Here is a 57671-nt window from a genome sequence, read left to right on the forward strand (position 1 = left end):
AGAGCGTTCATCCTGAGGACAGCGCTGAACCTTGAAGACACAAGCTGGCTTGTCGGGGCGCCGAACCGCTGCGATGGGCTGCGCAGCAGCCCCAAATTCGCTCAGGCCCTGAACTGCCCCAGGCTCGCACGCAACTGCGCAGCCAAGTCATCCAAGACCTTACCGCTGGCCGTGGTCTGCATCACTACCTGCGCCGACTGCTCCGCCTGCGCATGAATGGTCTCGACCCTCCCCTTGACCGCCTGCGCGCCATGCGCCTGCTGCTCGGCCGCGCGCGTAGCCAGGCCAATCGCCGCATGCACCTGCTCGACCGCCGCCTGCACCGACTGCTGTCGACGCTCGTTATCGCGCAGCACCAGCAACCCTTCGCTGGCTTGGCGCCCCGCCTGGCTGATGGTCGCCACGGCCTCCTTGGCCCCCTGCTGCAGGGCAACGATATGCGCCTGAATATCGCCCGTCGAACTCTGGGTCTTGCTTGCCAGCGCCCGTACCTCATCGGCCACCACGGCAAAGCCGCGGCCAGTCTCACCCGCACGCGCCGCCTCGATAGCGGCATTGAGGGCCAGCAGGTTGGTCTGCTCGGCGATGCCATGGATCACGGTCAGCACCACCTCGATCTGCTCGCTCTGCTTGGCCAGCCGCTCGATCACCTGCGAGCCCGCATCGACCTGGCCGGCGAGGTTTTCGATCAGGCCGGCCAGCTGGGTCGAGGTCCGACTGTTTTCGTCAGTGGCCTGGCGGATGTCCACCACCTGCTGCAAGGCCGCCTGCATCGCATGGCTTTCGGCTTGGGCCTCATCGGCCATGCTCGATAGATCGCGCAGGCTCGCCGCCACCTCATCGCGTTGCAGCGCTGCGGCAGCGTCAGCACCTGCGCTGCGCTGGGTCATGGCGCCGATTTCCACGCCGGTACGCTGGGCCACTTCGCCTGCTTCTCGCACGATCGGCTGGAGCTTGTCGACAAAGCGGTTGACTGCCGAAGCCATGTCACCAATCTCGTCCCGGCTGTCGAGGGTCACCCGCTTGGTCAGGTCGCCTTCGCCGGCAGCCAGATCATTCAAGGCGGCAATCAGCAGGCGCAGCTTGTTGACTACACGCCTGCCGAGCACCACGGCCACCACCAGCAACACACCGAGGCCGACCAGCACCAAGCCAAGGCCAATGCGCCAACGCAACTCACCCGCAGCATCCCGTACGGTCTGCGCAGTATTGGCCTGCATGGCAGTAGCGCTGTTCTGCGCCGTCTCCAGACGTGCGCGCAGGGCCTTGCCGCTGTCTGCCGCCGCTGCGCCCAGGCTATCGCCGACCAGTTGCTCACCACTGCCGATCAGCGCTGCGAAACGCTCATCCAGCGCCTTGAGCTCCTGCTCGACACCCGCAGTGGAAACACCCATCAAGACCTTGCCAATCTCTGCCCCGTTAGGGTTGATCGAGGCCTCGACGTAGTACACCGACGGGTCTTTACGCGCAGCGTCCAGCACTTTGTCCAGCGCCCGCTCGCCCTGCCCTTTGTCCATCAGCGCCTGGTTGATCGGGTTTTGCCGGTTCAGATAGCGCGTCAGGTGCTGGCCCTGGGCGTCGTCATAGATCACGAACAACACGTTGGGATTGCGCTGGGCACGCCGAGCGAAGTCGGAGAGCACTGGCACGTCGTTGTCCCAAATCGCCCGCGGGGCGACCGAGGCAAGCAGCTCGGCCATGTCGTTGGCCGAGTCCTTGAGGTTTTTCTCCAAGGTCGCGCGCAGTTGTTGCTGCTCGCTTTCCAAGCGCGTGGACAGGCCACTGCTCAGGCGCTGACGGGTGCTGGAGGAGAGGTTGTCGAGCCCACTGCGCACATCCTGGCCAGCCAGCTCCAGCTCGTTGGCCAGCTTGCGGCTGTCGGCCCCCAGGCGCTCGCCAAGATCGGCTTCCAAGGCGGTGACCGTGCTCCGGGTCAGCGCAACGGCGACCAGCACCTGCACCAAAAGAGCGATACCCAAGGCAACAAACACAGGCCGCAAAAGGCGGCTTCGTAACAGTGAGAGGATGGCAGACACGGTGAAACCCTCGTGCTTCTGGCGCCATTATTTTGATGGCATCTACAGAGCGTTTTTACAGCAAGGGTTGTGCCGGAGGCAGCAGGCATAAACGCCAAGTTTATGCTGGCCTGTGCAGGAGTAATTGCCGTGGCACTTTTTGGGAGCGCTGCGCGCTCCATCGCAGGCAAGCCAGCTCCTACACGGACTACGTGAAGATCAAAAAAAACGCCGCGCCCCTTGCGGGAGCGCGGCGTTCGATCAGCCTAGACGGCGAATCAGGCGAACGGATGACGCAGAACGATAGTCTCGTTGCGATCCGGGCCGGTCGAGATGATGTCGATCGGCGCGCCGGTCAGCTCTTCGATGCGCTTGATGTAAGCGCGAGCAGCGGCTGGCAGCTCTTCCAGGGTCTTGGCACCGAGGGTCGACTCGCTCCAGCCTGGCATCTCTTCGTACACTGGCTCCAGGCCGATGTAGCTGTCGGCATCGGAAGGCGCATCGATCACTGCACCATTCTCGTTCTTGTAGCCAACACAGATGTTGATGGTTTCCAGGCCGTCGAGTACGTCCAGCTTGGTCAGGCAGATGCCCGAGATGCTGTTGACGTCGATGGCACGACGCAGGATGACGGCATCGAACCAGCCGCAACGACGGGCACGACCGGTGGTGGAGCCAAACTCATGGCCGCGCTTGGCCAGGGTGGCGCCAGTCTCGTCGAACAGCTCGGTCGGGAACGGACCGGAACCGACACGAGTGGTGTAGGCCTTGGTGATACCGAGGATGTAGTCCAGGTACATCGGGCCAACGCCGGAACCGGTGGAGATGCCGCCAGCAGTGGTGTTGGAGCTGGTGACGTACGGGTAGGTACCGTGGTCGATGTCCAGCAGCGAGCCCTGGGCACCTTCGAACATGATGTCCTTGCCGGCGCGACGCAGGTTGTGCAACTCGGCGGTGACGTCGAGCATCATCGGCTTGAGCTGCTCGGCGTAGGCCATGCACTCGTCCAGGGTCTGCTGGAAGTCGATGGCCGGCTCTTTGTAGTAATTGACCAGCTGGAAGTTGTGGTAGTCCAGCAGCTCACCGAGCTTGGCAGCGAAACGCTCGCGGTGGAACAGATCGCCCACGCGCAGGCCGCGACGGGCCACTTTGTCTTCGTAAGCTGGGCCGATACCACGACCGGTGGTGCCGATCTTGGCTTCGCCACGGGCCTTTTCACGGGCCTGGTCCAGCGCTACGTGGTAGGACAGGATCAGCGGCGCAGCCGGGCTGATGCGCAGGCGCTCACGTACCGGTACACCCTTCTCTTCGAGCTTGGTGATTTCACGCATCAAGGCATCGGGAGCAACGACTACGCCGTTGCCGATCAGGCACTGCACGCCTTCACGCAGGATGCCGGAAGGAATCAGGTGCAGAACGGTTTTCTCACCGTTGATCACCAGGGTGTGGCCCGCGTTGTGACCGCCCTGGTAGCGCACTACGGCGGCAGCATGTTCGGTCAGCAGATCAACGATCTTGCCTTTGCCCTCATCACCCCATTGGGTGCCCAGGACGACGACATTCTTACCCATAACACTTGTCCTCATTCACGCAAACTTGGTTGCCGGCCTACTGCCGACCGAAAAATCTCAATGGGTCAGCGGCAGAACCTGCCAGCGCCCGTCTTGCTGAATCAATTGCCGATCACAATCCGCCTCAAGGGCAGCACTCAGCGGTTGCCCAGGCAGAGCCTGGACCACACGCTGGCCCTCGTTGCGCAACTGGCAGACCATCTGCCAGAGGGCCGCGTCACCGCTGTCGGGCATCCAGATCCCGCCAGACGGCAATACGACCTCCGCTCGCCCCAGTGTGACCAGGGTCTTCAAATCCGTGGAGAAACCGGTGGCCGGGCGTGCCCGGCCAAAGTCGGCGCCGATGTCGTCGTAGCGTCCGCCCTGGGCGATCGACTGACCGACCCCTGGTACGAACACGGCGAACACCACGCCGGTGTGATAGTTGTAACCGCGCAGCTCGCCAAGGTCGAAGTACAGCGGCAGGTCCGGATAACGCGCGGCCAGGCGATCAGCGATCGCCAGCAGGTCATCCAGGGCAGCCAGCACACTGGCCGGCGCACGACCCAGGCGTACACGGGCCTCGGCCAGCACTTCGCGACCACCGCACAGCTCGGTCAGGGCGCGCAGCATGTTGCCGACGTCCTTCGGCAGGTCGGCAGTCAACGCGTTGACTTCATCGACCGCCTTGCGCTGCAGGGCATCGAACAGCTGCTGCTCGGCATCGCCCGACAGGTTGGCGGCGCGCGACAGGCCGCGGTAGATACCGACGTGGCCCAGGTCCATGTGCACATCCGGCACGTCGGCCAGCTGCAGCATCGCCAACATCAGGCTGATGACCTCGACGTCGCTGGTTGGGCTGGCATCGCCGTACAGCTCGGCGCCCAACTGGATCGGGCTGCGCGAGGTGGACAACTGGCGTGGCTGGGCGTGCAGCACGCTACCGGCATAGCACAGGCGGCTCGGGCCTTCGCGGCGCAGGGTGTGCGCATCGATGCGCGCAACCTGTGGGGTGAAGTCGGCACGGAAGCCCATCAAGCGGCCAGACTGCGGGTCGACCACCTTGAAGGTATGCAGGTCCAGGTCCTGGCTGGCACCGGTGAGCAGCGATTCCAGGTACTCGATATGCGGGGTAACGACCAGTTCGTAACCCCAACTCTGGAACAGGTCCAACACCTGGCGACGCGCGATCTCGATGCGCGCGGCTTCAGGTGGCAGTACTTCCTCGATGCCATCTGGCAGCAGCCAGCGGTCTACCGTTGCCATTACGCCATTTCCCCTCTGGTCCGGGCGGCCTGCCAGTGGGCGAGCCGTCAGTGAAGCAGGCATTGGCCCACAGCAGCAGGCAGCACTAATCCCAGCGCTACCGCCGTGCCAATACCCTCGAATTACTAGCGCGCTGGCTGATCCCTAATGGGCAATCAACCTTGCAGACGCAAAAAAGCCGGGAAATTTCCCGGCTGACTCATCATACACCCCTTTTCTGTCAGGATGCACCCCGCCGGCGGTTTTAGCTGCCAGGCGGGGTTTACCCGAGTCAGGGCTTGCTCTTGTCCAGGTAGCGGAAGAACTCGTTCTTCGGATCCAGGACCAGCACATCGCTCTTGTTCGAGAAGCTTGCGCGGTAGGCCTGCAGACTACGGTGGAACGCATAGAAATCAGCGTCCTGGCTGTAGGCCTTGGCATAGATGGCAGCCGCCTGGGCGTCACCATCACCGCGGGTTTCTTCGGACTCACGATACGCTTCGGCGAGCAGTACGCGACGCTGACGGTCGGCATCGGCGCGGATACCTTCAGCCAGCTCGTTACCCTTGGCGCGATGCTCACGCGCTTCACGCTCACGCTCGGTGCTCATACGATCGAACACGCTGCGGTTAACTTCCTTCGGCAGGTCGATGGCCTTGACGCGCACGTCGACCACCTCGATACCCAGCTCTTTGTTAGCCATGCGGTTAAGCGAAGCGGTGATGTCAGCCATCAGCGCGTCACGTTCACCGGAAACTACCTCGTGCAGGGTGCGTTTACCGAACTGGTCACGCAGGCCGCTTTCCAGACGACGCGACAGACGCTCATCAGCGATCTGCTTGAGGCCCGAAGTCGCGGTGTAGAAGCGATCGGAGTCCTTCACGCGCCATTTGGCGTAGGCGTCGACCATTACCGCTTTCTTCTCAAGGGTCAGGAAGCGCTGGGTCGGAGCATCCAGGGTCATCAGGCGGGCGTCGAACTTGCGCACCTGGTTGACGTACGGGATCTTCACATGCAGACCAGGCTGAACATCGGCCTGAACCACACGACCGAATTGCAGCAATACCGCACGCTCGGTCTGGGCCACGATGTAGAAGCTGTTCCAGGCCACGATAGCCAGCACAACTGCGGCGATCAGGGCGATCAGCGATTTATTGCTCATCAGCGGCTCTCCCTAGTACGCAGCGACTGTTGTTGCTGTTGCAGATCCTGCGCTGCACGCACGGCCGCATCGTTGACCGATGGCGACGCGCTGCTGCCGGCCGCGGCCGACGTGTTGCGGCTGCCTTCGACCATCTTGTCCAGTGGAAGGTAGAGCAGGTTGTTCTGCCCGTCCTTGGTTGCCACCATGACCTTGCTCGAGTTGCTGTAGACCTCTTGCATGGTCTCCAGGTACAGACGCTGACGGGTGACGTCCGGCGCCTTGCGGTACTCGCTCACCAGCTTGGTGAAGCGGTCGGCCTCACCCTTGGCGCGGGCAATCACTTCATCGCGGTAGCCGTTGGCATCCTCGATGATGCGCTGGGCCTGACCACGGGCTTCCGGCACCACGCCATTGGCGTAGGACTCAGCCTGGTTGCGGGCACGTTGCTCGTCTTCCCGGGCACGGATCACGTCGTCGAAGGCTTCCTGCACTTCACGCGGGGCTGCCGCGCTCTGTACGTTGACCTGGGTGACGGTGATACCGGTACGGTAGGTGTCGAGGAAGCGTTGCAGGCGTTCGCGGATATCCACGGCCATCTGCTCACGGCCTTCGGTCAGCACCTGGTCCATCGAGGTGGAACCCACCACGTGGCGCAGGGCGCTGTCGGTCGCATGCTGCAAGCTCACTTCCGGCTGGTCGACGTTAAGCACGAAGTCCTGCAGGTTGGTGATCTTGTACTGCACGGTCAGCGGCACCTCGACGATGTTCTCGTCTTCGGTGAGCATCTGCCCCTGCTTGGTGTACGCACGCTCACGCGTGACGTTCTCCATGTACTTGCGGTCGATCGGCGGGAAATAGATGTTCAGGCCTGGACCCACGGTCTCGTAGTACTTGCCGAAGCGCAGCACGACTGCCTGCTCCTGCTCGTCGACCACGTACACGGCACTGTACAGCCAGATCGCAGCCAATACCGCCAGGCCTATGCCCAGCAGGCCGTAGCCGCCACCCTTGCCGATATTGCGGTCACCACCGCCGCGTTTTTTGCTGCCGCCGAACATGCCGTTCAGGCTGTCCTGCAGCTTGCGGAAGGCCTCGTCGAGATCCGGTGGTCCTTTCTTGTCGCCACCACCGCCGCCGCCACGGCGGCCGCCCCAGGGATCCTGATTGTTCGAGTTGCCACCCGGCTCGTTCCAAGCCATAGCGCTCTCCATCTGATAAAGCAAAGACGCGCCCACGGCGCGCCGTCCAATGCTACAGAATGCCTGTCACGGCTGCCCGGCGACCTCGACGGGCATTTATTGCAAAGTGTGTTGCGCAATGAACGCTTGCGGCTCCATGCCTTCGCGGCTGACCAGGCGATTGAGCTCGACCATGGGCAGGCGCACGCTCAACAAGCTGCTGCCTTCATCGTCGTGTTCCTCGCCTTGCACTGCCCCCAGTTCAAAGAATTGCGCGCGCAAGCGAGCAAAACGCTGTTCGAGGCGCAGGGTTCCGACAAACAGATCATCCCCCAGCAATTCGGCAATCGCCTGGCCTACCAACTCCAGGCCACGTCCATCACGTGCCGATACCCAGACCCGCTCCGGCTTGCCATCGGCATCGCGCTGGATCTGCGGCTCGACATCTTCGAGCAGGTCGAGTTTGTTATAGACCTCAAGGATCGGCAAGCCTTCAGCACCGATCTCGCCCAATACTGCCAACACCTGCTCGATCTGCTCCATGCGCTCAGGCTCATGGGCGTCGATCACATGCAGCAGCAGGTCGGAGTTGCTCGACTCTTCGAGCGTAGCCCGAAATGCCTCGACCAGCTTGTGCGGCAAGTGGCGAATGAAGCCCACAGTGTCGGCCAGCACGATCGGCCCCAGGTCATCGAGCTGCAAACGGCGCAGGGTCGGATCGAGGGTGGCGAACAGTTGGTCGGCGGCGTAGACGTCGGATTCGGTGAGGGCATTGAACAAGGTCGACTTGCCGGCGTTGGTATAGCCCACCAGCGACACCGACGGGATATCCGCGCGCTTACGCCCGCGCCGCGCCTGCTCACGCTGACTGCGAACCTTCTCCAGGCGTGCCTTGATCTGCCGCAGGCGTACCCGCAGCAAGCGCCGGTCAGTCTCAAGCTGGGTTTCACCCGGACCGCGCAGGCCGATACCACCCTTCTGCCGCTCAAGGTGGGTCCAGCCGCGCACCAGCCGCGTGCTCATGTGCTCCAGCTGGGCCAGTTCGACCTGCAGCTTGCCTTCATGGGTACGCGCCCGTTGGGCGAAGATGTCGAGAATCAGCCCGGTACGGTCGAGCACGCGACACTCGAAGACTCGTTCGAGGTTGCGCTCCTGACTGGGCGTGAGGGTGTGATTGAAAATCACCAGATCTACCTGTTCGGCTTTGACCAGGTCGCGTAACTCTTCGACCTTGCCGCTGCCAATCAGGTATTTGGCGGTAGGCTGGTGCCGCGTCACTGTAGACAGCGAAACGATCTCAGCTCCGGCCGACAGTGCCAGTTCCTGAAACTCCTGCGGGTCTTCGCGCGCCTCAGGGTTCTGACCTTCCAAGTGAACGAGCAGCGCTCGCTCACCACCACCGTGGCGCTCAAAGAACAATGCAGGCTCCTATCAGGCGTTGCCTGGCTCGCTGTCGCCGCTCTCGGAATCGGACGGGCTTGGCAGGCGAACCGGACGAGCTGGGACCACGGTCGAGATAGCGTGCTTGTAGACCATCTGGCTGACGGTGTTCTTCAGCAGTACCACGAACTGGTCGAAAGATTCGATCGAGCCCTGCAGCTTGATCCCGTTGACCAGATAGATCGAAACCGGGACCTTTTCTTTTCTCAAGGTGTTCAAGTAAGGGTCTTGTAGCGAATGCCCTTTTGACATATGCCGCACTCCTGTAAGGATCAATAGTAAAAAACACGAAAATTCGATAATTACGCCGCCCATTCGCAAGAGTAGACGGCAATTGCAGGGACTCAGCTCAATATGGAGACGGACCCAAGGTATTTCAAGGTGCGGGACAGATTGTCGCAGGCCAGGCTATCCAGCCAGTGTACGTCGGACCAGCCGCGCAACCAGGTGAACTGCCGTTTGGCCAGCTGGCGAGTGGCAATGATACCGCGTTCGCGCATCTCATTCTCATCTAGCTTGCCATCCAGGTAATCCCAGACCTGCCGATACCCCACTGCCCGTATAGACGGCAGCCCCGCGTGCAAGTCACTTCTGGCGCGCAGCTTTCGGACCTCGTCGACGAAGCCCTGTTCCAGCATCTGCGAAAATCGTAGCGCAATTCGCTGATGCAAAATGTGACGATCTGTAGGAGCAATCGCCAGGCTGGCGACAGTATAGGGCAAATGTCCGCCCGCGCCTGCGTCTGCGCCGCTACTTTCGGCCAATTGCCGCTGGCGATGGGCCGTCATGCTCTCGCCGCTGACCCGATACACTTCCAGCGCGCGGATCAGCCGTTGCGGGTCATTGGGGTGGATGCGTGCAGCCGACTCGGGGTCGACCTCAGCCAACTGCCGGTGCAACTCAGCCAGGCCCAACGCACTGGCCTGGGCCTCAAGCTCGGCGCGTACCGCAGGGTCGGCAGCAGGCATGTCAGCCAAGCCATCGATCAACGCCTTGTAATAAAGCATGGTGCCGCCGACCAATAGCGGGATCTTGCCGCGCGCGGTGATTTCGGCCATGGCGGCCAGGGCATCGGTGCAAAATTGTGCGGCGGAGTAGCTCTGGGCCGGGTCGATGATGTCGATCAAACGGTGCGGATAGGCGGCCAATAGCGCTTTGGAAGGCTTGGCGGTGCCGATATCCATGTCGCGGTAGACCAGCGCCGAGTCGACACTGATCAACTCGCACGGCAAGACCTTGGTCAGTTCGATAGCAAGGTCGGTCTTGCCGGCCGCTGTCGGGCCCATGAGGAATATTGCTGGGGGTTTACCGCTCATTTCATCGACCGCGCAGGAAGAGTTTGTCCAGATCGTCCAGGCCCATCTGGGTCCAGGTCGGTCGACCATGGTTGCACTGGCCGCTGCGTTCGGTGTTTTCCATATCGCGCAGCAGCGCATTCATCTCGGGGATGGCCAGGCGCCGATTGGCGCGCACGGCGCCGTGGCAGGCCATGGTGCCGAGCAGCTCGTTGAGGTGTGCCTGGATGCGGTCGCTGGTGCCGTATTCCATCAGGTCGGCCAGGACGTCCTGGACCAGGCGGTTGGCTTCAGCCTGCTTGAGCAGCGCCGGAATCTGGCGGATGGCCACGCTTTCCGGACCCAGGCGCTGCAACTCGAAGCCCAAGCGCTGGAACCACTGCGCATGCTCTTCGGCGCAGTCGGCCTCACGCTGGCTCAGTGCCAGAGACTCCGGCACCAACAGCGGCTGGCCGCTCAAGCCTTCGCTGGCCATGGCCACCTTGAGCCGCTCGTACATGATCCGCTCGTGGGCGGCATGCATGTCCACCAGCACCAGACCGACCGCGTTTTCGGCCAGGATGTAGATGCCTTTGAGCTGAGCCAGGGCATAGCCCAGTGGCGGTACATCACCCTGGCTTTCGGGCAAGGATGACGGTGCACCGCCAGGCAGTGGCGCGAAGAACTCGCGGTAGGCTGCCTGGGCTTCGGCAACGGGCAACGACTGCGATGGGCGCGGCGTGTACTGATACTGATACCCGGCGCCAGCACCGGAGCTGGAAAACTGCTGCGGTTGTGCCTGCGGCTGTTCCAATACCGGTGAGGCCAGGCGCATTTCACCTTGCGGGCCAAATTCGCCAGCCTGCTGACCACTGGGCCGGACCATCTCACTGGCCGCCGCCGGGGCCGCCAGCTGGTCTTCCGGCCGAACATCGGCCAAAGCCCGGTGCAAGGTGCCGTAGAGGAAATCGTGCACTGTGCGGCCTTCGCGAAAGCGCACCTCATGCTTGGTCGGGTGAACGTTGACGTCGACGCCGTTGGGCTCAAGTTCGAGGAACAACACGAAGGTCGGGTGGCGGCCATTGAACAGCACATCGCGGTAGGCCTGGCGCACCGCGTGGGCGACCAGCTTGTCGCGCACGGCGCGGCCGTTGACGAAGAAGTACTGCAAGTCGGCCTGGCTGCGCGAGAACGTCGGCAGGCCAACCCAACCCCACAAGCGCAAGCCATTGCGCTCGACATCGATCGGCAGCGCCTGCTCAAGAAAGCCCGGGCCACAGATCGCACCGACCCGCCGCGCCCGCGCAATCTCGTCGGGGGCATCGTGCAGGCTGAGAATGGTCTTGCCGTTGTGGCGCAGGTGGAAGCCGACATCGAATCGAGCCAGGGCCAGACGCCGGATAACTTCCTGAAGATGGTCGAACTCGGTCTTCTCGGCCTTGAGGAACTTGCGTCGAGCCGGCGTATTGAAGAACAGGTCGCGAACCTCGACCGAGGTGCCCACCGGGTGCGCCGCAGGCTGCACCCGCGGGGTCATGTCGCGGCCTTCGGTCTCGACCTGCCAGGCCTCGCTGGCATCGGCCGTGCGCGAGGTCAGGGTCAGGCGCGCCACCGAGCTGATCGACGCCAGCGCCTCACCCCGAAAGCCCAGGCTCAACACCCCTTCGAGGTCTTCCAGCTCGCGGATCTTGCTGGTGGCATGGCGTGCCAGGGCCAGCGGCAAGTCATCAGGCGCGATGCCGCTGCCGTTGTCACGCACGCGCAGCAGCTTGACGCCGCCCTGCTCGACCTCGACCTCAATGCGCTTGGCGCCAGAGTCGAGGCTGTTTTCCAGCAGTTCCTTGGCCACCGAGGCGGGTCGTTCGACCACTTCGCCGGCAGCGATCTGGTTGGCCAGTCGCGGGCTGAGCAACTGGATGCGCGAACCACCGCTCATTGCTGCGACGCCAGGGTCGTGCCCGGAATATCCAGGTGCTGGCCAACCTTCAGCTCATCAGTCTTGAGGCTGTTGCTGCTGCGCAGGCTGGCCACGCTGACCTGGTAACGCACGGCGATCATCGCCAGGGTTTCGCCCGGGCGCACGGTGTGGTCGCGCGGGCCCTGGGCAATCTTGCCGCTGTCACGCAGCCAGGCAATGTAGGTGCCAGGTGGCGGGCTTTGCTGGAAGTACTGGCGTACGCCGGTATGGATCGAGCGGGCCAAGGCCTGCTGATGGCTCCTGGTCGCCAGCTTGGCGGCTTCGTTGGCGTTGGAAATGAAGCCGGTCTCGACCAGGATCGAGGGAATATCCGGCGACTTCAACACCATGAAGCCTGCCTGCTCCACGCGTCGCTTGTGCAGCGAAGTGATGCGCCCCATGTTGCCCAGCACCTTCTGCCCCACATCGAGGCTGGAGCTGAGGGTGGCGGTCATCGACAGGTCGAGCAGCACGCCCGCGAGCATACGGTCCTTGTCGTCCAGGCTGACGTTGCCCGCGCCACCGATCAGGTCGGAACGGTTTTCGGTGTCTGCCAGCCAGCGCGCAGTCTCGGACGTAGCACCCCGGTCAGACAGGGCAAACACCGAGGCGCCGAAAGCAGCCTTGGAGGGTGCGGCGTCGGCGTGGATCGAGACGAACAGGTCGGCGCCCTTCTTGCGGGCGATCTCGGTGCGCTTGCGCAGCGGAATGAAGTAGTCACCGGTGCGCGTCAGTTCGGCCCGATAGCCCTTCTCACTGTTGATCTGGCGTTGCAGCTCCTTGGCGATCTGCAACACGATGTCTTTCTCGTGCTGGCCACGCGAACCCGAGGCGCCCGGGTCTTCACCGCCGTGCCCGGCGTCGATGGCGACCACGATATCGCGCTTGCCGCTTGGCGCCGGTGGCAGCTTGATCGCAGGCTGGGTCGGCGTTACCGGGACAGCCGGAGTGGTAGCCGGGGTTTGTGCCGGTGGCGGCGTCGGCGTGCTGGCCGCAATGGCATCGGCTTCCTGGTCGTACAAATCGACCACCAGGCGGTTGCCGTATTGGGCATTGGGAGCCAGGGTGAAGCTTTTCGGCGTGACCGCTTTTTTCAGGTCGACCACCACGCGCAGATCGGTAGGCGTACGCTGGGCCGAACGCACACTGCTGATCGGTGTATTGGATGTGGAGACGTTGAGCGGCGCGGCCAAGGTCGCACCGTTGATATCGATGACCAGCCGATCCGGCGCGCTCAGGGTGAACACACTGTGCTGCACCGGGCCGGACAGGTCGAAGACCAGCCGTGTGTTATCTGGCGCGCGCCACAGACGCATGCTCTTGACTTGCGTGGCGGCCAGAGCGTTGACGGTGACCGCTGTGAGCAGCAGACCGACAACGGCGACCAGTGCGCGTATGCGCATACCTATCCCCATTTACTGTTTGAATTGTTCGGCCAGCGCGGTGCACCAGGCTTCGCCGCGAGGCCCCTGCGGCGACAGATACAGCGAGCGTCCGCCCGCTTGCGGGCTTATGGTAATGGTCAGGTCAGGCTTTGGCAAAACGCCCGCACCTTTCTGGGGCCATTCGAACAGGCACAAGGCATCATCCTCGAAGTAATCGCGGATCCCCATGAACTCCAATTCTTCCGGATCGACCAGCCGATACAGGTCGAAGTGGAAAGCGCGCACCGCGCCAATCTCGTAGGGTTCAACCACGGTGAAGGTCGGACTCTTGACCGGGCCAACATGGCCCAAACCGCGAATCAGGCCGCGCGACAATGTGGTTTTGCCAGCCCCCAGGTCGCCCTCGAGAAAAATCACGCCATGACCGCCGGTCACCTGGGCCAATTGCCCGCCGAAGGCTACGGTGGCCTCTTCGTCGGCCAGAAACAGGGTTACACCTGACACGCTGAATGCTCCTCCAATAATTCACGAATGACCGGCAGCAGATCACTGGCTGCCAGGCCTCTGCCTTTTACCCCCAAGCGCTCGCCCGCGCAGGCATGCAGCCAGACGCCCAGGCAAGCCGCCGACCAGGCGTCCAGGCCCTGCGCCAGCAGCGCCGCCAGCACCCCGGTAAGCACATCGCCAAGGCCTGCGCCGGCCATCGCAGGATGACCCCGCCCGCACAGCGCCACCTGCCCCGCCGGGTCAGCGACCAGGGTGCCAGCGCCCTTGAGTACGCAGATGCTGGCGTATCTGCGCGCCAGCTTACGCGCAGCGCCCGGCCGGTCGGCCTGCACGGCTTCGGTCGACACCCCAAGCAACCGCGCCGCCTCGCCCGGGTGCGGGGTAAGAATGCTAGCGCTGGGCAGGGCCAAGGGCGTGCGGGCCAGCAGGTTAAGGGCATCGGCGTCCCACACTTGGGGGCGCTCGGCATTGGCAACTGCCGACAACAAGCTGCGCCCCCAAGCCGCCTGACCCAGGCCAGGGCCTACCACCAGCACCGATGCCCGTTCCAATACGGTCATCAGCTGATTGGCCGAACTCACGCCCAAGCACATGGTTTCAGGTAGACGAGCCAGGGCTGAGGGCACGTGTTCGGGCCGCGTGGCAATGCTCACCAGGCCAGCCCCACAACGCAGCGCTGCTTCGCTACTGAGCAACACCGCACCGCCGGTACCCAGGTCGCCTCCGACCACCAGCACGTGGCCAAAGTCACCTTTTTGGGCGTCTGGGCGGCGCGGCGGCAGGCTGGCCAAGCTGGCACGGCTGAGCAGTTTTACCGGGTTGGCAGGGTGTTTGGTCTGGGGCATGGGGTCAAAGGCTCCGATGTCTGGCAGAATTATACGCACCTGAGCCTGTAATGCCTGTCATCCATGTCCGCTTGTACTCCTGACCTCGCCGCGCTGGCCCAATCGATCAAGGATTGGGGCCGTGAACTCGGCTTCGCCCATGTCGGTATCGCTGGTGTAGACCTTGGCGAGCATGAGCAGCACCTGCAACGCTGGCTCGAAGCGGGCTATCAGGGCGAGATGGACTACATGGCTGCGCACGGCAGCAAACGCGCCCATCCCGACCAACTGGTGCCCGGAACCTTGCGCGTGGTCTCGCTGCGCATGGACTACCTGCCCGGCGATACACGCATGGCGCAGCTGCTGGCGCAACCAGACAAAGCCTATATATCGCGCTATGCCCTGGGTCGCGACTACCACAAGCTGGTGCGCAAGCGCGTGCAGCATCTGGCCGATCGGGTGCAGCAAGCCATTGGCCCGTTTGGCTTTCGCGCCTTTGTCGACAGTGCCCCGGTGCTGGAGAAAGCCATTGCCGAGCAAGCCGGGCTAGGCTGGATCGGCAAGAACACCCTGCTGCTCAACCGCAAGGCGGGCAGCTACTTCTTTCTCGCCGAACTGTTCGTCGACCTGCCACTGCCGGTGGATCAAGCGCAGGCCAGTGAGCACTGTGGGCGTTGCCAGGCATGTCTGGACGTGTGCCCGACCCAGGCGTTTGTCGGGCCCTACGTGCTCGATGCGCGGCGCTGCATCTCGTACCTGACCATCGAATTGAAGCAGGCGATACCGGTCGAGCTGCGACCACTGATCGGTAATCGGGTGTTTGGCTGCGATGATTGCCAGATCGTCTGCCCGTGGAATCGCTTTGCCCGGCCAACCCAGGAGAACGACTTCAAGCCGCGCCATGGCCTGGATAATGCTGAGTTGGCTGCGCTGTTTCTCTGGGACGAGGCGACCTTCCTGGACAACACCGAGGGCTCGCCGCTGCGCCGGGCCGGTTATGAGCGCTGGTTGCGCAACCTGGCGGTGGGGCTGGGCAATGCGCCTTCGACGATCCCGGTGCTGGAAGCCTTACAGGCGCGCCGCGAGTATCCGTCGGAGCTGGTCAGGGAGCATGTGGAGTGGGCGCTGGCCCAGCATGAGGCGCGCACAGCCCCCTCCCTGAGCTGAACTCAAGTGGGAGCAGGCTTGCCCCGCGATTAAATCGGCACAGACGAAAATCACTGCTGGTCGTTGTAGTGGAACTTGGGCATTTCCCAATGGAAACGGATCGCCAGCAAACGCACCAGGAACCCGCCAAACAAGGTCAGCAGCATCGCCTGCTCCGCTGGCACCTGGAAGTGCACGCAGCCCAGATAGAACCACGCAGCGGCAAACGACACACTGGCATACAGCTCGCGGCGGAACACCAAGGGAATGTCGTTGCAGAAGATATCCCGCAGAATGCCGCCAAACACCCCAGTGATCACCCCGCTGATCGAGGCCACCAGCATGCCCTGGCCCATTTCCAGCGCGGTCATGCAGCCAATCAAGGTGAAGGCCACCAGCCCCAGCGCATCGAGCACCAGAAACAGCGAACGCAGGTGGCGCATCAGCGGCGCGATGAAGATGGTCAGCAGCGCGGCGAAGCTGGTCAGTACCAGGTACTCGGGGTGCTTCACCCAGGTCAACGGGTAGTGCCCGAGCAGCACATCGCGCACCGAGCCGCCACCCAGGGCAGTCACGCACGCGATTAGCACCACTCCAAACCAGTCCATCCCGCGACGACCGGCAGACAAGGCACCGGTCATGGCTTCGGCGGTAATGGCGATGAGGTAGAGCATCAACAACATGGCGGCTGTCCGTGCGGAAAAGGCGCGCAGTCTACCCGCGGGCGAAGCCCTCAGCTACAAGCTTCAAGCGATAAGCTGCAAGCTGATCACCGTCAGCCGCAATCGCCGGCCCGTCAGCACCATCACAGCAACTCACTTGCCACTTGACGCGTGCCATTTACACCTTGATGAAGTGCTCGCGGTAGTGACGCAGCTCGGCGATCGACTCACGGATATCGTCCAGCGCCAGGTGCGTGCTGCCCTTCTTGAAGCTGTCACGCACATCCGGCGCCCAGCGCGCGGCGAGCTCCTTGAGCGTGGAGACGTCCAGGTTGCGGTAGTGGAAGTAGCTTTCCAGGGTTTTCATGTGGCGATACAGAAAGCGCCGGTCCTGGCAGATGCTGTTGCCGCAGATCGGCGACTTGCCCTTAGGCACCCATTGCTCGAGGAACTTGACGGTTTCAGCCTCGGCCTCGGCCATGCTGATGCGGCTTTCGCGCACGCGCTGAGTCAGACCGGAGGCGCCGTGGGTGCGGGTGTTCCACTCATCCATGCGCGCCAGCACTTCATCGCTGTGGTGGATGGCGATCACCGGGCCTTCGGCCAAGGTATTGAGGTTGCTGTCGGTGACGATGGTGGCCATCTCGATGATGACGTCGTTATCCGGATCCAGACCGGTCATTTCCAGATCGATCCAGATCAGGTTCTGTGTGTTGTCCATGAAGGCGCTCCTCGAATAGGCCATCATCTTACCCTAGCGGCCAATGTCGATGCAGTCGCGCGCAAAAAGGTAACCGGATGGCACACAGGTGGAGCGTGCTAAACTGCCAGCCGTTTTCTTTCTGCCCCGCCAACACGGAACCTTCATGGCCAAACGCCAGCTCAATCGCCGCCAGAACTGGCGCATCGAAAAAATCCAGGGCGAGCGCGCCGCACGCGCAGCCAAACGCGAGCAACATGCCTTGCAGGAACTGGAGGGTGGCGACCTGGGGCCCGAGCAATTTGGCCTGGTAATCGCCCACTTTGGCGTACAGGTCGAGGTCGAGGCGCAGGACGGCGAAGTCGCCGGGCAGATCTTCCGCTGCCACCTGCGGGCCAACCTGCCCGCACTGGTCACCGGTGACCGAGTGGTTTGGCGCGCGGGCAACCAAGGGATTGGCGTCATCGTCGCGCAGTTGCCGCGCAGCACCGAGCTGTGTCGGCCAAACAACCACGGCCAGCTCAAGCCGGTAGCGGCTAACGTCGACCTGATCGTGATCGTCTTCGCGCCGGCCCCCGAGCCCCACGCCAACCTGATCGACCGCTACTTGGTAGCCGCCGAGCATGCCGGCATCCGCCCCTTGCTGCTGCTGAATAAGGCCGACCTGGTCAACGAGGAAAACGGCCCAGGGCTGAACGCCCTGCTTGAGGTCTATCGCGACCTGGGTTATCCGCTGCTGGAAGTTTCCGCGCATCAAGGCGATGGCATGCAGCGCCTGCAAGAGCTGCTCGATGGCCACATCAGTGTGTTCGTCGGCCAGTCTGGCGTGGGTAAGTCCTCGCTGGTCAACAGCCTGTTACCCGCCGCCCAAACCCGCGTGGGCGATCTTTCCGAGTGGTCCGGACAAGGCACGCACACCACCACCACCGCCCGCCTCTATCACTTTCCCAATGGCGGCGACCTGATAGACTCACCGGGCATCCGTGAGTTCGGCCTGGTGCACGTCAGCCGCGATGATGTCGAAGCAGGCTTCATCGAATTCAGCGAGCTGCTCGGCAACTGCCGCTTCCGCGATTGCAAACACGACCGCGAGCCTGGCTGCGCGCTGCTCAAAGCGCTGGACCAAGGGCGGATCAAGCCGCAGCGGATGCACAGCTATCGCTCGATCATCGCCAGCTTGAGTGAAGATACCTACTAGGTTTCCGTAGGAAAACTTACCGACTCAAGTAGGACGACTCTCGTTTAATCGTCAGCTATTGTTCCGCCCCGGTCTTTCCTTGATGGTCATGGCTCAAGCCTCATCAGGGAAGAGCCGACTATGACCTCCACACCCGCACCATTCGCAAAGCGCCCAGCCCTCCATCACGGAGGGCCTAGCTGATGCCCGTCGTCATCTGCTACCGCCACAATGAACGGCTCGACGCCTTCATTCTCAATGAGCGCTTGCTGCTTGAGGATGTTCCAACTCAACTGGTGCAATTCGACAGTACCGGGCAAACCACCGAAGACCTGTGCGGCGGCCTTTGCCAGCAACTCAGTGATGCCACCCATCTGATTGGCGTGCTCTCCAGCGAGGGCGCGCAGCAATGGTGGACGGCATGGTTGATGGGCGCAGCGGTCATGGCCAGTCGGCGGGTCAGCCTGTACCAGAGTGGCGCGCAGTCATTGCCAGAACATCTAGGTAAGTGGCCGGTGATGCGCAGCCGCGAGCACATCGAGCTGTTTGTGCGCGCCTACCATGATGAACGGACCTTTGAGCGGGCGATGTCGCTGCCACCGGTGCGTTTGCACAGTGTCGACCGGAGTAATGCGGATTTCTTTCATGCCGATCTCAAGGCCAAGATTCGGCGGGGCTTTTGAATGAAGTGGGGCGCTAAGCGCCCCACTTGCCCTTATTCTGTGGGCTCATCCATCTTCAATGTGCCATCTTCGAAGATGTTCAGCTTCTGGCGCAACTCGCGAGGCTGCATCGGCTCGGCGGCTGCTCCAGGCGCTGCTGGCGCCGCAGCGCCCGGGGCGGCTGGCGCTGCCGGTGGTGCCTCAGGCGTACCCTGCTCGCCTTCGATGTTACGCTGGGCCTTCTTGGTCAAGACGATGATATCGATGCGCCGGTTGACCGGGTTGAACGGATCCTTGCGATCGAACAGCGACGACGAGGCATAACCGACCACGCGCGCCACCTGATCATCCGGATAACCACCCGCCACCAGTGCCCGCCGCGCAGCGTTGGCACGGTTGGCCGACAGCTCCCAGTTACCGAACTCGCCTGCGCCGGCATACGGCTTGGCATCGGTGTGGCCGCTGACGCTGATCTTGTTCGGCACCGCCTTGATGGTGTCGGCCATGGCCAGCAGGATGTCTTCGAAGTACGGCTGCAAGCGTGCGCTGCCGATATCGAACATCGGCCGGTTCTCGGCATCCATGATCTGGATGCGCAGGCCGTCCTGGGTGATCTCGAACAGGATCTGGTCCTTGAACTTCTGCAGCTGCGGGTTTTCCTCGACCTTGTTCTGCAGCTCTTGCAGGAGCAGGTTCAGACGCTCCTTCTCGACCTGCTCGGCCATGGTCTCGACCTGGTCCTTGTCCAACTGAATGCTGGTGTCAGGGGTCGGCTCGGACTTTTCTTCTGGGTTGATGGTCTTTTCCGGCGCCAGCTGCGGCGAGCCGCCCAGGTCGATGACGTAGGGCGTGCCGCTTTCAGAGAAGCCAATCGGATCCTTGAAGTAGCCGGCAATGGCGATCTTCTGCTCAGGTGTGGCGGTCGACAACAACCACAGCACCAGGAAGAACGCCATCATCGCCGTGGCGAAGTCGGCGAAGGCGATCTTCCAGGCGCCGCCGTGGTGCCCGCCACCAAAGCGCTTGACGCGCTTGATGATTATCGGCTGATTGTTTTCCATGACTCAGCGACCGCGAACCGCTTGTTCCAGCTCGGCGAAGCTCGGACGGTGCTTGGGATAGAGCACCTTGCGCCCGAATTCGACGGCCAGCGATGGCGGCATGCCAGAGGCCGAAGCAACCAGCGAAGCCTTGATCGCCTCGTACAGGTTGACCTCTTCCTTGGCGTCGTGCGCCAGGCAGGTGGCCAGGGGGCCGAAGAAACCGTAGGCGGCCAGGATACCGAAGAAGGTACCGACCAGTGCCGCCCCCACGTGCAGGCCGATCGAGGCCTGGTCGCCTTCACCCAGCGAGGCCATGGTCACGACGATACCCAGTACCGCGGCGACGATACCGAAACCAGGCATGCCGTCGGCGATGCCGGTCACCGCATGGGAGGGGTGATCGAGCTCTTCCTTCATGCTCAGCAGCTCCATGTCGAACAAGCCTTCGAGCTCGTGCGGGGCCATGTTGCCGGTGGACATGATGCGCAGGTAATCGCAGATGAACGCGGTCATGCGCTCATCACCCAGCACTGCGGGGTATTTAGCGAAGATCGGGCTGGCCGCAGCGTCTTCGATATCGCTCTCGATTGCCATCATGCCTTCACGACGGCTCTTGTTGAGGATCTCGTAAACCAGGCCAAGCACCTCCAGATAGAAGGTGTGGGAGAAGCGCGAGCCGAACATCTTCATCGACTTCTTGATCACATGCATGGTCATGTAACCAGGGTTGGCCTGCAGGAACGCGCCAAAGGCCGCACCGCCGATGATCAGCACTTCGAACGGCTGGATCAGCGCCGCGATCTTGCCGTGGGAGAGTACGTAGCCGCCGAGCACGCTCGCGAATACGACGATGATGCCGATAATTTTAGCCATAGGTTCAAAGCACTTGCTGTCGTGGTCAGGGTCGGGGACGGGAGCTTTAAAACTCTTCTTCTACTTATCGGCAGAACTGCGCCAGACTATAGCCACTCAAAGCGAAAAGCCAGTTTGGACTGATGTCAAAATGCCAATTGAAACCAAGGTACCAGGTCAGATTCCGCGCACCCTCGATGGCTGGATAAAGCTGCTCGACAGCGTCCGCCTGCCGGTGCCGAAAGAAAGCCACGACCGTGTTTTAGCCGCAATCAATGACAGCCGTAGGTCCCTGCGCGAAATCGCCGAACTGATGCAGGACAGCCCGGCCCTGGTGCTTTGCGTGATGCGTGAGGCCAATCATCCGGCCAATGCCAGCCAGGCCGAACCCGCCGAAAGCCTTGAGGTTGCCGTCAACCGCCTGGGCCTGGAGCGCACCGCCCAGTTGCTGACGCGCCTGCCCGCGATGCCGGGCGACGATATCCCGCCTGTGCTGCGCCAATTTCTCCTGATCAGCCAACACGCCTCGCAGCAGGCCAGCGGTCTGTTCGCCAGCCGTCTGGCCCGGCTGTGGCAAGAAATCCACTGGGGTAGCCTGTTGTTCCTGTCGCCGCTGTGGCCATTGGCCCTGAGCCACCCCAAGCTGCTGGACGCCTGGGAGCTGCGGGTGATCCACAAGGGTGAAGATGCCACCGAAGTCGAACAGGAGCTGTTCGGGGTGCGCATCATGGAGTTGTGCCAAGCCGTTGCCAGTCACTGGCGCCTGCCCGAGTGGGTGACCCAGGGCTATCGCTTGCTGACCAGCGAACGCGAATTGCTCGCCCAAGTACTGAACATCGCCCGCGAACCCGACAGCCTCACCCAGCAACACCGGCTGGATGAAGAGCCCGGCCTGCGCCGCTGGTTCAACCAGCCGGCCAACACCGTGCTGCTGGCCAACGGCCTGGCCCTGGCCGCCCAGGTTGGCTGGGACAACCCGCACCTGCTGCGCTGGCAATTGCTGACTGCGCTGTATTTGCAAACCAGCCTGGATGACGTGCAGCAGCAGGTCCACCAACAAGCGGCGGCCAGCGCCCGCCACCATGCGCGCCACGCCCTGTTCCACCCGGCCGAAGCGCTGATCTGGCCGTGGCAGCAACGCCGGCCGCACCCCAACATGCTCACCCCGCCGCCGCCACCCAGTGAAGACCTGGTGCGCTGGCGCAAGCTGTGCGGTGAACTGTTGGCCCAGCCAAGCCCGTTCAGCAACGCCGTGCACCTGGCTAGCCAGGCCTGCGAAGCGCTGTTGGCCTGCGGCATGCAGCGGATCTTGCTACTGATGCACGATAAGCCCAACGACGCTTTGCTCGTGCAACAAGCGGCTGGTTTGCCCAGTGAAGCCGCAGCCCTGAACTTGCCGGTAGCCCAAAACAAACTGTTACAGCGCTTGACCAGTCAGGCCGGACAACTGCGCCTGACCCCGGACAACCATGCGCAGTTTTCTGCCCTGCTGCCCGCAGCACTACGCGCGTTGTTCCGCAGCGAGCACCTGCTGCTGCGCTCGCTGGCCGTCGATGGCCAGGTGCTGATGCTGATGATCGCCGACCAGGGTGGCAAGCCGCTGGCTGATGTCGGTGTGCAAGCCTTTGGCAAAACCGCGCAGTGCGTAGAGCGTGCCCTGGCCACCTTCAGCAAGCCCAATCGTTAAGCCTTACGCTACAATCGCCCCCTCACGTTCCACCCTGGAGACTGTGGATGACTGACTTTTCCGGCTTGCCGCTGGTGATCGAACCGGCTGACTTGCTGTCGCGCCTGGATTCGCCACAGCTGATCCTGGTCGATCTGACCAGTGCCAACCGTTATGGCAGCGGGCACATTCCCGGCGCTCGCTTCGTCGACCCCAAGCGCACTCAGCTTGGCCAGCCGCCGGCCCCCGGCCTGCTGCCGGCACGTGCCGACCTGGAAAAACTGTTCGGCGAACTCGGCCACCGCGATGACGCCGTTTACGTGGTGTACGACGACGAGGGCGGCGGCTGGGCTGGGCGCTTCATCTGGCTGCTGGATGTCATTGGCCATAGCAAGTATCACTACCTCAATGGTGGTATCCAGGCATGGCCGGCTGACAAGTTGTCCACCGACGTGCCGGCCAGCGCTGGCGGCCCGCTGAGCCTGACCTTGCATGCCGAACCCACCGCCACCCGCGAATACCTGCAAAGCCGCCTGGGCGCTGCCGACCTGGCCATCTGGGACGCCCGCGCGCCCAGCGAATACCGCGGCGAGAAGGTCTTGGCGGCCAAGGGCGGGCATATCCCTGGCGCGGTCAACTTCGAGTGGACCGCCGGCATGGACATGAATGACCATCTGCGCATTCGCAAGGACATGGCCGAGATCCTCCAGAACCTGGGCATCACCCCGGACAAGGAAGTGATCACCCACTGCCAGACCCATCACCGCTCCGGTTTTACCTACCTGGTGGCTAAATCCCTCGGCTACCCACGGGTCAAGGCCTACGCCGGCTCCTGGGGCGAATGGGGTAACCATCCGGACACGCCTGTAGACGTTTAAGGAAATTCAATGAAATCCCGCTTGTTCATCATCAGCCAGTACCTGCTGCCGCACCATTTGCTGTCGCGGCTGGCCGGTTGCATTGCCGAGTGCCGTGCGCGCTGGTTCAAGAATGCCTTCACCGCCTGGTTCGCCAAGCGCTATCAGGTCGACATGTCCGAAGCGCTGGTCGAAGACCTGAGCGCCTACGAGCACTTCAACGCCTTCTTCACCCGCGCCCTCAAGCCCGGTGCCCGCCCGTTGGATGAAACGCCAGGCGCCATCCTGTGTCCGGCAGACGGTGCAGTGAGCCAGCTCGGCCCGATTGAGCATGGCCGCATCTTCCAGGCCAAGGGCCACGGCTACAGCGCGCTGGAGCTGCTGGGCGGTGACCCGGCCCTGGCCGCGCCGTTCATGGGCGGTGAGTTCGCCACCATCTACCTGTCGCCCAAAGACTACCACCGCGTGCACATGCCGCTGGCCGGTACCTTGCGCGAGATGGTCTATGTGCCGGGTCGCCTATTCTCGGTCAACCAGACCACCGCGGAAAACGTTCCAGAGTTGTTCGCTCGTAATGAGCGCGTGGTCTGCCTGTTCGACACCGAGCGCGGGCCAATGGCCGTTGTGCTGGTGGGGGCGATGATCGTGGCCTCGATCGAAACCGTCTGGGCGGGCCTGGTCACGCCACCGAAGCGTGAGCTGAAGACCTTCCGTTATGACGAAGCCAGCCGGGCACCGATTCATTTGGAGAAAGGTGCTGAATTGGGCCGCTTCAAGCTGGGTTCGACGGCGATCGTGCTGTTCGGGCCAGAGCAGGTGAAGTGGGCCGAGAGCTTGGGTGCTGGGTCGGCAGTGCGCATGGGCCAGCAATTGGCTGTGCCTAGCCAAGCCTGACCGTAGCGCAAAGAAAAGGCCCCGCATGACATCAATCATGCGGGGCCTTTTTCATTTTTAGGGCCGCAAAGCGGCCCATTACAGTATCGGATCAGCCGCGAGCGTCGCGATCGCGCAAGCCAAGCAGATACAGCACGCCATCCAAGCCAAGGGTAGAAATCGCCTGTTTGGCCGACTGACGCACCAGCGGCTTGGCGCGGAAGGCAACTCCCAGCCCCGCCAGCGACAGCATCGGCAAATCATTGGCGCCGTCGCCCACGGCAATAGTCTGTGCCAGTTGCAGGCCTTCCTTGCTCGCCAGCTCCTGCAGCAGATCAGCCTTGCGCTGCGCGTCGACGATCGGCTCGATGGCCACGCCAGTCACCTTGCCATCGATCACTTCCAGCTCGTTGGCAAACACATAGTCGATACCCAGACGCGCCTGCACTTGCTTGGCAAAATAGGTGAAGCCGCCCGACAGAATCGCTGTCTTATAGCCCAGACGCTTGAGCTCGGCGAACAGGTTCTCAGCACCTTCAGTCAGCCGCAGCGAGGCGCCGATCTCATCCAGCACGCCCACGTCGAGGCCCTTGAGCAGCGCCATCCGCTCCTTGAAGCTGGCGCGGAAATCCAACTCGCCGCGCATCGCCCGCTCGGTGATCGCGGCCACTTGTTCGCCGACGCCGGCAGCCTTGGCCAACTCGTCGATCACTTCGGCCTCGATCAGGGTCGAGTCCATGTCGAACACTGCCAGGCGACGGTTGCGACGGAACAGGTCGTCCTTCTGGAAGGCGATATCCACCGCCAGCTCTTGCGACAGGGCGAAGAACTCGGCACGCAGGGCCTGGGCATCGCTCGGCTCACCGCGTACGGAAATTTCCAGGCAAGCCTTGCCCTTCTCTGTTGGCGCATCCAGCACCACCCGGGCGGACAGGCGCTCGATCCGCTCGATGGTCAGGCCATACTGGCTGATTACCGCACTGACCCGCTGCAGTTGCTCGGGGGTGACCTTGCGGCTGAGCAGGGTGACGATCTGCCGGGCCTCGCCCTGGCTGTCGGCCCAATGCTGGTAATCGGCCTCGGAAATCGGCGTGTAACGCGCTTGCAGGTTGAGCTCGTGGGCCTTGGCTTGCACGCTCTGCAGCAGCTGGGTGGCCACTTCGTTGTCAGGAATGTCGACCAGAATGCCGAACGACAAGGTGCCGTGCATGACCGCAAGGCCGATGTCGAGGATGTTCACACCGCCCTGGAGCAGGACGCCGGTGATGGCGGCAGTGAGACCGGGACGGTCCTCACCGGTGATGTTGATCAGGACGATTTCGCGCACAACCTGGCTCCGACTTCGATGAAAAATGCGCATTCTACCGATTTTCCATGACTATCGGGCGCCGCTGATACTTTGCCGACAAATCCCGGCTCGCTATACTGCGCAGCACTTTCTCGCCATAAAGAGCCGCGCTCTGTGAACCGGCCCACGCCAGTTAAACCCGATAACTTCTTCCTGATGATCTTCCGTGCCCTGCGCCAGCGTCGCGTTCCCCTGGCACTGCGTATCGCCAGCACCAACATTTTCCTGGTGGCGCTGGCGCTGGTGATCTATGCCTGCGTGATGGGCCTGCAGTTCAAGCAGGCCATGCACGAGCAGGCCGATGCGCTCGGCCAGAGCTTGACCATCCAGACCGCTACCTCGGCTACCGAGCTGCTGGTGTCCAACGACATCCTCAGCCTCAACGTGCTGCTGGGCAACCTGGTGAAGAACCCACTGGTGGCCCACGCGGCGATCTACAGCGTCGACAACCGCATCCTCGCCGAGGCCGGCCAACGGCCGAAAAACAGCCTGCTGGGTGAGGCCGAAGGCCTCTATCAGACCAAGATCACCTTCCAGGATGTCACTGCCGGGCAACTGCGTATCAGCCTGGACATGAGCCAATTCCAGCAGCCCATGCTGATCAGCCTGCAAAGCATGGGCATTCTGGCGGCGATCCTGCTGGCGCTGGCGCTGACCTTGAGCCTACGCCTGGGCCGTTTCATCTCCACTCCGCTGTTGCAACTGCGGGTCTGGCTACGTGATCCGCACCCCTATACCCCGGCGATCGATCGTCAGGACGAAATCGGCGATATCGCCCGTCAATTGCATGCCCGCCTTGCCCCTCCTCCACCGCCAGAACCGGAGGAGGAAGAGGAAGACGACGAAGAAGCGTTCGACGATTTGCACGATACCCCCGTCGTCGCCAAAGCTGCGTCACGGGCAAAAGTGGCAGCGCATGATGACGACGAAGACGATGAAGCCTTTGCGGGCCTGATCGACATCGAAGAGCCGCGCGCCAAACCTGCGCCGGTCGAGTCTGATGAGCCGCAATACACCGCCGTGCTCGCCGTGCAGCTGGGCTCGCAGGAGCAACTGCGGCGCCTGCCACGCACCCGCCTGACCGAGCTGCTCGAACGCTACACCGACTGCCTGGAACAGGCGGCATCGCTGTATGAGGGCGAAACCCACACCCTCAACGATGGCAGCACCTTGCTGCTGTTCCACAGCCGCGACAGCGGCGAGGACTACCTGACCAACGCTATCTGCTGCGGCGAGCTGCTGCGCGCCCTGGGCCATGCCCTGCAGATTGAAGTGGCGGACAGCGGGATTACCCTGCAGCTGCAATTGGGCCTGGTGTTGGCCGATGACCTGCAAGGCCTGGAGCAGGTCGATTTGCTGATGGCGGAGAAAGCCCAGGACGCCTTGGCGCTGTCGCAGCACAGCCGCAACCTGCTGCTGGTAGAGCGCCAGATCAGTGATGACGCCCTGGTTCGTCAGCGCGCGCGTATCCGCCCGATTGCCAGCCCTGAAGGGGCTTGCTGCGTGGAGCGCCTGATGGAGCCATATCCGTCGATGCTGGAGCGGCAGTTGGCGCGGATGCACGAGCGGCGCGCCTGAGGCCAGCTAAACATCCCAATCGGCCGGCCACAAAAAAGCCCGCATCTCTGCGGGCTTTTTTGTGGCTGGAAGATCAGAACCGATAGACTTCCATATCGGTGCGAATTGGCGAAGCCATTGGAATCTTCGACTTCTCCCGCTCTTTCTTCACTTGAACCGGTGCGGCAGGCTTCTTCGGCGCCTCTTCAGCAATCGCCGGCTGGTTGGCCAACGGCTTGACGGCGCTGCTCAGCTGTTCGGCGAGCTTCTGCAGCAACTGGCCCTGGGCCTGCACCTGGGAAGACTCCGTGCCCTCATGCTGCTGCTCAAGGTGGACGATGCGGTTGTCACGCACGTTGCCGCGGCGATCGAGCAGACGCCACTGGGCATCGAGGATCGCCGGCTGGTTCTTGCCTGAATCAAGCCGGGTAATCGACAGCAATACCTGCACGTCAGGCGCAAAGCCCGTGCTCGCCGGTGCCAGCACGACTCGTTGGCTATCCAGACGCCAGGCCAACTGACGCACCAGCAGCTGGTCGATATCCGACGAAAGGCTGCCCGCCCAACGACCGTCCGTCGCAGAAGTCAGGCTGCCATCAGCTTGACGCTGCAAGAAGGTTTCACGTTGCAGGTAGTCGGCAACCGATACCGGGCCGAGCACCACAGCCATGCCCGCGCTTTGCGAAGGCTGGCCAGGATCACCGCTGTCGAGCTGATACAGGGCAACCGGCTGGTGCATGCTGCACCCGCTCAGGCCCAACAGGCCAGTCATCAACAGCGCAAATGGAAGGCGCAGAACTTTCATCATCCCATCCAAGCGGCCGCCCTCGGCACACCGCAGTGATACACATGTAGATTCTTCTGGGCGCACGGCCACGCCGGCGCCACAGGGGCACTATCATCCGCGAAATAGCCGTCCGACTCCAGTGTTTCCGCCGGTAACAACGCCGAAATTGCCATTTCAGACAATTCGCACGGCTAGCTCGAAGCTTCTACCAGCAACCCGTCGACCCGCTGGAAGCCGCGTGGCAGCTTGCTGCCGCGTCGACCGCGCTCACCTTTATAGTGCTCCAGATCGTCAGGTTTCAGAGACAGGGTACGCTTGCCAGCCTGCAATACAAGGGTCGAGCCCTCGGCGATCACGGCCAGATCGGTAACGTATTCTTCCCGACTGGCCACCCGATCGCCTGGCACACCAATGATCTTGTTGCCCTTGCCCTTGCCCAGTTGCGGTAGGTCGGCGACCTTGAACACCAACAGCCGGCCTTCGGTGGTCACCGCTGCCAGCCAGTCCTGCTCGCGGTTGGCCACCGGACGTGGGGTCATCACCTTGGCGCCATTGGGTAGGCTGAGCAGTCCCTTGCCGGCCTTGTTCTTGGCCTGCAAATCCTCGCCCTTGACCACGAAGCCGTAACCGGCGTCGGAGGCGACCACGTACAGTGCATCATCCTCGGGCAGCAATACGCATTCGAACGTGGCCCCAGGCGGTGGCGTCAGCCGGCCAGTCAGCGGCTCGCCCTGCCCCCGTGCCGATGGCAGGGTATGGGCCGCCACCGAGTAGCTGCGCCCGGTCGAGTCGATGAGCACGGCAAACTGGTTGGAACGCCCAGCGGCAGCGGCCTTGAAGCCATCGCCGGCCTTGTAAGAGAGACCGGTGGCGTCGATATCGTGGCCCTTGGCGCAACGCACCCAGCCTTTTTCCGACAGCACCACAGTGACCGGCTCGGTCGGCATCAGCTCGTTTTCCGAAAGCGCCTTGGCTTCGGCGCGCTCGACAATCGGCGAACGGCGCTCGTCGCCATAGGTTTCGGCGTCCTTGATCAGCTCGCTGCGCACCAGTTTGCGCAGTTTGGCGTCGCTGCCCAGCAGGGCCTGCAACTTGGCTTGCTCCTTGAGCAGTTCGTCCTGCTCGCCACGGATCTTCATCTCTTCCAGACGTGCCAACTGACGCAGGCGAGTCTCGAGGATGTAGTCGGCCTGGATTTCGGTCAGGTTGAAGCGGGCAATCAGCGCCTGCTTGGGGTGCTCCTCGGTGCGGATGATGTGGATCACTTCATCGAGGTTGAGGAACGCTGTGAGCAAACCGTCCAACAGGTGCAGACGTTTCTCGACCTTGTCCAAGCGGTGCTGCAGCCGGCGACGCACGGTGCCAATACGGAACTGCAGCCATTCTTGCAGCAGCACACGCAGGTTCTTCAACTGCGGGCGGCCGTCCAGGCCAATGATATTGACGTTGACCCGGTAGCTGCTCTCAAGGTCTGTGGTGGCGAACAGATGCTGCATCAGCTCGTCGGCATCCACCCGATTGGAACGCGGGATGATGACGATACGGCACGGGTTCTCGTGGTCCGACTCGTCACGCAGGTCAGCGACCATCGGCAGTTTCTTGGCCTGCATCTGCGCGGCGATCTGTTCCAGCACCTTGGCCCCGGAGACCTGGTGCGGCAGCGCGGTAACGACAATGTCGCCATCCTCGACACGGTAGACGGCGCGCATGCGGATCGAACCACGGCCACTCTCGTAGATCTTGAGAAGATCGGCGCGCGGCGTGATGATCTCGGCTTCAGTCGGATAGTCCGGACCCTGGATGTGCTCGCACAGCTGCTCGACAGTGGCCTTGGGCTCATCGAGCAAACGCACGCAGGCGCTGGCCACTTCGCGCAGGTTGTGCGGCGGCACGTCGGTGGCCATGCCCACGGCGATGCCGGTGGTGCCGTTGAGCAGAATGTTCGGCAGGCGCGCAGGCAGCACGGACGGCTCCTGCAAGGTGCCGTCGAAGTTCGGCACCCAATCGACGGTGCCTTGGCCTACTTCACTGAGCAGTACTTCGGAATAACGTGACAGCCGTGCCTCGGTGTAACGCATGGCAGCGAACGACTTCGGATCGTCCGGCGCACCCCAGTTGCCTTGGCCATCGACCAGGGTATAGCGGTAGCTGAACGGCTGGGCCATCAGCACCATGGCTTCATAGCAGGCCGAGTCGCCGTGCGGGTGGAACTTACCGAGCACGTCACCGACGGTACGCGCCGATTTCTTGTGCTTGGAATCGGCATCCAGCCCCAACTCGCTCATGGCATAGACGATGCGCCGCTGGACCGGTTTGAGGCCGTCGCCGATGTGCGGCAGGGCGCGGTCCATGATCACGTACATGGAGTAGTTGAGATAGGCCTGTTCGGTGAAGTCAGCCAGGGAGCGGCGTTCGACGCCGTCGAGACTGAGTTCCAGTGAGTCGCTCATGCGGGCCTCGTCATTTCAGGTTCTGGCGCAACAGCATGCTGCCGCCGCGCTGGGTAAATTCAAGTTGTTTGAGGGCGCTCATGCCCAGCAGCACGGTCTCGCCGTCCAGGCCGGGGACCACCAGGGCGCGCACGCCCTGCAGGCGGATATCGCCCAGTTGCAGGCTGTCCAGACGGGTCCGATAGCCTTCGGTGCGGCCGTTGGCGGTACTGAGGATCACCGGCGCGCCGCGCTGTAGTTGCAAGTCCTTGGCCAACGACTCGGGGATCGCCACATCGGTGGCGCCGGTATCGAGCATGAACCGCACACCCTTGCCGTTGATCGCGCCATCGGCGACGAAATGGCCCTGGCCGTTGCTCAACAGCCGTACTTCGATAAAACCTTCGCCGTGCTCGGACTGCGGCTGGGCATTGGGGTTTTGCTGGTGGTCTTCCCACTGGCCGAAAAAGCGCGTTGCCAGGAACATGGCCGCCGCCCAGGCGACCACCATCAGCACCTTGCCTGCGCGCTTGCCGGCCGGCTGGCTCATGGCTTGGCGCTCCAGCCGCCTTCAGGCGCCGCGAAGCGCCAGACGATCGGGCGAGTTTCACCATCGGCGCGGTCGCCGTTGTTGTTGTCCAAGCCGATCCAGGCGCCCTTGGCATCGATCACCAGGGCTTCGGCCAGACCGAACGGTTGATCGTAGCGGCGCGAATCTTCCAGCGCCTCGACCGCGAACGACCAACAACGCTCGACCTTGCCCGTATCGGCATCCCGGCGACAGACGCGGAAGGCGTTACGCTCCAGGGTAAACAGCTTGCCGTCGTACCAGGCGAGATCGGCGAAGTCACGTGACAGCGCCCGGGGATTGGGCATCTGCGGCGGCTGCATTTCAACCCCGGCCTCGCTGAGCAGCACGCAACTGCGCCCGCAGGTCCACACCGACTGCTGGCGTTGGATCGCCACCAGACCACGCCGCTCGCGCTCGGCAGCCAACCACAGGCGGTCGCCCGCCGGATTGATCGCCAGGCCCTCGAACAGCGCATTGAAGTGCAGCAGCATGCCGCTGGCCCGCGCCTGGCGGACCATGGCCGGGTCGATCTTCAACCAGTCAGGTTCGCCCTCGACCGGCACTTGCAGCACCGCCGCGTGGGCTTCGCTGACCAGATAGAAGTTGCCCGCCTGATCGCAGGTGATGCCCTCGTAATCGAGCTCGCCGCCACGAATGTAGGAAACCGCCCAGTTGCGCGACTTCAAGCCCCAGGGCAAGCCACTTTCCGGCACTGGCGGCGGCGTGAAGGTCAGCGCCTGGGCACGCCAGACGCCGTTGTGCTGGTCCATGCGGTAAATGCGGTCGTCGTCGCGGTCCGAGACGCCCCACAGCGCGCCGCGGCACCAGGCCAGGCCAGACAAGTTGCCGCCGCGCATGCCGTCAATCGGATGCTCGGCGGTCAATTTCAGCTCTGGCCAGTTGCCCGCGAAGCTTGGAAGCGCAACCAGCGCCAGCACCGCTGTCAGGAGCAGACGGATCAAACCATGACCTCAGCCAGGTTGCCTTTGGTTTCCAGCCAGCTCTTGCGATCACCTGCACGTTTTTTCGCCAGTAGCTTGTCCATCAGCTCGCACGTGGCTTCGACGTCATCCAGGGTCAACTGGACCAGGCGGCGGGTGTTCGGGTCCATGGTGGTCTCGCGCAGCTGCGGCGGGTTCATCTCACCCAGGCCTTTGAAGCGGGTGACCTGTGGCTTGCCGCGCTTCTTCTCGGCCACCAGGCGGTCGAGGATGCCGTCACGCTCAGGTTCGTCGAGGGCGTAGTAGATCTCTTTGCCCAGGTCGATGCGGTACAGCGGCGGCATGGCGACGTAGACATGCCCAGCCTCGACCAGCGGGCGGAAGTGCTGGACGAACAGCGCGCACAGCAGGGTCGCGATGTGCAGGCCATCGGAGTCGGCGTCGGCAAGAATGCAGATCTTGCCGTAGCGCAGCTGGGTCAGGTCGGTGGCACCTGGATCGACGCCAATGGCCACGGCAATGTTATGCACTTCCTGGCTGGCCAGGACTTCACCGCCATCGACTTCCCAGGTGTTGAGGATCTTGCCGCGCAGCGGCAGGATCGCCTGGAACTCTTTATCCCGCGCCTGCTTGGCCGAGCCACCGGCCGAGTCACCCTCGACCAGGAACAGTTCGGAGCGCATCGGGTCTTGCCCGGCGCAGTCGGCCAGCTTGCCGGGCAGGGCCGGGCCTTGAGTGATGCGCTTGCGCTCGACCTTCTTGCTCGCCTTGAGGCGCCTGCCGGCGTTGCTGATGGCCAGTTCGGCCAATTGCATGCCCAGCTCTGGATGGGCATTGAGCCACAGGCTGAAGGCGTCCTTGACCACGCCGGAGACGAACGCAGCCGCCTCGCGCGAGGACAGGCGTTCTTTGGTCTGGCCGGAGAACTGCGCCTCCTGCATTTTCATCGACAGCACGAAGCTGATGCGTTCCCAGACATCTTCTGGAGCCAGCTTGACCCCACGCGGCAGCAGGTTGCGGAATTCGCAGAACTCACGCATGGCATCGAGCAGGCCTTGGCGCAGGCCGTTGACGTGGGTGCCGCCCTGGGCAGTGGGGATCAGGTTGACGTAGCTTTCCTGAACGCTGTCGCCGCCTTCTGGCAGCCACAGCAAGGCCCAGTCGACGGCTTCCTTGTTGCCGGCCAGGCTGCCGCAGAACGGCTCGTCGGGCAGGCGCTGGAACTCGCTGACCGAATCGACCAGGTAGGAGCGCAGGCCGTCTTCATAGTGCCATTCGACTTTCTCGCCGCTGGCCTTGTCCTCGAAGCTGATCGACAGGCCCGGGCAAAGCACGGCCTTGGCCTTGAGCACATGCTTGAGGCGGCTGATGGAGAACTTCGGCGAGTCGAAGTACTTGGGGTCAGGGCTGAAATAGACGCTGGTGCCGGTGTTACGTTTGCCGACGCTGCCAACCACTTGCAGTTCCGTGGCCTTGAAGCCATCGGCGAAGGTCATCTGGTACTCGTTGCCGTCGCGCTTGACCCGCACGCGGACCTCGGTCGACAAGGCGTTGACCACCGAAATACCGACACCGTGCAGGCCGCCGGAGAACTGGTAGTTCTTGTTGGAGAACTTACCGCCGGCGTGCAGCTTGGTGAGAATCAATTCGACGCCAGAGACGCCCTCTTCGGGGTGAATGTCCACCGGCATGCCACGACCGTCGTCGCTGACTTCCAGCGAGTGGTCCGCGTGCAGGATCACCTGGATCGAGCGGGCGTGACCGGCCAGGGCTTCGTCGACACTGTTGTCGATGACTTCCTGGGCCAAGTGGTTCGGCCGGCTGGTGTCGGTGTACATGCCCGGCCGCTTGCGAACCGGGTCGAGGCCGGAGAGGACTTCGATGGCGTCTGCGTTATAGGCGCTAGCGCTGGGATTGGCCATGGGTTCTCGTCGTCAGTCTGGTGAATGCGAAAAAATCAAAATACAGAAAAATCGAGCGCCGCGTACTGCCCGCGGGCAATTCCGGCGAAGGCCAGCAAGGCCGGCAGGCGCTGGCTGAAGCCCTGGAAGCTGTGATCGCCGCCGGCTTCGATACGCAAGGCGCAGGCCCGGTAATAACGCTCGGCCTGGCGATAGTCCAGGGTTTCATCGGCCGTCTGCAACCACACTTGATAGCGCTCGGCGTCGGTTGGCGCCGGCACTTCCAGCTCGGCCAGCGCCTGCACGTGGTCCAGGGTCAGTTCCCAGGCCTCATCGGTGTACAGGTTGCGCTGGGTGCCCAGATAGCCGTCGAACAGCCGGTGCGGGGCGACCGCCGGGTTGATCAGCAGGGCCTTGAGGCCATGCTGCTCGGCCAGATGGGTGGCATAGTAGCCGCCGAGCGAACTGCCGACCAGCAAGGGCGCGCCGAGCTCGGCGATAGCGGCTTGCAGTTGAGCGATCGCCTGGCGCGGGTGATGGTGCAGCGCGGGCACTCGCAGCTGCTCGGCCAGGCCCAGCTGCTGCATCACTGCCTCAAGCTGGCGCGCCTTGGTCGACAGCGGCGAGCTGTTGAAACCGTGGATATAAAGGATAGAACCCGACATGCTGCCCCCGTGGCGATTGCGATGCACCCGTCAGTGTGGGAGCAGGACGCGCAGTGTAGCGCGTTCGCCGGGCGTTGGCGCAGCATCGGGATTTTCGCAACAAATTCTTCAAATGGAGCGCCACCCGCTCCTACGAAATCGGGGGGGCGGTGTTCAGTAGCCGGGGCTGTCGAAATCCAGGGTCACGACGAAATCCCGCGCCCGCTCCACGCCCGTCTCCAGCCGCCCATCAGCGTGCAGGCGCAGCCAGCGATACCCTGGTTGCTCTTCGCTGACCTTGAAGTCCTCGCTACCCGGCGCGAACTGGATGCAGGTGGACGGCGTGGCCAGCAGGCGCAAGCCGTCGCGCTGCTCATCCCATTGCTGATGGATATGCCCCCAGAGCAAGGCCTTCACTCGAGGCTGGCGCAGGCGGGCGAACAACTCATCGGCGTTGCGCAGGCCGATCGGCGCGATCCAGGCGCAGCCGATGTCCACCGGCTGGTGGTGGCAGCACACCAGGCAATGCCGATCGCCCGCGCCCGCCAATGCGGCATCGAGCGCTGCCAGTTGCGCAGGCTCGAGCAAGCCATGGGTGGCCCCGGCCACCGCAGAGTCGAGCATGACGATGCGCCAGGCGCCGATGTCGGTCACCGCCCGCACCAGAGCCGGCGCCACTTCGGCCATTACCCGCGCCTCGTCGTGGTTACCCGGCAACCAGCGGGTCGGCACGTCGAGCACCGCGGTCAGTTCGCGGAACGCCTCATAGGACGCCACGCTGCCATCCTGGGACAGGTCGCCCGTACACAGCAGCAGGTCGATACGCGGCTGCTCCCGGCGCACCTGGGCGATCACATGACTCAGGCTGTCGCGCGTATTGAGGCCCAGCAAGGTGCCCGCCGGGTCAGCGAACAGGTGAGCGTCAGTCAGTTGCACCACATGGATGGGCGCGGGGGGATGGTTGGGCTGCGGCAACGGGCCGTCTCCTCGAGCGGATTCAGCGCGATTATCGCCTGTGCAGGGTTTCGCGCAAACACTCGAAACCGACCCAGCTCACATTTTCAGCGTACGACTGCCAGCTCGTGGCCGCAGGCCAGGCAGTGACTCAACCATTCACCGAGGAACAGGTTGAGCTGGGCCTTTTCGTCCGGCTGGTGCATGCCGGTATTGGGGTACGGATAAATGCTGCGCAAACGCCGCGCGTGCTCGGCACTGACCACCTCGGCCATGCGCGCATCGTGGTAGACCTGCACTTCCAGCTGCGGCACTGGCAGCCACGGCAGGCTGTGTTCCTGGCGCACGCGCAGGGTAGTGGTATAGGGACAGGTCAGCACCACTTCGAGCACCAGCACGCCAAGCATCTGGTCGCCCTGGGTCATGCCAATACGGCGCGAGCTCTGCGTGCTGCGCATATCGGGCAGCAAGCGCATCAGCCGGGCATAGTTGGCCTCGCAGGCTGATTGCAGCCCGACCAGATCGACCCGATAACGCTCGCGCAACAGATTCACTTCCACATACCTCGTACTTCGTCACGATTGAGCGCCAGCCATTGCAGGCCGATGATCGCTGCGGCGTTACAGATGCGGCCATCGCGCACCGCCTGCAAGGCATCTTCGAACGACCAGACCGTTACCCGGATATCCTCGCCCTCTTCTTCCAACCCATGCAAGCCACCCGCGCCCTCGCTGACGCAGCGCCCCAGGAACAGGTGAACGTACTCATCGCTGCCACCGGGCGAGGGGAAATACTTGGTCATTGGCCACAGGGCAGAGAAGGTCAACCCGGCTTCTTCTTCGGCCTCGCGGTGGGCGACCTCTTCCGGCTGTTCATCCTTGTCGATCAGCCCGGCGACCATTTCGATCAGCCAAGGGTTGGCGACTTTGCCCATGGCGCCCGCACGAAATTGTTCGATCAGCACCACTTCATCGTGCTGCGGATCGTAGGGCAGCACGCAGACCGCATCATGGCGCACGAACAGCTCGCGGCTGATCTCGCGTCCCATGCCACCGGCGAACAGCTCGTGGCGCAGGTGAACCTTGTCGAGCCGGTAAAAGCCTTGGAAGCAGTTCTCGCGCTTGACGATCTCGACCGCCTGGGGCAGCGAATTTGACGTATCTGTCATTGGAATCCTCATGACCTCGTGTACCGCATCGCGCCATCCTACTCTGCGTCCGGCTGGGTTTCATCCCTTTCAAGCGACCGTTCATGCGTTCGGGACAGGCAGTAATCTCTCTGATAGCTTAGTGGCGAACCGAAGGCTTTGCCGACGGTCCAAGGCCGACTATTGCTGTTCTACAAGGATCATCATGACGCTTGTCAAACTGACTTCCGTGGCTGTGCTGGCCGTGGCGCTGAGCGCCTGCCAGAGCCTGTTCACGCCCAACTATCGGGCCCCGCTCGAGGTCAAGCGCGACGCCTGGGAGCACGTCAAGCCGGGCTGCAGCGAAAGCGACTGCCCGCTGGTGAACATCGACACCATTCACTTCCCCGACCTGCCCAAGCTCGACGCCATCGTCGAGCGCCGCCTGCTGCAACTGACCGAGGACAACCAGCGCAGCAGCGCGCCGACCTCGCTCAAGGCCTACGAAGATCAATACCTGGCCAGCGCCGACAAGCGCAACAGCAGCTATTTGCAAGCCAAGGTACGCGAGCAGCATGACGGGCTGGTGATCATCGAGCTGTCCAGTTATCTGGACAGCGGTGGTGCCCATGGCATGCCTGGGCGCGGTTTCATCAACTATTCGCGCAAGCAGGACAAAGTCCTGACCCTGCAAGACATGCTGGTGCCGGGCCAGGAAGAGACGTTCTGGAAAACCGTCGAAGAGTCGCACCGTGCCTGGATGATCAGCACCGGCATGGACAAGGACCCGGAATTCGTCAAGACCTGGCCGTTCAAGAAGTCCCCGCACATCGCCCTGACCTATGGTGCGGTCGTGGTGAAGTACGAGGTCTATGCCATCGCGCCCTATTCCATGGGCCACATCGAGCTGAAAATCCCTTACCCACGCCTGAACGGCGTGCTCAAGCCTGAGCTGTTTCCCGGGCGCGGCTAAGGTTTAGCAGCCCGAATAGCACCCCTGCCAGCAGCACTGCTGGCAGGGTCGCGCCCACCTCTGGCGCCTGGCTGGCCATTACGTGATAGGCCGCCACTCCCACCACCCAGGCCAGCAGCGCCTGCCAGTGCAGACCTTCGACCCGCAGCGGCATCTGCCGACGGCGAATCACGAAGTGATCCATCAGCACCACGCCGAACAGCGGCGCGAACACCGAGCCGATCAGCAGCAGGAAGTTCTCGTACTGGGCCAGTGGCGCCAGGTAGGCGATCAGCGTGCACAGCACACCAATGGCCAATGCCAGGTGCTCGACCTTCAGGCGCACCAGCAACCCACTCGAGACCGCGCCGGAATGGATATCGGCGAAGGCGTTTTCGGTTTCGTCGAGCAGAATCAGCAGCAGCGGGATGCCAAGACCGGCACCGGCCAGTGCCAGCAACAACGCATTGGCTTCGCCACTTGGGGCGAACGCCAAGGTGTAGGCCACGCCCAGGCTCATCAACCAGGCGTTACCCAGCAAATAACCCAGCGCGGTGCCGGCGAACACCCGGCTGGCGCGCTGGGCGAAGCGCGAGTAGTCGGCAATCAGCGGCAACCACGACAGCGGCATGGCGATCACGATGTCAAAACCCACTGCCAGCGACATCGAGCCATCGCCGGTACGGTTCCAGATCTGGGCCAGATCGGCCTTGGCGAACAGGTTCCAGGTCAGCCACAGGCAGGCGCCGAGTAACAGCCAGATGCCCCACTTGCGCAGGATCTTGCGCACGAACGTCAGCGGTCCGCAGATCGCTAACAATGTGGCCAGGGCGCCGAAGCACAGGGTCCACAGCAACGGGCTGGTCCAGGCGCTGCCTTCACCGAAAGCGCGTGCCGAGAGCAGGCTGGCGGCGTCGCGCATGACGATGATCTCGAACGAGCCCCAGCCGATCAGTTGCAGCAGGTTGAGCACTGCCGGCAAGCGCGCGCCATGTCCACCCAAGGTCAAGCGCAGGGTGCCCATGGCCGACAGGCCGGTGTCGCTGCCGATCACCCCGGCGGCCGCCAGCAGCAGCACGCCTACCGCCGTGCCAAGGACGATGGCCAGGACCGCGCCAGCCAGGCCCAGGCCTGGGGCGAGCATGGCGCCGACTTGCAGCACCATCAAGCCGGTGCCGAGGGAGAACCACAGGACGAACAGGTCGCGAGCGCCGAACAGGCGCTGGCTGGCGGGGATCGGGTGATCGGGGGAAAAGTGGCTGGGGGTGCTCATGCGTTGACTCGCCGCAAAGGTTGGAGTGGGGGAACGTGGGGGCGGACTTGCCCCGCGATAGCATCAGCAGGTGCAACCTGGTTGCCTGCGCTGACGCTATCGCGAGGCAAGCCCGCCCCCACGATTGATCGAGCCCTGAAAGCCTCTAGACTTTCTGGTACAGCTGGCTACCTGCCTGGCGGAACCGCTCGGACTGCTCGCGCATGCCCTGCTCAACCGACACATCCACGGCATCGATCCGCTGGTTGGCAGCGTACTCGCGCACTTCCTGGGTGATCTTCATGGAGCAGAACTTCGGCCCGCACATCGAGCAGAAGTGCGCGACCTTGGCCGATTCCTTGGGCAGGGTCTCGTCGTGGAACGCGCGCGCGGTGTCTGGGTCCAGGCCAAGGTTGAACTGGTCCTCCCAGCGGAACTCGAACCGCGCCTTGGACAAGGCGTTGTCGCGAATCTGTGCGCCCGGATGGCCCTTGGCAAGGTCGGCGGCATGCGCGGCGATCTTGTAGGTGATGATGCCGGTCTTGACGTCATCCTTGTTCGGCAAGCCCAGGTGTTCCTTGGGCGTCACGTAGCAGAGCATGGCGCAACCGAACCAGCCGATCATCGCCGCACCGATACCGGAGGTGATGTGGTCGTAGCCCGGCGCAATGTCGGTGGTCAGGGGGCCGAGGGTGTAGAACGGCGCCTCGTCGCAGCACTCCAGCTGCTTGTCCATGTTTTCCTTGATCAGTTGCATCGGCACATGCCCTGGGCCTTCGATCATGCACTGCACGTCGTGCTTCCAGGCGATCTTGGTCAACTCGCCGAGCGTCTCCAGCTCACCGAATTGGGCCTCGTCGTTGGCATCGGCGATCGAACCCGGACGCAGGCCATCACCCAGCGAGAAGCTGACGTCGTAGGCCTTCATGATCTGGCAGATTTCATCGAAATGGGTATAGAGGAAGTTTTCCTGGTGATGCGCCAGGCACCACTTGGCCATGATCGAGCCGCCGCGGCTGACGATGCCGGTCACCCGCTTGGCAGTCAGCGGTACGTAGCGCAGCAGCACGCCGGCGTGAATGGTGAAGTAGTCCACGCCCTGCTCGGCCTGTTCGATCAGGGTGTCGCGGAACAGCTCCCAGGTCAGGTCCTCGGCCACCCCGCCGACTTTTTCCAGGGCCTGGTAGATCGGCACGGTACCGATCGGCACCGGCGAGTTACGGATGATCCACTCGCGGGTTTCGTGAATGTGCTTGCCGGTGGACAGGTCCATCACCGTGTCCGAGCCCCAACGGATGCCCCAGGTCAGCTTGGCGACTTCTTCCTCGATCGATGAACCCAGGGCGCTGTTGCCGATGTTGCCGTTGATCTTCACCAGGAAGTTACGGCCGATGATCATCGGCTCGAGTTCGGTGTGGTTGATGTTGGCCGGAATGATCGCGCGGCCACGGGCGATTTCTTCACGGACGAACTCAGGGGTGATTTCTTTCGGAATGCTGGCCCCGAAGCTGTGGCCGGCATGCTGCTGGCTGAGCAGGCCGGCGGCGCGGGCCTCTTGCAGCTTCATGTTCTCGCGGAGGGCGACGTATTCCATCTCGGCGGTGATGATGCCCTGGCGCGCGTAGTGCATCTGGGTGACGTTGGCGCCCGCCTTGGCCCGGCGCGGGTTGCGCACGTGGGCAAAGCGCAGTTTGGTCAGCTCGGCGTCGTTCAGGCGCTGCTGGCCGAAGTTCGAGCTCAGGCCTTCGAGGCGCTCGGTGTCACCGCGGTCGTCGATCCAGGCCGAGCGCACATCGCCCAGGCCCTTGCGCACATCGATGATGACCTCAGGGTCGGTGTACGGGCCAGAGGTGTCATACACCAGCACCGGCGCGTTGCTTTCGCCGCCGAAATCGGTGGGGGTGTCATCCAGGCTGATTTCACGCATGGGTACGCGAATGTCGGGGCGCGAGCCTTGGACATAGACCTTGCGGGAACGGGTGAAGGGTTGCACGGACTGCTGATCGACTTGCGCCGATTCGCTGAGGTTGATCGTTTTTTCTTGTTTGCTCATCACAGGCTCCAGACGGCTTCCTAGCGGCGGAATGTCGGGGAGAACCTGAATGACGCGGACGCAGCCCTAGAGGGGTGCAGTGCCGGATACCTGGAGTGCCATTGAGCGTGTGAGCTGCTCGACAAATCCCGGACCTGGCACAAGAGACTCGCCGGGAAAGCGAGAAATCTTGTTCCCTACGCAGGCGTTAACCTGATCAGGTTCAACGGGATCCGCACCTATGCGATCTCAGCCTTTGCTTCAAGGCACCCCGACAAGAACATGCGCAGTCTAGACTGGAGTGGCAGCTCAAGCCAAGAGTGCTTGTGACACGGATGATGAAAGGCGCAACTGACCGATTGTTGCCGGCGGCGCGCGGCACTACACTGGCCCATCGCTCGAAACTCAACAGTTCAGTAATTCAAACTCGTACAAGGATTGCCCTATGCTGCGCAAACTTTCACTGGCGATTGCCGTGTCTTGTGCGTCCAACGGAGCGGTATGGGCAGCGGATGTGCCCATGACGATCAAGACCGACCTGGTCAGCGTCTACCAGGAGGCGGCCAGCAACAACGCCGACCTCGCCGCCGCCCGTGCCGACTACGGCGCCCGCCGCGAGGTGGTGCCGCAAGCCCGGGCAGGCCTGCTGCCGAATCTCTCGGCCGGCGCCGAGATGATGAACACCCGGACCAAGCTCGACGAACCCTCGATCACCTCCAATCGCAGTGGCAACTCGTGGAGTGCGACCCTGTCGCAGCCGATCTTCCGCGCCGACCGCTGGTTCCAGTTGCAGGCGGCCGAAGCGGTCAACGAGCAGGCCGCGCTGGAACTCTCGGCCACCGAGCAGAACCTGATCCTGCAAACCGCGGAAAACTACTTTGCCGTGCTACGCGCCCAGGACAACCTGGCCTCGACCAAGGCCGAGGAAGCAGCCTTCAAGCGCCAGCTCGACCAATCCAATGAACGCTTCGACGTCGGCCTTTCCGACAAGACCGACGTGCTGCAATCGCAGGCCAGCTACGACACCGCAAGGGCCAACCGGATCATCGCCGAGCGCCAGGTGCAGGACGCCTTCGAAGCCCTGGTGACCTTGACCAACCGCGAGTATGGCTCGCTGCAAGGAGTGGTTCACAGCCTGCCAATCCAGGTACCGACCCCGAACGACGCCAAGACCTGGGTCGAAACGGCAGCCCGGCAGAACCTCAACCTGCTGGCGACCAATCACGCCGTCACCGCCGCCGAAGAAACCCTGCGCCAGCGCAAGGCCGGCCACGCGCCAACCGTGGATGCGGTGGCCCGCTATCAGAAAGGTGACAACGACAGCCTCGGCTTCACCAACCCCGCGCCGCAAGCCGGGGTGCGCTATGGCGGCGATGTCGAGCAGACCAGCATTGGCTTGCAGTTGAACATCCCGATCTACAGCGGCGGCTTGACCAGCTCGCAAGTGCGCGAGGCCTATCAGCGCCTGAGCCAGAGCGAGCAACAGCGCGAAAGCCTGCGCCGCCAGGTAGTGGAGAACACCCGTAACCTGCACCGGGCAGTGAATACCGATGTCGAGCAGGTGCAGGCGCGCAAGCAGTCGATCATTTCCAACCAGAGTGCGTTGGAAGCGACCGAAATTGGCTATCAGGTGGGTACGCGCAACATCGTCGATGTGCTCGATGCGCAGCGTCAGCTGTATACCTCGGTGCGCGACTACAACAACAGCCGCTATGACTACATCCTCGACAACCTGCGCCTGAAGCAGGCGGCCGGGACCTTGAGCCCGCAAGATCTGCAGGATCTGGGGCGCTACCTGAAGGCCGATTACAATCCGGACCGGGATTTCCTGCCGCCGGACCTGGCGGCGGCAGCGGCGAAGAATTTCGAACGCAGGCCCTGAAGGCCACGCTAGACCGGCCTCGCCGCGGGGCAAGCCCGCTCCCACGCTGTCGACGCACCCTCATGAACGTGCAACACAACGTGAGCGCGGGCTTGCCCCGCGATGAGGCCCGAGAGGACCGCCTCGTTCAGCGAATCAGCGCGTCCAGCCCATCCAGCAACCGCTGCAACGCGCCTTGATTGGCCTGCATCACGGCCCGCCCCGCCTCACCCATGCGCCGAGCATCCTGCGGCAACTCAACCAGCCGGCGCACAGCCGCAGCCAGCCCCTCGGCATCGTCCACCGCCTGCAACGCCCCGGCATCGCGCAGCATCGCGCTGATCTCCAGGAAGTTGAACACGTGCGGCCCCATGATCACCGGCAGCGCCAGCGCCGCCGGCTCCAGCGGGTTATGCCCGCCCGTGGCCACCAGGCTGCCGCCAACGAAGGCGATATCGGCCAGCGCATACAAAAACAGCAACTCTCCCATGGTGTCGCCCAGTAGCACGCGCGTCTGGCCATCGACTGCATCGCCGCTCGAACGCCGCACCGTGGCGAACTGCTCACGACACAACTCATGCACCGCGTTGAACCGTTCAGGGTGGCGCGGCACCAGGATCAACAGCGCATCGCCGTGCACTTCCAGCAACTGCCGATGGGCCTCGAGCACCAGGGCATCCTCGCCCTCATGGGTACTGGCGGCGATCCATACCGGACGCTGCTCGGCCTGCCACTGCTCACGCAATAGCCGGGCGCGCGGCAGCAGCTGCGCGTCGAGCTTGAGGTCGAACTTGATCGAGCCGGTCACCTGCACGCATTCGGGCCGCGCGCCCAGGCTGCGAAAGCGCTCGGCTTCGACCTCGGTCTGCACCGCAATCAGGTTCATTTCGGCCAGCATGGGCCGGGTCAGGCCGGCGAAGCGCCCATAACCACGGGCCGAACGCTCAGACAACCGGGCGTTGGCCAAGGCCACCGGGATGCCGCGCTTGGCGCACTGATGAATGTGGTTCGGCCACAACTCGGTTTCCATGATGATGCCCAGCTGCGGCCGCACATGATCAAGAAAGCGCCCTGCAGCCCACGGCAAGTCGTAGGGCAAGTAGCAGTGCTGGACGCGCGGCTCATCGGCGAACATCGCGCGAATCCGTTCCGAGCCGGTCGGGGTCATGCAGGTCAAGGTAATGGGCAGCTCTGGATAGGCCTTGAGCAAGGCCCGTACCATCGGCGCGGCAGCGATGCTTTCACCGACCGAAACCGCATGCACCCAGATGCCACCCTGCTGCATGGCCGGCAGACCCAGGGCGAAGCGCTCGCCGATGCGTTGGCCATACGCGGACGCCTTGCGCGCCCGCAGGAACAGGCGCAGCGCAACCAGCGGCAGGCCCAGGTGAAACAGCAAGGTATAGAGGGTTCTGTTCATGGCGGCGCAGTTTACTAGGAACTGTATGAAAAGGCCTGCGCTTAGGCCTGTCCGGTAAAAAAACGCCACACAATCACTTGCCCGGCCGCTTTTCCTACAGCCCTAGCCAATTGCCCGCAGGTGCACGGCGAAACGTTCCGCAAGCCATTGTGCTGCCGGCCCCAGCGGCTGATCGCGACGCCAGGCCAGCTCCACCACCAACGCAGGCGGGCGCCACTCACTGTCGAGCTCGACCATCTGCGCCTGATAGGTCGGGTACTGCACCACATGCCGCGGCAACCAGGCCCAACCCAGGCCACGCATGAGCAGCTCGGCCATCGCATAGAAACTGTCGGCCCGCCAGATCTGCGGGCTGATCGCCTCGCCGCCGGGATAACCGCTCTGTTGCGGGGTGATCAACAGCTGCCGATGGCGGGCCAACTGCTGACGATTGACCCGCCCCTCGCGGGCCAGCGGATGATCGACGGCGCACACCGTGACCATTTCCACGCTGCCCAGGGCACGCCGCTCCAGCGAGGCGGGAATGCGCTCGTGGTGGAAGAACAAGCCCAGGTCGGAGTGGCGCTCAACTAGCTTGCGCGCCACATCGCCCTGGGCGCCGCTGGCCAACTGCACCTCCAGGAACGGAAAGCGGCTGGCCAGCTCATCCAGGCTGTCGATTACCGGCTGGTAAGGCATCGCCTCATCCTGGGCCACCCGCAGCAGTGCCTCCTGGCCGCGCATCAATGCCAACGCCCGCCCCTCCAGGCGCTCACACTGGCGCAGCAATTCGCGAGTATCTTCGAGCAAGGCCGCGCCGCGTTCGGTCAATTGCGGCTGACGCCCACTGCTGCGCTCGAACAGCGTCACGCCAAGGTCGGCCTCCAGCAGAGCGATGGCGCTGCTCACCGCGGACTGCGCCTTACGCTGTTCGCGGGCAACCGCAGAAAACGAGCGCAGCTCAGCCACCCGGACGAACAGGCGCAGTTGTTCAAGGTTCCACTGCTCGGCCATAACCTATCTCCAAATATGATAGGTAATGACTTTACCGCATCCCATGAACGCCTAAAATGCCTGCCTAGCAACCGAGGATTACCGCATGAACGCCTACACCTACCTGGCCATCGCCATCTGCGCCGAAGTCATCGCCACCGCTTCGATGAAAGCGGTCAAGGGCCTGAGCACACCCCTGCCGCTGCTGCTGATGGTCTGCGGCTACGCCGTCGCGTTCTGGATGCTGACCCTGGTGGTGCGCAGCATCCCGGTGGGCATTGCCTACGCCATCTGGTCGGGCCTGGGGATCGTCCTGATCAGCATCGCCGCGCTGGTGATCTACGGGCAGAAACTGGATGTCCCGGCCATGCTCGGGATGGCCATGATCGTCGGTGGCGTAGTGGTGATCCAGGTGTTCAGCAAGACCGCTGGACACTGATCCAGCGCACGCTGATAAGCCCTCACGCCAGCCTCGATCGCAACACCCTGTATACTGCTCAACTGTCCCAGTATTCGAGGTGCCCGCATGCCATCTGCCATTTCCACTGACGTGTTGATCGTCGGCGCCGGGGTCGCAGGCCTCTGGCTCAATGCCCGACTGCGGCGCCTGGGCTACTCAACCGTGCTGGTGGAACGCGCCAGCCTCGGCGGCGAGCAGACCATCAAATCGCAAGGCATCATTCACGGCGGCATCAAATATGCCCTGACCGGCAGCCTGACCGGTGCTTCCGAAGCCATCGCCGACATGCCGCGCCGCTGGCGCGAGGCGCTTAGCGGCAGCGGTGAGCTGAACCTGGATAAGGTCCGCCTGCTCTCCGACGCCCACTACCTGTGGTCGCCCGGCAGCCTGCTGGGCAATGTCACCAGTTTCTTCGCCAGCAAGGCCATGCGTGGCCGAGTCGATCAGGTCAAGGGCGAGCAACTGCCGCCAGCCCTGCAAGACCGTGCCTTCAAGGGCAAGGTCTATCGCCTGGCCGAACTGGTCATCGACGTGCCCAGCCTGCTGGCCAACCTGGCCGAGCTGGCCGGTGACAGCCTACTGGCCGGCGAGCGGATCGAACCGCTGCACGACGCTGACGAACTGGTCGGCCTGCGCGTCGACGGCCGTGACATTCGCGCCCAGCGCATCGTCCTCAGCGCCGGCGCCGGTACTGAAGAGCTGCTCCACGCCCTGGGCTTGAGCCAACCCGCCATGCAGCGCCGACCACTGCACATGGTCCTGGCCAAAGGGCCGAACCTCAAGCCGCTGTACGCCCACTGCCTGGGTGGCGGGCCAAAGCCACGCATTACCGTGACCACCCACCCGGCCGCAGATGGCCAGTGGGTCTGGTATCTGGGGGGCGATCTTGCCGAAGCCCATGGTGTGGCCCGCGAGCCGGCTGCACAAATTGCCGCCGCACAGAAAGAAGTCGCCGACCTGCTGCCCTGGGTAGACCAGAGCCAGGTCCGTTGGGCCACCCTGCGCGTCGATCGCGCCGAGCCTGCGCAATCGGGCCTGGTCCGCCCGGATAACGCCTTCCTCGCCGAACAACAGCGCCTGCTGGTTGGCTGGCCAACCAAACTGGCCTTGGCCCCGGACTTCTCCGACCGGGTGCTGGCAAGCCTTGAGCGTGACGGCATCCGCCCGGCAGCCCAACCTGATCTGGCCGACCTGCCGCGCCCCGCGCTCGGCGTTGCGGCCTGGGAGCAACTGCTGCCATGAGCCTGCCAACCCTGCATGACTGGCACCGCGCCTTGGGTAGCACCGGGCTCAAGGTTTCCCCGCTGGGCCTGGGCACGGTCAAGTTCGGCCGCGACCAGGGCGTCAAATACCCCAACGGCTTCACCATCCCTGGCGACGACGATGCGCGCCTGCTGCTGGCCCAGGCCCGGGAGCTGGGCATCAACCTGATCGACACTGCCCCGGCCTATGGTCGCAGTGAAGAACGCCTCGGCCCGCTGCTGCGCGGCCAGCGTGATCAATGGGTGATCGTCAGCAAGGTTGGCGAAGAGTTCGAGGACGGCCAGTCGCGCTTCGATTTCAGCGCGGCGCACACGCGTTTTTCCGTTGAGCGCAGCCTCAAGCGGCTGGAGACCGACCACATCGAACTGGTGTTGGTGCATTCGGACGGCAACGACCTGGCGATCCTTGAGCAGCAAGAGGTCTATCAAACCCTCGCCGCCCTCAAGCAAGAAGGCAAGATCCTCGGCTTCGGCTTCTCCGGCAAGACCGCTGCGGGCGGGCTCAAGGCGCTGGAGCAAGGCGACTGTGCGATGGTCACCTACAACCTCAACGAGCAAGCCGAACGCCCGGTGCTGGACTACGCTGCCGAGCACGGCAAGGCCATCCTGGTGAAAAAGGCCCTGGCCAGCGGTCACGTATGCCTGGCGCCCGGGGTCGATCCGGTGCAGGCCAGCTTTGAGCTGCTGTTCGCCCACCCAGGGGTGAGCAGTGCTATTGTCGGCACCATCAATCCGCTGCACCTGGCCCATAACGTGGCCACCGTCGCCCGCATTCTGGGCCAGCATTGAGCCGACCTGTCGGCAGTTCTGCGCAAGGAGGAGTCTCGTGCCGCGTACGCTGATTCGCAAGAACCCGAGCAACTTCAAGACCCTGCCGCTGCACGTCGAAGCTACCCCGGACGGCCTGACTTACCAGAGCATCGGCATGCCCCTGAACTTCGCCCAGACCCTGCAGCGGCGCAAGGCCGTGCAGTTGGCCGACAGCGAACGTTTCGTGGTCGAGTTGGCCAACCTGGGTGTTTCGGTACGCCTGACCCTGCACTGGCAGAATCGCGATTACTGGGTGCTGGTACGCCAGCGCCGCCAGGACCGTGGCGATGTGGTGCTCAAGCTGATCTCCGGCTACGTGCCGGCGCAGGAGCTCAACCTGCCGCTGCACACCGCGATCCAGGAAGTTGCCGAAGAGTGCCTGCTGGAGACACCCGAAGGCTGGCTCGGCGGGCGCTTCAACGATACCTGGCTGCCCGCGCCGTATGCCGCGGCCCTGCACTACCGCGAAGCGCTGCCCTTTGTGCTCACCCCGCAGTCGGGTGCAGCGCGACCGGTGCACTGTGCCAACCTGGTCTTGATGGAGCGGCCACGGGCCTATGTGCACCTGCCGACGGCGTCATTGCAGCTGATCTATGACCTGCGTTTGCAGGTGCCGAGGGAAGCCAAGTCGCTGAGTCTGTTTCATGTCGATGAACGGCTCGAAGGTGATCAATTGGTCGCCCGCCTCAATCGCAAGCGCCCAGATCTGTACCTGATGCCGCTCAAGGACGGGCAGCCGACCGCCGAGCTTTACACCCTGAAGAAAGATGAGCTGATACCTGCCAGTACCCGTGGCCTGTACCTGGCGGAGAGCTTTGCCCAGCAGGAAGGCTGGGTGGTGCGCGATGAGCGGATTCGCTGGAAAGAATGGGTGAGGCAGCAGGGGCTGGTGGAGCCCAAGCCGGACTCGCAGATGCAGCGCTTTACCGGTAAGGCGCGCGCGCTGCTGGAGCGAGCCAGGACAACCCTGCAAAAGTAGCTAGATGCATCGCGGGGCAAGCCCGCTCCCACCCCGCGCTCCACGTCTTTCTCGGCAGTGGAGTGGGGGCGTGGGAGCGGGCTTGCCCTGCGATGGACTCAACTCAGTTCTTGCGAATTTTCTCGACGATGGCGGTGGTAGAGCTGTTCTCCACCAAGCCAAGCACCTTCACCGTCCCGCCGTAGCCTTTGACGATATCGGCCCCGACCACCTGGTCGATACCATAGTCGCCGCCCTTGACCAGCACATCCGGCTTGACCTGGCTCAGCAGGTTCTCAGGCGTCCCCTCAGGGAAGCTGATCACCCAGTCCACCGCGCCAAGGCCTGCCAGTACCGCCATGCGCCGGTCGACACTGTTGATCGGCCGACCCGGCCCTTTCAGGCGGCTGACCGAGGCATCATCGTTGACCGCCACGATCAAACGATCGCCCTGGGCCCGCGCCTGCTCCAGGTAGGTCACGTGACCGGCATGGAGAATGTCGAAGCAACCGTTGGTGAAGACGATCTTCTCGTTGTGCGCGCGTGCGTCGTCAATCGCCAGCAACAGCTGGTCAAGACTCAGTACGCCGCGCTCGGAGCCTTCCTCACGCTGAATCGCACGACGCAGCTCCGGGGCACTGATCGCCGCGGTACCCAGCTTGCCGACCACGATGCCGGCGGCCAGATTGGCCAGGGCCACCGCATGTGGCAGATCCTCGCCCGCGGCGATGGCAGCAGCCAGGGTCGAGATGACGGTATCGCCGGCACCGGTAACGTCGAACACTTCACGCGCTCGCGCAGGCAGGTGCAGGGCCGGGTGATCGGCGCGTATGAGGGTCATGCCATGCTCGCCACGGGTCACCAGCAGCGCGCCCAGTTCCAAGTCCTGCATCAGTTGCAGGCCCTTGGCGACCAGGTCGGCCTCATCGACGCAGCGGCCGACGATGGTCTCGAACTCGCTCAGGTTCGGCGTGATCAAGCTGGCGCCACGGTAAATCGAGAAATCCTTGCCCTTGGGGTCGGCCAACACCGGAATGCCCTTGGCACGAGCGGCCTGGACCAGGCTCTGGTGGTTCTTCAGGGCGCCTTTGCCGTAGTCGGAAAGGACCAGCACCTTGACCCCGTCGAGCAGGTTATCGACCTCTTCGCCCAGCGACAGTGGGTCGGTGGCGAACGGTTCTTCGAAGTCGATGCGCAGCAGTTGCTGGTGACGGCTCATGACCCGCAGCTTGACGATGGTCGGCTGGTGGGCAATGCGCTGGAAGATCGAGCGCACACCCGCCGCTTGCAGGCTGTTGGCCAGGCTATCGGCAGCTTCATCCTGGCCGGTCACGCCGACCAGCGATGCCGGGGCGCCGAGCGCGGCGATGTTCAGCGCGACGTTGGCCGCGCCGCCTGGGCGATCCTCGATCTGTTCGACCTTGACCACAGGCACTGGCGCTTCCGGCGAAATACGTGAAGTACCGCCATGCCAGTAGCGGTCGAGCATGACATCGCCGACCACCAATACCGGGGCTTGATCGAAACGCGGCATGGACAACTTCATGGGCAACCCATATGGAAAAATTAACAGGGGCAGGATATTAGCACAGGGTAGGCGATGGCTTTACGGCCAACCTGCACCAGACAAACGCAGTGACAATCGGGGCCGCTAATGGCCCCGATTGAAGTGTTTCAGGTGATATCGACCTTTTCTGGCTCGTCCAGGCCCATGGCGTGCAGGCGGGCATAATAGCCATTAGCCTGCAACAACTGGGCATGAGTGCCGCGCTCGACCAATTTGCCCTGGTCCATTACCAGGATCATGTCGGCCTTCTCGATGGTCGACAGGCGGTGGGCGATGACCAGGGTGGTGCGGCCCTTCATCACATGATCCAGGGCTGCCTGGATGTGCCGCTCGGATTCGGTATCCAGCGCCGAAGTCGCCTCGTCGAGAATCAACAGCGGAGCGTTCTTCAGCAATGCCCTGGCGATCGCCAGGCGCTGGCGCTGGCCACCGGACAGCAGCACGCCGTTCTCGCCAACCTGGGTATCGAAGCCCTTGGGCAACTGATCGACGAAGTCCTTGGCATAGGCATCGGCTGCGGCAGCCTCGATGGCCTCACGCGGTGCGCCAGCCAGGTCGCCATAGGCGATGTTGTTGGCCACGGTGTCGTTGAACAGGGTGACGTGCTGGGTCACCTGGGCGACGTGCCGGCGCAGGTTGCGCAGCTTGTACTCTTCGATCTCGACGCCATCGAGCAGGATCTGCCCTTTGTCGTGGTGGTAGAAGCGCGGAATCAACCCGGCCAGGGTCGACTTGCCGCTACCGGAGCGACCGACCAAGGCAATCATCTGCCCAGGCTCGGCGGTGAAGCTGATGTCGCTGAGCACCTCGCGCTCGGTACCTGGGTAGGTAAAGCTGAGGTTGCGCACTTCCAGGCGACCCTCGACCCGCTCTTTTTCCACGGTGCCGGTGTCCTGCTCGGGCTTCTCGTCCAACTGCTCGAAGATGCTCTCGGCGCCGGCCAGGCCCTTCTGGATGGTCGAGCTGACTTCCGACAGCTGGCGAATCGGCTTGGGCAGCAGGCCCGCGGCGGTGATGTAGGCGACCAGGTCACCCGCCGAAGCATCGCCACGCAGGAACAGCACCAGGAACATCAGCGAAGCCATGGCGCTGTAGATCACCAACTGCAGCATCGGCGTGTACAGCGCGCCGGTCTTGGTCATGCGCAGCTGCTTGTCGGTGTTGCTCTGGCTGGCGGCGCCAAAACGGCGCTGCTCGTAAGCCTCGCCGCCGAAGCTGCGCACCACGCGATAACCCTGGATGGTTTCGGAGGCAACGTGGGTCACGTCGCCCATGGCCACCTGGATCTTCTTGCTCTGCTTACGGAATTTCTTGCTGGCGGTGCTGACCATCACGGCGATGATCGGCAGGATGGCGAGCATCACCAGGGTCAGTTTCCAGTTCATCCACAGCAAGTAGGCGAACAGGAACACCACGGTCAGGCCTTCGCGGATCACCACCTTGATCGCATCGGTGGCGGCACCGGTGACCATGGTCACGTTGAAGGTGATGCGGGAAATCAGGTGACCGGAGTTGTGGTTGTCGAAATAGCGGTTGGGCAATACCAGCAGCTTGTTGAACAACTCAACACGCAAGTCGTGCACCAGGCCCAAGGAGACCTTGGCCAGGAAGTAGTTACCCAGGAACGAGCCCAGGCCCTGCCACGCGGCGATCAGGATGATCAACAGCGGCACTGCCTGCAGCAACTGCAGGTCACGCAGATAGGGGACATTGGGGAACAATACCGCTTGCGGATTGCTCAACCCATCGACGAAATACTTGAGAATCCCCGCCAGCATCGGCTGAGTCGAGGCGAAGATTATGAAACCCACGATACTCAGCATGAAAATGCCAATGTAGGGTTTCACGTAGCTCAACAGCCGGAAATAGATTTTCAGGCTGGAGGTGTGCTCCGCAGGTAGCGGTGTTTCGGCCATCATCGAGCTCACTGTTCAGGTTGAACCGCAAATTTTAACACAGGCGTTTCCTTGCCAAAGTATCGGGCAACACCATCATGGTACTGCTGCCTGTTTTTCGGCATTATGGCCGGTCATTTTTGCTTGCCAGACGACAAGGCCCTATCCATGCAATGCTCCCGGCTCTCCCAGGTCGACTTCGATCAGCTGACACTTGGCGCCCAGGTGCTTGAGGCAGATAGCCACGGCGCCAAAGTCTACCTGCTTGAGGATGGAAATATCCTCAAGGTTTTTCGTCGCAAGCGATTGATTTCATCTGCGCTGCTGCGGCCGTACTCGCAACGCTTCGTCGACAATGCCGCGCGCCTGGCGCAATTGGGCATCCCCACCCTCGAAGTGATCAGCCAGCACAAACTCGAGCTGCCAGGGCGCACCGCCGTGCTCTATCGTCCGCTGCCAGGGCGCACCTTGCTGCAGTTGTCACGCGAAGCGGGCTTCAGCTGGGACAGCTACCTGCCAAGGCTGGTCGAGCTGATTCGCCAGCTGCACCGCTCGGGGATCTACTTCCGCTCGCTGCACCTGGGCAATGTGGTTGAAACGCCTGACCAGCAACTTGGCCTGATCGATGTGGCCGACATGCGTTTTCTGCGCGCCCCACTGTCGTCACGCATGGTTCGGCGCAATGTGCAGCACATGGCGCGTTACATCGAACGGGAAAACCTGGCCAGCCGCTTCCCTCTCGCCGAGCTTGAGGCGGCCCTGCTACCGGGCTGAGCCCAAGCCACGCAGCAGCTCGGCCGAGCCTTGCTGGAAAGCCTGCCAGGCCTGCTCCGGCGCCAATGCCTGGCGTTGGCGCAGCGCCACCTCAGCAGCATCGAGCTGCGCACAGCGTGTGATTGCCTGGGCCCAGGCCTGGGTATCCCCGACCGGCAGGTAGCATCCCCCCTCAGCCAACTGCTCGCGAAACACCGCAAGGTCGCTGCACACCACCGGCACATCGGCCATCACCGCTTCCTGCACCACCAGGCCCAAGCCCTCGGCACGCGAGGGCACCAGCAGCCAGTCAAAGGCGCGATACAGCTGATGCAGGCTTTCCCGGTGGCCACACAGCCAAACATTGGCTGACAGCCCCAGCACCTCGATTCTTGCCTGAAGGCTGGCCCGCAGCGGGCCCTCGCCCAGTATCGCCAGGTGCAGATCGGGCTGACCGGCATGCGCCTTGGCGAACGCCTCGAGCAGCACCTCGAAGCCTTTGCTGGCTACCAGGCGGCCCACCGCGCCGAAAATCTGCCCTTGTTGCGGCAAGCCCAGGGCCTGGCGGGCCTGATCCTGGGTCAGCAAACTAGCAGAGAATGCCGCTGGATCCAGGGCCATGCGCAACGTCCGCACGGGGCGGCCAAGATCCTGCTCAAGCGACTGGGCCAAGGTCTGCGATACCGCTGCAATATCCAGCCGATCGAGCGGGACACTCAGCAACAGCTGAACATCGGCGCGGCTCAGGCGCGTTTCGCCATGAAACAGGATCGCCGCCCGCACGCCCGGCAATTGCTGCAGCAGCGGCAGCACCAGTCGGGCGACCCCGACCCCATCGAGCAACAGCACATCGGCCTGGGCAGCCAGCAATGCTCGGCGCAGCCGCCGGCGCAAAAAAGGTACCAGCAAGCGCCAGGCATGACGGCCCTTGAGCGCGCGCTGCGGCATGTTCCACTGGCGCGTGCTACCAATACCGCAGCTCAGTTCGCCGCCAAGCAGCAACCAGTTACTGATATGCGTGTGCGCCCCAGCCTGGCTCAGCACCTGATGGTGAACCTTGTGGATCGACATGTAGGGCGAGCCGCCGGCCCACATCATGTTGACGATATTCATGCGCATGACTCCGCGCGTGCGAGAAAGCCTGCCGTTACAGCGGAATCAATAAACAAAAACAGTGTTTCCCATTTCAAACACATCTTGAGGCACGACCAGTGAACAACCCACTGCCGACTCAGAACCCCAGGCTCAAGCGCAGTCGCTGCCAGGCCGACACAGGTGCGCGCGGGCGCAGCGGCGGGCGCATATGCTCGACGATATCTCGTCCAACTTGGGCAAAGCTGAAGCGTGAAACGGCCAGTTCACGTCCGTTCACGGCAATTTGCCCAGCCAGCGCCGGATCGGCACGCAGCACCTTGAGCTTTTCCTGCAACGTCGGGATGCTGTCGTACAGCACCACGTTGTGCATGTCCTGCAAGCCTAGAGCACGGTTCTCGGCTTCGCCTTGATCGAAGGCGAGCAACACGCAGCCACAGGCCATCGCCTCGAAATTCTTGATCATGTATTCGCCCATGCCGACATCGGCACTGACGAAGAAACGAATACGGTTGAGCGTGTTGCAGTAGTCCTCGCCCGAATTGGTCCGAGTGACCACCAGGTTCTCGACCTGGCCCAATTGATCGAGCAGCGCCTTGCGGCCACTGTAGGCGACGCTTTTGGTGCTACCAACGAAGGCCAACTCGATATCGCGCGCTCGCCCTTGGTCGACCAGCAACTGCTCGTCATAGCCCTTGGGCACGAACACCGCGTCGAAGCCCTCCTGACGCAGACGCTCGCTGACCATGAAGCCCGAACTGATCACCCGCGCCCACGGCAGCTTGCGATAATGCTCGCTGAACTTGCCGGTGTACTTGCAGGGGATGTAGTTCTGGTAGGCGTCGTGCTCAAGAATGACCAGGTTGGGCACTGTGCGAATGAAAGCGGCCTGGCGGATCTCCTGCTTGAAGCGCAGGAAGAAGACGATGCGGTCGTAACGCTCGACGTCCACTTCGCGCTTGAAGTAGCGGCGCAGGTTGCGTTGATCGTCGCTGCTCAGCCAGCGCAGGTCGCACTCGCAGTTGGCGGCAACACCGTCGTAGAGGCGGTCAAGGATCGCCCGCTGTTCCTTCTGCACCAGAAATAGGACTTTCATTGCGTTCCTTGGGCTCACTACGCCATCACGATCAATCATAGGTCAGGGTCTACAGTTCTCGGCGCCAGAACAGCTCATGACGGCGCACCGCCTTGCGGAAAAACTCGTTCTCGCCATAGGGCGATGGCTGGCGCCCGGCCAGATAGCGCTGGAGCAACCGACGCAGGCGGCGCTTGAACGGCGCGGACGGCTGCAGGTCATGCATCATACCCAGGGCCATCGCCTTGTCGCGCTGGGTAGGCAGATCAAGCAGTAGGCTGCACGGCGCCCACGCCTGCTCAGCGCTCATCTGCGGCGGCAAGGCCACACCATCGCCGCTGTCGCCCATCGGCCAGCGGTCGTTGTCATGCAGGTGGTTGGCGTAGCACAGCAACGTGCTGGGTTGCCAAGCTGTGCCCAGCAGCGCTTCGAGCACGGCGGCCTGGGCGCAGAGGTGATCGGGGTGAGGGTCGAGGGTTGGATGCGGCATTACCAGGATTTCTGGCTTGGCCATTTCCAGCAGCGCCCGCAGGTCAGCCAACAGATTGTTCCAAGTCGGCTCGCCGTCGGCGTCGGCCGGCAGCGGGAAAGGGTTGAAGCAGCGGAAGGGGCGGATGTCGGCCATGTCGGCTTCACGCGAGGCGGCAGGCTGATCTGGCGCAGCTTGCATGGTCGGCAACTGCAGGCAGAAGTAACCCAGCTGCACGCAACGCGACTCCGGCACCCCAGCCCAACGCGGCACGGCAATGCTGTCCCAAGCACGCAGGCGCCCTTTCAGGCGCGCGGCCTCGGCCTTGGCCAGGCCCATCTGCTGATAATGTTCGGCTTCGATCTCGCCAGCGGTCAGGGTCACCACCCAGGCTTCATCGGCCTGGCTGTAGAGCCCATAGGAGGCCAGCTCGGCATCGTCGGCATGCGGTGCGATGACCATGATGCGGCGACGGCGCAACTCGCTGTGCGCGGTTATCCACAGGCGCGGCGTGCCTAGCAAGCGGCAGTAGCGGCCGCGCAGCCGCAGGCGACCAGCGCTCAAGGCGCCGCCCAGGCCGGTCAGATTGAGAAAACGCAGGCCATCGGCGCCACGTTCGAAGGTTTGCTGATCGACCTGCTCGCCATCGAGCAGCTCGACCCGCGGATCGACGAAGCGACCGAGCCAGCCGCTCTTGACCCGGATTTCCAGGACCAGGGTTTCATCGCCGGCCAATTGCGCATCCGTCGTCAGCAGACCATCGCTCAGGCTCGCCGAGGCCTCGCGGGTCTGCTCGCCAAAGCGATACTGGTAGTCCTCACCCGGCGAATAGAACAGGTGATCGGCAAACCAGGCTTCATGGGCCGCCCAGATCAACGGCAACAGCAGCAGCGGCAACCACCACCAGCTGACAACGCCCAACACCAGCAACAGCAGCAAACCTGCCAGCAGACCTAGGCGCTTGAGGCGCCGGTGGCGTTTGAGCAACTGCTGCTTGCGGTTCATACCTGATAGACCGGCACAGAGGTGCACCAACGATCCTTGTACTCGCGGTCAGCACGACCGAAAGAGAACCGCAGCGGCTTGTTGCGCGCCCGGGCATCTTCCCAAGCGGCCTGGGTGTTGAGGAAGCTCAGCACGCTACCCGGGCTGAACGCCTTGGTTTCGGGGTCTACCCCACCGTTGACGTATTCGACGCTGATCCACTCGGGCGCCTCGACCCGGTACACCAGCTGGATGGCAATCGGTGCGCCATCGAGCAGCAGCACCGAACCGATCAGCAGCTCGCGCAGCCGCTCCAGCACTTCGGCCATGCGCTCGGCGCCAGTGGCCGGAAAACCCCAGCGACGCTTGAACAGGTCGCAGTACATGGCGGCGATTTCCGTGGCGCTGAAGTCGCTGATCGGCCGCACCACGCCGCCCGCCTCTTCGAGCAGACGCAGCTCGCGGCGCTGGTTGTAGCGAAACTTCTTCGACAAGTCTTCATGGGCGCGGGCCATCGCCAACTGCTCAGCCTGAGCCTTGAGGCCGGTAAAGCGGCCTTGGTTAAGCTCGGACAGGTAGCGCCCCGCATGGCGCAACGGCGCGCCGGCATCAGCGGCCGCCGGCAGGATCAGCTCGGCGTTACCCAGGTCGAATAGGCCTTTCTTGCCATGACGCTTGAGCACGTCCTTGGACAAGGCCAGATGCCGCCCCCAGGTAGGAATCGCCGCTTTGAGCTCACCGCTGTGCTGCCAGCCCAGATAACGCACTGGGATCTGCGCCAGGTCCGCCAGTTGTTCGACCACCAAGGGGTGAGTCGCCACGCTGCCGCCGAAGCGTTGCCAGGCCTCGGCATAAGCCGATGCGTCGATGGCCTGCCAACCGCGTTCACGCAGCGCGCGGATATGATTGAGCATCACGGCTGCACCGCCAACGCCCGCACCTGCGGCAGTTGCCAGAAGGTGTCGCGTACCGCCTGGTCGCTGAAGCGCTCGTGCAGGCGTTGCAGCATGTGCGCGGCACACGCCTGGCGCTGCTCGGCATCCAGCCCGGCCATGTGTTTAAGACCCTGGGCCAACTGCCCGGCATCGCCGAGCGCGAATAACACCCCCACGCCTTCGACCACTTCACGCGCGCCGCCGCAGGCGGTGGCCAGCAGCGGCACACCAGCGACCATCGCTTCGAGCAGGACCATGCCGAACGGCTCATGGTCGGAGCTCAGGGCAAACACGTCGAATGCCTGGAAGTAGCGCCGAGCGTCCGGCACCTGCCCCAGAAAATCGACCTGAGCGGCAATGCCAAGCTCGGCGGCCAAGGCCTTGAGCGGGTCTTCCAGGCGCCCGGTGCCGAGCACCGCCAGGCGTGCGCCAGCGGGCAGCTCCGGTAGCGCCTGGGCAAAGCCCTTGAGCAGGGTCGCTTGGTCCTTGTCCGGGTGCAGGCGACCG

The 57671-nt window shown here is 63.2% G+C and carries 51 protein-coding genes and 1 riboswitch (1 of these 52 running past the window's edge); of the genes, 14 read left to right on the forward strand and 37 right to left on the reverse strand.

Features of this window, described 5'->3' with window-relative positions; genetic code table 11:
* Positions 1-101: 101 nt before the first annotated feature.
* From ACF8K2_RS01980 to ACF8K2_RS02035, 12 genes are all read right to left on the reverse strand, one after another.
* Positions 102-2036, reverse strand: coding sequence for a methyl-accepting chemotaxis protein (locus ACF8K2_RS01980; RefSeq protein WP_392463266.1), 1935 nt, complete (start codon positions 2034-2036; stop codon positions 102-104).
* Positions 2037-2293: 257 nt separating this feature from the next.
* Entirely contained in the window at positions 2294-3586 is a 1293-nt protein-coding gene (locus ACF8K2_RS01985) for an adenylosuccinate synthase (RefSeq protein WP_012316474.1), read from the reverse strand.
* Between the two features lie 57 nt (positions 3587-3643).
* The gene (locus ACF8K2_RS01990; RefSeq protein WP_186555598.1) at positions 3644-4831 is read right to left on the reverse strand and encodes an ATP phosphoribosyltransferase regulatory subunit; all 1188 of its coding nucleotides are present in this window, start codon (positions 4829-4831) and stop codon (positions 3644-3646) included.
* Positions 4832-5102: 271 nt separating this feature from the next.
* On the reverse strand, positions 5103-5972 hold the full coding sequence (gene hflC / locus ACF8K2_RS01995; RefSeq protein WP_186555599.1) for a protease modulator HflC: 870 nt from the start codon (positions 5970-5972) through the stop codon (positions 5103-5105).
* Positions 5972-7153 carry an FtsH protease activity modulator HflK gene (hflK, locus tag ACF8K2_RS02000; protein WP_186555600.1) on the reverse strand — a complete coding sequence of 394 codons (1182 nt, stop codon included), beginning with the start codon at positions 7151-7153 and terminating at the stop codon, positions 5972-5974. The genes hflC and hflK overlap by 1 nt, the downstream gene beginning before the upstream one ends.
* Positions 7154-7249: 96 nt before the next feature.
* Positions 7250-8551, reverse strand: a complete 1302-nt coding sequence (gene hflX, locus ACF8K2_RS02005) for a ribosome rescue GTPase HflX (RefSeq protein ID WP_312154262.1) — start codon at positions 8549-8551, stop codon at positions 7250-7252.
* Positions 8552-8563: 12 nt separating this feature from the next.
* Complete coding sequence (hfq, locus tag ACF8K2_RS02010; protein ID WP_028631835.1) at positions 8564-8824, reverse strand: RNA chaperone Hfq; 261 nt, start codon at positions 8822-8824, stop codon at positions 8564-8566.
* 92 nt (positions 8825-8916) lie between these two features.
* A complete protein-coding gene (gene miaA, locus ACF8K2_RS02015) occupies positions 8917-9888 on the reverse strand; it encodes a tRNA (adenosine(37)-N6)-dimethylallyltransferase MiaA (protein ID WP_186555602.1) in 972 nt (323 codons plus the stop codon).
* 1 nt (position 9889) lies between these two features.
* Positions 9890-11782: a DNA mismatch repair endonuclease MutL gene (gene mutL / locus ACF8K2_RS02020; protein ID WP_392463267.1), complete on the reverse strand. Its 1893-nt coding sequence runs from the start codon at positions 11780-11782 to the stop codon at positions 9890-9892.
* Positions 11779-13218: an N-acetylmuramoyl-L-alanine amidase gene (locus ACF8K2_RS02025; protein WP_312156019.1), complete on the reverse strand. Its 1440-nt coding sequence runs from the start codon at positions 13216-13218 to the stop codon at positions 11779-11781. Before ACF8K2_RS02025 ends, mutL begins: the two co-directional genes overlap by 4 nt.
* The gene (tsaE, locus tag ACF8K2_RS02030) at positions 13219-13692 is read right to left on the reverse strand and encodes a tRNA (adenosine(37)-N6)-threonylcarbamoyltransferase complex ATPase subunit type 1 TsaE (RefSeq protein WP_186555605.1); all 474 of its coding nucleotides are present in this window, start codon (positions 13690-13692) and stop codon (positions 13219-13221) included. It lies immediately after the preceding gene.
* Positions 13680-14540, reverse strand: a complete 861-nt coding sequence (locus ACF8K2_RS02035) for an NAD(P)H-hydrate dehydratase (protein WP_392463268.1) — start codon at positions 14538-14540, stop codon at positions 13680-13682. The genes tsaE and ACF8K2_RS02035 overlap by 13 nt, the downstream gene beginning before the upstream one ends.
* A 63-nt stretch (positions 14541-14603) precedes the next feature.
* Here ACF8K2_RS02035 and queG point away from each other — a divergent pair, with 63 nt between their 5' ends.
* Positions 14604-15686: a tRNA epoxyqueuosine(34) reductase QueG gene (queG, locus tag ACF8K2_RS02040; RefSeq protein ID WP_392463269.1), complete on the forward strand. Its 1083-nt coding sequence runs from the start codon at positions 14604-14606 to the stop codon at positions 15684-15686.
* Positions 15687-15736: 50 nt separating this feature from the next.
* Here queG and ACF8K2_RS02045 read toward each other — a convergent pair whose 3' ends face one another.
* Both ACF8K2_RS02045 and orn read right to left on the reverse strand, forming a co-directional pair.
* The gene (locus ACF8K2_RS02045; RefSeq protein ID WP_186555608.1) at positions 15737-16348 is read right to left on the reverse strand and encodes a trimeric intracellular cation channel family protein; all 612 of its coding nucleotides are present in this window, start codon (positions 16346-16348) and stop codon (positions 15737-15739) included.
* Positions 16349-16505: 157 nt separating this feature from the next.
* A complete protein-coding gene (gene orn, locus ACF8K2_RS02050; RefSeq protein ID WP_312154954.1) occupies positions 16506-17048 on the reverse strand; it encodes an oligoribonuclease in 543 nt (180 codons plus the stop codon).
* 145 nt (positions 17049-17193) lie between these two features.
* Here orn and rsgA point away from each other — a divergent pair, with 145 nt between their 5' ends.
* Positions 17194-18225 (forward strand): small ribosomal subunit biogenesis GTPase RsgA, encoded by a 1032-nt coding sequence (rsgA, locus tag ACF8K2_RS02055; protein WP_392463270.1) that lies wholly within the window; start codon positions 17194-17196, stop codon positions 18223-18225.
* Positions 18226-18407: 182 nt separating this feature from the next.
* Entirely contained in the window at positions 18408-18887 is a 480-nt protein-coding gene (locus ACF8K2_RS02060; protein WP_312154958.1) for a molecular chaperone Tir, read from the forward strand.
* A gap of 32 nt (positions 18888-18919) precedes the next feature.
* Here ACF8K2_RS02060 and motB read toward each other — a convergent pair whose 3' ends face one another.
* Together motB and motA are read right to left on the reverse strand one after the other, a co-directional pair.
* Positions 18920-19927: a flagellar motor protein MotB gene (motB, locus tag ACF8K2_RS02065; protein WP_392463271.1), complete on the reverse strand. Its 1008-nt coding sequence runs from the start codon at positions 19925-19927 to the stop codon at positions 18920-18922.
* Positions 19928-19930: 3 nt separating this feature from the next.
* The gene (gene motA, locus ACF8K2_RS02070; RefSeq protein WP_186555613.1) at positions 19931-20782 is read right to left on the reverse strand and encodes a flagellar motor stator protein MotA; all 852 of its coding nucleotides are present in this window, start codon (positions 20780-20782) and stop codon (positions 19931-19933) included.
* A 130-nt stretch (positions 20783-20912) separates the two neighbouring features.
* Between motA and ACF8K2_RS02075 the strand changes: the two genes are divergently transcribed.
* From ACF8K2_RS02075 to asd, 3 genes are read left to right on the forward strand one after another with little or no spacing between them, the layout of a single operon-like run.
* Positions 20913-22448: an HDOD domain-containing protein gene (locus ACF8K2_RS02075; RefSeq protein ID WP_392463272.1), complete on the forward strand. Its 1536-nt coding sequence runs from the start codon at positions 20913-20915 to the stop codon at positions 22446-22448.
* Between the two features lie 47 nt (positions 22449-22495).
* A complete protein-coding gene (rhdA, locus tag ACF8K2_RS02080) occupies positions 22496-23305 on the forward strand; it encodes a thiosulfate sulfurtransferase (RefSeq protein ID WP_186555615.1) in 810 nt (269 codons plus the stop codon).
* 9 nt (positions 23306-23314) lie between these two features.
* Positions 23315-24178: an archaetidylserine decarboxylase gene (gene asd, locus ACF8K2_RS02085; RefSeq protein WP_186555616.1), complete on the forward strand. Its 864-nt coding sequence runs from the start codon at positions 23315-23317 to the stop codon at positions 24176-24178.
* A 91-nt stretch (positions 24179-24269) separates the two neighbouring features.
* Here asd and serB read toward each other — a convergent pair whose 3' ends face one another.
* On the reverse strand, positions 24270-25484 hold the full coding sequence (gene serB / locus ACF8K2_RS02090) for a phosphoserine phosphatase SerB (protein ID WP_392463273.1): 1215 nt from the start codon (positions 25482-25484) through the stop codon (positions 24270-24272).
* Between the two features lie 135 nt (positions 25485-25619).
* Here serB and ACF8K2_RS02095 point away from each other — a divergent pair, with 135 nt between their 5' ends.
* Positions 25620-27083 (forward strand): histidine kinase, encoded by a 1464-nt coding sequence (locus ACF8K2_RS02095; protein WP_392463275.1) that lies wholly within the window; start codon positions 25620-25622, stop codon positions 27081-27083.
* A 73-nt stretch (positions 27084-27156) separates the two neighbouring features.
* Here ACF8K2_RS02095 and ACF8K2_RS02100 read toward each other — a convergent pair whose 3' ends face one another.
* The 9 genes from ACF8K2_RS02100 to ACF8K2_RS02140 form a co-directional block, all read right to left on the reverse strand.
* On the reverse strand, positions 27157-27867 hold the full coding sequence (locus ACF8K2_RS02100; protein WP_312151606.1) for an ABC-type transport auxiliary lipoprotein family protein: 711 nt from the start codon (positions 27865-27867) through the stop codon (positions 27157-27159).
* A 173-nt stretch (positions 27868-28040) separates the two neighbouring features.
* Positions 28041-30299, reverse strand: a complete 2259-nt coding sequence (parC, locus tag ACF8K2_RS02105; protein ID WP_392463277.1) for a DNA topoisomerase IV subunit A — start codon at positions 30297-30299, stop codon at positions 28041-28043.
* 10 nt (positions 30300-30309) lie between these two features.
* On the reverse strand, positions 30310-30828 hold the full coding sequence (locus ACF8K2_RS02110; RefSeq protein ID WP_186555621.1) for a TIGR02281 family clan AA aspartic protease: 519 nt from the start codon (positions 30826-30828) through the stop codon (positions 30310-30312).
* Entirely contained in the window at positions 30825-31811 is a 987-nt protein-coding gene (locus tag ACF8K2_RS02115; protein WP_392463278.1) for an esterase-like activity of phytase family protein, read from the reverse strand. Before ACF8K2_RS02115 ends, ACF8K2_RS02110 begins: the two co-directional genes overlap by 4 nt.
* Complete coding sequence (gene parE / locus ACF8K2_RS02120) at positions 31808-33712, reverse strand: DNA topoisomerase IV subunit B (RefSeq protein ID WP_186555623.1); 1905 nt, start codon at positions 33710-33712, stop codon at positions 31808-31810. The genes ACF8K2_RS02115 and parE overlap by 4 nt, the downstream gene beginning before the upstream one ends.
* A gap of 35 nt (positions 33713-33747) precedes the next feature.
* A complete protein-coding gene (locus tag ACF8K2_RS02125) occupies positions 33748-34356 on the reverse strand; it encodes a YqiA/YcfP family alpha/beta fold hydrolase (RefSeq protein WP_186555624.1) in 609 nt (202 codons plus the stop codon).
* A 153-nt stretch (positions 34357-34509) separates the two neighbouring features.
* Positions 34510-35310, reverse strand: a complete 801-nt coding sequence (cpdA, locus tag ACF8K2_RS02130) for a 3',5'-cyclic-AMP phosphodiesterase (RefSeq protein WP_186555625.1) — start codon at positions 35308-35310, stop codon at positions 34510-34512.
* An 86-nt stretch (positions 35311-35396) separates the two neighbouring features.
* Positions 35397-35849, reverse strand: coding sequence for a DUF1249 domain-containing protein (locus ACF8K2_RS02135; RefSeq protein WP_186555626.1), 453 nt, complete (start codon positions 35847-35849; stop codon positions 35397-35399).
* Positions 35840-36457, reverse strand: a complete 618-nt coding sequence (locus ACF8K2_RS02140; RefSeq protein ID WP_186555627.1) for an NUDIX domain-containing protein — start codon at positions 36455-36457, stop codon at positions 35840-35842. The genes ACF8K2_RS02135 and ACF8K2_RS02140 overlap by 10 nt, the downstream gene beginning before the upstream one ends.
* Before the next feature lie 184 nt (positions 36458-36641).
* Here ACF8K2_RS02140 and ACF8K2_RS02145 point away from each other — a divergent pair, with 184 nt between their 5' ends.
* A complete protein-coding gene (locus tag ACF8K2_RS02145; RefSeq protein ID WP_186555628.1) occupies positions 36642-37388 on the forward strand; it encodes an RsiV family protein in 747 nt (248 codons plus the stop codon).
* Here ACF8K2_RS02145 and cytX read toward each other — a convergent pair.
* Positions 37357-38640, reverse strand: a complete 1284-nt coding sequence (gene cytX / locus ACF8K2_RS02150) for a putative hydroxymethylpyrimidine transporter CytX (protein ID WP_392463279.1) — start codon at positions 38638-38640, stop codon at positions 37357-37359. The genes ACF8K2_RS02145 and cytX overlap by 32 nt on opposite strands.
* 145 nt (positions 38641-38785) lie before the next feature.
* Complete coding sequence (gene thiC / locus ACF8K2_RS02155; protein ID WP_186555630.1) at positions 38786-40672, reverse strand: phosphomethylpyrimidine synthase ThiC; 1887 nt, start codon at positions 40670-40672, stop codon at positions 38786-38788.
* A gap of 156 nt (positions 40673-40828) precedes the next feature.
* Positions 40829-40935, reverse strand: a riboswitch (TPP riboswitch).
* Positions 40936-41096: 161 nt separating this feature from the next.
* Here thiC and ACF8K2_RS02160 point away from each other — a divergent pair.
* Positions 41097-42533 carry a TolC family outer membrane protein gene (locus ACF8K2_RS02160; RefSeq protein WP_392463280.1) on the forward strand — a complete coding sequence of 479 codons (1437 nt, stop codon included), beginning with the start codon at positions 41097-41099 and terminating at the stop codon, positions 42531-42533.
* Between the two features lie 127 nt (positions 42534-42660).
* Here ACF8K2_RS02160 and waaA read toward each other — a convergent pair whose 3' ends face one another.
* On the reverse strand, positions 42661-43932 hold the full coding sequence (waaA, locus tag ACF8K2_RS02165) for a lipid IV(A) 3-deoxy-D-manno-octulosonic acid transferase (protein ID WP_392463281.1): 1272 nt from the start codon (positions 43930-43932) through the stop codon (positions 42661-42663).
* A gap of 102 nt (positions 43933-44034) precedes the next feature.
* A complete protein-coding gene (locus ACF8K2_RS02170) occupies positions 44035-44925 on the reverse strand; it encodes a LysR family transcriptional regulator (RefSeq protein WP_186555633.1) in 891 nt (296 codons plus the stop codon).
* An 85-nt stretch (positions 44926-45010) separates the two neighbouring features.
* On the opposite strand from ACF8K2_RS02170, the gene ACF8K2_RS02175 reads away from it, so the two are divergent.
* The 4 genes from ACF8K2_RS02175 (at position 45011) to ACF8K2_RS02190 (ending at position 48415) form a co-directional block, all read left to right on the forward strand.
* Positions 45011-45343 (forward strand): multidrug efflux SMR transporter, encoded by a 333-nt coding sequence (locus ACF8K2_RS02175; RefSeq protein WP_010221561.1) that lies wholly within the window; start codon positions 45011-45013, stop codon positions 45341-45343.
* An 87-nt stretch (positions 45344-45430) separates the two neighbouring features.
* A complete protein-coding gene (locus ACF8K2_RS02180) occupies positions 45431-46606 on the forward strand; it encodes an NAD(P)/FAD-dependent oxidoreductase (RefSeq protein ID WP_392463282.1) in 1176 nt (391 codons plus the stop codon).
* Complete coding sequence (locus ACF8K2_RS02185) at positions 46603-47415, forward strand: aldo/keto reductase (protein ID WP_392463283.1); 813 nt, start codon at positions 46603-46605, stop codon at positions 47413-47415. The genes ACF8K2_RS02180 and ACF8K2_RS02185 overlap by 4 nt, the downstream gene beginning before the upstream one ends.
* 37 nt (positions 47416-47452) lie before the next feature.
* Complete coding sequence (locus tag ACF8K2_RS02190) at positions 47453-48415, forward strand: metal ABC transporter ATPase (RefSeq protein ID WP_392463284.1); 963 nt, start codon at positions 47453-47455, stop codon at positions 48413-48415.
* A 103-nt stretch (positions 48416-48518) separates the two neighbouring features.
* Here ACF8K2_RS02190 and hldE read toward each other — a convergent pair whose 3' ends face one another.
* Positions 48519-49940 (reverse strand): bifunctional D-glycero-beta-D-manno-heptose-7-phosphate kinase/D-glycero-beta-D-manno-heptose 1-phosphate adenylyltransferase HldE, encoded by a 1422-nt coding sequence (hldE, locus tag ACF8K2_RS02195; RefSeq protein ID WP_186555637.1) that lies wholly within the window; start codon positions 49938-49940, stop codon positions 48519-48521.
* A gap of 128 nt (positions 49941-50068) precedes the next feature.
* The gene (gene msbA, locus ACF8K2_RS02200) at positions 50069-51877 is read right to left on the reverse strand and encodes a lipid A export permease/ATP-binding protein MsbA (RefSeq protein WP_368971325.1); all 1809 of its coding nucleotides are present in this window, start codon (positions 51875-51877) and stop codon (positions 50069-50071) included.
* Positions 51878-52024: 147 nt separating this feature from the next.
* Here msbA and ACF8K2_RS02205 point away from each other — a divergent pair, with 147 nt between their 5' ends.
* Positions 52025-52630 carry a toluene tolerance protein gene (locus ACF8K2_RS02205; RefSeq protein WP_186555638.1) on the forward strand — a complete coding sequence of 202 codons (606 nt, stop codon included), beginning with the start codon at positions 52025-52027 and terminating at the stop codon, positions 52628-52630.
* Here ACF8K2_RS02205 and ACF8K2_RS02210 read toward each other — a convergent pair.
* The 5 genes from ACF8K2_RS02210 to ACF8K2_RS02230 form a co-directional block, all read right to left on the reverse strand.
* Positions 52619-53722, reverse strand: coding sequence for a glycosyltransferase (locus tag ACF8K2_RS02210; RefSeq protein WP_392463286.1), 1104 nt, complete (start codon positions 53720-53722; stop codon positions 52619-52621). The two genes, ACF8K2_RS02205 and ACF8K2_RS02210, sit on opposite strands and share 12 nt — an antisense overlap.
* A gap of 118 nt (positions 53723-53840) precedes the next feature.
* Complete coding sequence (locus tag ACF8K2_RS02215; RefSeq protein WP_186555640.1) at positions 53841-54797, reverse strand: glycosyltransferase; 957 nt, start codon at positions 54795-54797, stop codon at positions 53841-53843.
* A gap of 49 nt (positions 54798-54846) precedes the next feature.
* A complete protein-coding gene (locus ACF8K2_RS02220; protein ID WP_392463288.1) occupies positions 54847-56250 on the reverse strand; it encodes a PIG-L deacetylase family protein in 1404 nt (467 codons plus the stop codon).
* Positions 56247-57143 carry an antimicrobial resistance protein Mig-14 gene (locus ACF8K2_RS02225; RefSeq protein ID WP_392463289.1) on the reverse strand — a complete coding sequence of 299 codons (897 nt, stop codon included), beginning with the start codon at positions 57141-57143 and terminating at the stop codon, positions 56247-56249. The genes ACF8K2_RS02220 and ACF8K2_RS02225 overlap by 4 nt, the downstream gene beginning before the upstream one ends.
* Positions 57143-57671, reverse strand: partial view of a glycosyltransferase gene (locus tag ACF8K2_RS02230; RefSeq protein WP_392463290.1) — the final stretch only. Its footprint extends 602 nt past the window's final position; only the last 529 of its 1131 coding nucleotides appear in the window; its start codon lies off the right edge, out of view — the gene reads right to left on this strand; it ends in the stop codon at positions 57143-57145. The genes ACF8K2_RS02225 and ACF8K2_RS02230 overlap by 1 nt, the downstream gene beginning before the upstream one ends.

The organism is Pseudomonas sp. xss_2, assembly GCF_043104195.1.
Classification (GTDB): domain Bacteria; phylum Pseudomonadota; class Gammaproteobacteria; order Pseudomonadales; family Pseudomonadaceae; genus Aquipseudomonas; species Aquipseudomonas urmiensis.

Bases quoted from the DNA above. Each gene is read 5' to 3' on its own strand.
- ACF8K2_RS02025 (WP_312156019.1), bottom strand. From the start codon at position 13,218: ATGGGGATAGGTATGCGCATACGCGCACTGGTCGCCGTTGTCGGTCTG.
- ACF8K2_RS02225 (WP_392463289.1), bottom strand. From the start codon at position 57,143: ATGCTCAATCATATCCGCGCGCTGCGTGAACGCGGTTGGCAGGCCATC.
- rhdA (WP_186555615.1), top strand. From the start codon at position 22,496: ATGACTGACTTTTCCGGCTTGCCGCTGGTGATCGAACCGGCTGACTTG.
- ACF8K2_RS02210 (WP_392463286.1), bottom strand. From the start codon at position 53,722: ATGAATATCGTCAACATGATGTGGGCCGGCGGCTCGCCCTACATGTCG.
- asd (WP_186555616.1), top strand. From the start codon at position 23,315: ATGAAATCCCGCTTGTTCATCATCAGCCAGTACCTGCTGCCGCACCAT.
- hfq (WP_028631835.1), bottom strand. From the start codon at position 8,824: ATGTCAAAAGGGCATTCGCTACAAGACCCTTACTTGAACACCTTGAGA.
- hflK (WP_186555600.1), bottom strand. From the start codon at position 7,153: ATGGCTTGGAACGAGCCGGGTGGCAACTCGAACAATCAGGATCCCTGG.
- ACF8K2_RS01985 (WP_012316474.1), bottom strand. From the start codon at position 3,586: ATGGGTAAGAATGTCGTCGTCCTGGGCACCCAATGGGGTGATGAGGGC.
- ACF8K2_RS02220 (WP_392463288.1), bottom strand. From the start codon at position 56,250: ATGAACCGCAAGCAGCAGTTGCTCAAACGCCACCGGCGCCTCAAGCGC.
- ACF8K2_RS02035 (WP_392463268.1), bottom strand. From the start codon at position 14,540: ATGCCCCAGACCAAACACCCTGCCAACCCGGTAAAACTGCTCAGCCGT.
- cytX (WP_392463279.1), bottom strand. From the start codon at position 38,640: ATGAGCACCCCCAGCCACTTTTCCCCCGATCACCCGATCCCCGCCAGC.
- thiC (WP_186555630.1), bottom strand. From the start codon at position 40,672: ATGAGCAAACAAGAAAAAACGATCAACCTCAGCGAATCGGCGCAAGTC.
- ACF8K2_RS02060 (WP_312154958.1), top strand. From the start codon at position 18,408: ATGCCCGTCGTCATCTGCTACCGCCACAATGAACGGCTCGACGCCTTC.
- ACF8K2_RS02215 (WP_186555640.1), bottom strand. From the start codon at position 54,797: ATGAAAGTCCTATTTCTGGTGCAGAAGGAACAGCGGGCGATCCTTGAC.
- ACF8K2_RS02075 (WP_392463272.1), top strand. From the start codon at position 20,913: ATGCCAATTGAAACCAAGGTACCAGGTCAGATTCCGCGCACCCTCGAT.
- ACF8K2_RS02175 (WP_010221561.1), top strand. From the start codon at position 45,011: ATGAACGCCTACACCTACCTGGCCATCGCCATCTGCGCCGAAGTCATC.
- msbA (WP_368971325.1), bottom strand. From the start codon at position 51,877: ATGGCCGAAACACCGCTACCTGCGGAGCACACCTCCAGCCTGAAAATC.
- ACF8K2_RS02145 (WP_186555628.1), top strand. From the start codon at position 36,642: ATGACGCTTGTCAAACTGACTTCCGTGGCTGTGCTGGCCGTGGCGCTG.
- parC (WP_392463277.1), bottom strand. From the start codon at position 30,299: ATGAGCGACTCACTGGAACTCAGTCTCGACGGCGTCGAACGCCGCTCC.
- ACF8K2_RS01990 (WP_186555598.1), bottom strand. From the start codon at position 4,831: ATGGCAACGGTAGACCGCTGGCTGCTGCCAGATGGCATCGAGGAAGTA.
- ACF8K2_RS02110 (WP_186555621.1), bottom strand. From the start codon at position 30,828: ATGAGCCAGCCGGCCGGCAAGCGCGCAGGCAAGGTGCTGATGGTGGTC.
- mutL (WP_392463267.1), bottom strand. From the start codon at position 11,782: ATGAGCGGTGGTTCGCGCATCCAGTTGCTCAGCCCGCGACTGGCCAAC.
- rsgA (WP_392463270.1), top strand. From the start codon at position 17,194: ATGGCCAAACGCCAGCTCAATCGCCGCCAGAACTGGCGCATCGAAAAA.
- ACF8K2_RS02140 (WP_186555627.1), bottom strand. From the start codon at position 36,457: ATGACAGATACGTCAAATTCGCTGCCCCAGGCGGTCGAGATCGTCAAG.
- parE (WP_186555623.1), bottom strand. From the start codon at position 33,712: ATGGCCAATCCCAGCGCTAGCGCCTATAACGCAGACGCCATCGAAGTC.
- hldE (WP_186555637.1), bottom strand. From the start codon at position 49,940: ATGAAGTTGTCCATGCCGCGTTTCGATCAAGCCCCGGTATTGGTGGTC.
- waaA (WP_392463281.1), bottom strand. From the start codon at position 43,932: ATGAACAGAACCCTCTATACCTTGCTGTTTCACCTGGGCCTGCCGCTG.
- ACF8K2_RS02185 (WP_392463283.1), top strand. From the start codon at position 46,603: ATGAGCCTGCCAACCCTGCATGACTGGCACCGCGCCTTGGGTAGCACC.
- ACF8K2_RS02160 (WP_392463280.1), top strand. From the start codon at position 41,097: ATGCTGCGCAAACTTTCACTGGCGATTGCCGTGTCTTGTGCGTCCAAC.
- ACF8K2_RS02125 (WP_186555624.1), bottom strand. From the start codon at position 34,356: ATGTCGGGTTCTATCCTTTATATCCACGGTTTCAACAGCTCGCCGCTG.
- hflC (WP_186555599.1), bottom strand. From the start codon at position 5,972: ATGAGCAATAAATCGCTGATCGCCCTGATCGCCGCAGTTGTGCTGGCT.
- ACF8K2_RS02045 (WP_186555608.1), bottom strand. From the start codon at position 16,348: ATGTTGTTGATGCTCTACCTCATCGCCATTACCGCCGAAGCCATGACC.
- ACF8K2_RS02170 (WP_186555633.1), bottom strand. From the start codon at position 44,925: ATGGCCGAGCAGTGGAACCTTGAACAACTGCGCCTGTTCGTCCGGGTG.
- orn (WP_312154954.1), bottom strand. From the start codon at position 17,048: ATGGACAACACACAGAACCTGATCTGGATCGATCTGGAAATGACCGGT.
- miaA (WP_186555602.1), bottom strand. From the start codon at position 9,888: ATGAGCGGTAAACCCCCAGCAATATTCCTCATGGGCCCGACAGCGGCC.
- motB (WP_392463271.1), bottom strand. From the start codon at position 19,927: ATGGAAAACAATCAGCCGATAATCATCAAGCGCGTCAAGCGCTTTGGT.
- ACF8K2_RS02100 (WP_312151606.1), bottom strand. From the start codon at position 27,867: ATGAAAGTTCTGCGCCTTCCATTTGCGCTGTTGATGACTGGCCTGTTG.
- queG (WP_392463269.1), top strand. From the start codon at position 14,604: ATGTCCGCTTGTACTCCTGACCTCGCCGCGCTGGCCCAATCGATCAAG.
- motA (WP_186555613.1), bottom strand. From the start codon at position 20,782: ATGGCTAAAATTATCGGCATCATCGTCGTATTCGCGAGCGTGCTCGGC.
- ACF8K2_RS02205 (WP_186555638.1), top strand. From the start codon at position 52,025: ATGCAATGCTCCCGGCTCTCCCAGGTCGACTTCGATCAGCTGACACTT.
- ACF8K2_RS02180 (WP_392463282.1), top strand. From the start codon at position 45,431: ATGCCATCTGCCATTTCCACTGACGTGTTGATCGTCGGCGCCGGGGTC.